We start from the raw sequence: 54,294 nt of genomic DNA, 5'->3' as shown, positions 1-54,294 counted from the left end.
CCTACTAAGAAACTCATGCCATCGAACGCCGAATTTGACTGTGRCCCCGGTTTCATGCCCCGGGGTCAGGCCTGCCTGATGGCGAACTACTAAGAAACTCATGCCATCGAACGCCGAATTTGACTGTGGCCCCGGTTTCATGCCCCGGGGTCAGGCCTGCCTGATGGCGAACTACTGAGTTCGTCGCCAGCGCCGTGGCGTGTCCGCGCCGCCGTCCGACAGGGCGCCTGCGCCGGATGCGTTACAACCAGCCCATCGATTGTTGAGGAGACAAGGCCATGGGACTGAGAAGCGGCGTATTGCTGTTCGTCGTGCTGCTGATCGCGGCACTGGCGGCCCTGAATTGGGGGGTACTCGCCGCCCCCACGGTGATGTCGGTCGGCTTCATGCAGGTCACGGCGCCGCTGGGCCTGATCATGCTGGGCCTCACGGTGCTGCTGGGCGCCTTCTTCGTTGCCTACGTCGTGTACCTGCAGAGTTCGGTGCTGCTCGAAACGCGCCGGCACGGCAAGGAGCTGCAGGCCCAGCGCGAACTCGCGGACAAGGCGGAGGCTTCGCGCTTCACCGAGCTGCGCAACTTCCTGGAAGCGCAGGAGAACGCCCACATGGCGCGCAATGCCGAACGGCATGCCGCGGTGCTGGCGCGCGTGGAGCAGCTCGAGGCGGCCATCAGGCTGCGTTCCGAGCAGACCGACAACACGCTCGCGGCCCATATCGGCCAGCTGGAGGATCGTTTCGATCGCCGGGCGCCGGCATCGCCTGCGGAGATGGCGACATCCGTGCCCATCGGCATGCCGCCCGCCGTCTGATCCGATCCGGCTTACTTGGTCGACAGGATCCAGGCCACCAGCTTCCTGGCGTCCGCCTCGCTGACCTGGTTGTTGGCGGGCATGGGCACCTGGCCCCAGACGCCGGAGCCGCCCTTGATGATCTTGTTGGCGAGCATGTCCGGCGCGTCCTTGTTGTCCCTGTACTTCGCGGCCACGTCCTTGAACGCGGGGCCGAGCACCTTGTGGTCCACCGCGTGGCAGCTCATGCAGTTCTTGGATGTCGCCAGCGCCAGGTCGGCCAGGGCGGGGGCGGTGCAGCCGAGGCCCAGAAGGCCAAGCAATGCCAGGATGGGCGCTTTATGGATGGGGTTCATGGACGTGGGGTGCGTTAAAGTCGATCCAACGCGATTGTAGGTAGCACGGCGTTTCGCCACCTCGACGCGTCCCTGGACAACAACGGAGGGATTCGCGATGTGGTTTCTGGCACTGGGCCTGATCGGGGTGGCCCTCAAGTTCTTCGCAGTTGGCTTTGTCGCCACGCTCAGCTGGTGGATCGTGCTGTTCCCTTTCGCGCTGGCGGTGGCCTGGTGGGCGTGGGCCGACGCGTCCGGCTACACCAAGCGCAAGGTGGTCGAGCGGGAGAACGCCCGCAAGCAGGAGCGCATCGACCGCCAGCGCAGCAATCTCGGCATGCTGACCCGATCCAACAGCCGCCGCCGCGGCGGTCGTTGAGGCAGGCGCCGGCCAGCGGCGCCTATCCCTCGCCTGATCAGTACTTGTCGAGCACCGCGCCCGAACTCGCGCTCGATGCATTGAACGCGAACTTGGCCTGCACGCCGCGCGTGTAGCGCGGGGCAGGTGCCTTCCACCCTTCGCGCCGCTTGGCGAGTTCGGCCTCTGGCACGTTGAGTTCGAGCTTCAGTTGGTGCGCATCGATGGTGATCGAGTCGCCCTCGTGCACGAAGGCGATGTTGCCGCCCGCCGCCGCCTCCGGCGCCACGTGGCCCACCACCATGCCCCAGGTCCCGCCCGAGAAGCGGCCGTCGGTGATCAGGCCCACGCTTTCGCCAAGCCCCGCACCGATGAGCGCGCCGGTCGGCGCCAGCATCTCCGGCATGCCGGGTCCGCCCTTCGGGCCGAGGTAGCGCAGCACCATCACGTCGCCGGCGACGATCTTGCCCGCGAGGATGGCCTGCAGCGCCGACTGTTCGTCGTCGAAAACGCGCGCCGGACCCGTGATGACGGGGTTCTTGAGACCGGTGATCTTCGCGACCGCGCCCTCCGGCGACAGGTTGCCCTTCAGGATCGCCAGGTGGCCTTCGGCGTACATCGGCTTGCCGATCGGACGGATCACGTCCTGGTCGACACGGGGCACGTCCGGCACGTCCTTCAGCACCTCGGCGATGGTCTCACCCGTGATCGTGATGCAGTCGCCATGCAGCAGACCCGCATTCAGCAGGATCTTCATGACCTGCGGGATGCCGCCGGCCTGGTGCAGGTCCACCGCGAGGTACTTGCCGCTCGGCTTCAGGTCGCACAGCACCGGCACCTTCTTGCGCATGCGCTCGAAATCGTCGATCGACCACTCCACGCCCGCCGCGTGCGCGATCGCCAGGAAGTGCAGGACCGCGTTGGTCGAGCCGCCCGTCGCCATGATCACGGCGACGGCGTTTTCGATCGCCTTCTTGGTCACGATGTCGCGCGGCTTGATGTCCTTCTTGATCGCCTCGATCAGCACCTTGGCCGATTCCTTGGCCGAGTTCGCCTTCTCCTCGTGCGGGTTCGCCATCGTCGAGGAGTAGGGCAGCGAGATTCCCAGCGCCTCGAAGGCCGAACTCATGGTGTTGGCCGTGTACATGCCGCCGCAGGAGCCCGTGCCTGGAATCGCGCGCTTCTCGATTTCCAGCAGGTCTTCGTCGCTCAGGTTTCCGGCCGCGTTCTGGCCCACCGCCTCGAACACGCTCACGATGTTCAGGTCCTGGCCCTTGTAGCGGCCCGGCAGGATGGTGCCGCCGTAGACGTAGATGGCGGGCACGTTGGCGCGCAGCATGCCCATCAGGCCGCCGGGCATGTTCTTGTCGCAGCCGCCGACCACCAGCACGCCGTCCATCCACTGGCCGCCGACGCAGGTCTCGATGCAGTCCGAGATCACTTCGCGGCTCACCAGCGAATACTTCATGCCTTCGGTGCCCATGGCCATGCCGTCCGAAATGGTCGGCGTGCCGAACACCTGTGCGTTGCCGCCGGCTTCCTCGATGCCGGCGATCGCGGCGTCGGCCAGCTTCTGCAGGCCGGAGTTGCAGGGCGTGATCGTGCTGTGGCCGTTTGCCACGCCGACCATCGGCTTCTTGAAGTCGGCTTCCTCGTAGCCCATGGCGTAGAACATCGAGCGGTTGGGCGCTCGGCTCTTGCCTTCGACGATGTTGGCGCTGCGCCTGTTGATCTGGAGTGGTGTGGTGGCCATGGTGCCTCTTGGTGCGAATCGGGGGACGCCCAGTATCGGACGATTGACTGATTGCTTCCAATCCGTTTTGAACCTCCCATTGATATGCTCGGCATATGAAAGAAGCATGGATCGACCTGCGCGCCTGGCGGCAGTTCCTCGCGGTGGCGGAGGAACTGCACTTCGGCCGCGCCGCCGCGCGCCTGCACATGACGCAGCCGCCGGTCACGCAGGCCATCGCGCAGATCGAGAAGACACTGGGCGTGCTGCTCTTCGACCGCACCCGCCGGCGCGTCGCGCTCACGCCGGCCGGCGAGGCGCTGCTGCCGGAGGTCCGCGAACTGCTCGCGCGGGCCCAGGCCCTGCCGGCGCGCGCGCGGGCGGCGGCGGCGGGCGAGGTGGGCCGCGTGCGGCTCGCCTTTGTCTCGACCATCGGCTTCGAGCGCCTGCCGGCCTGGGTGCGCGAGTTCCGCATCCAGTGCCCCGAGGTCGCGCTGGAACTGGTCGAAGCCACCGGCGACGTGCAGCTCGAAGGCTTCGCGCGCGGCGAGATCGATGCCGGCCTGATGCTGCATTCGCCCGGCTTCGCGCCGCCCGGGCTGGAGCGCCTTGCGGTGTCGCTGGAGCCCCTGGTGCTGGCATTGCCCGCCAGGCATCCGCTCGCACAGGTCGCCAGGCTGCCGCTTGCCCAGGCGCTGGCAGAGCCGCTGGTGATCTTTCCGCGCCGCATCGTGCCCTCGCTGCACGACGCGATCTTCGGCCTCTATCACGCGGCCGGCCGCACGCCCGCGCTCGCGCAGGAAGCCATCCAGATGCAGACCATCGTCAATCTCGTCTGGGGCGGCCTGGGCGTGGCCTGGGTGCCCGAGAGCGTGACGCGCTTCCGGCGCGAGGGCGTGGTCTACCGCGCCGCGAGCGAATTCGAGCGGCCCGGCGGGCGCCGCAAGGCCGAGCCCTTGCCCAGCTGTGAAACCAGCCTGGTCTGGCCGGGCGACACCGACAACCCGGCGCTCGCGCGCTTCGTCCGATTCGTCAAGGAGGAGGGACTGTCACATCCGTGGGCACAATAGGCCGATGCTCATGTACCCGCATTTCAATCCCGTGGCCCTGCAGCTCGGGCCCGTCGCCATTCACTGGTATGGCCTGACCTATCTCGCCGCGTTCGCGCTCTTCTATTTCCTCGGCACGCGCCGGCTCGGCCACGAGCCCTTCCGTTCCATCACCGGACCCGGCGCCTGGAGCCGCAAGGACGTCGAGGACATCCTCTTTCTCGGCGTGATGGGCGTGATCGTCGGCGGCCGGCTCGGCTACTGCCTGTTCTACAAGCCGGGCTTCTACCTCACGCACCCGCTCGACATCCTCTTCGTGTGGCAGGGCGGCATGAGCTTCCACGGCGGGCTGCTCGGCGTGATCGCGTCGATGGTCTGGTTCGCGCGTTCGCGCGCACGGCCGTTCTGGCAGGTGACGGATTTCATCGCCCCTTGCGTCCCCACGGGCCTCGCGGCGGGCCGGGTCGGCAACTTCATCAACGGCGAACTCTGGGGCCGCTTCAGCAGCCCCGACCTGCCCTGGGGCATGGTGTTTCCCCAAAGCGGCTCGATGCTGCCGCGCCATCCCTCGCAGGTCTACCAGTTCCTGCTGGAGGGCCTGCTGCTCTTCGTGCTGCTCTGGCTCTACGCGCGCAAGGAACGCCGCGAGCGCCGCGTCTCGGCGGTGTTCCTCATCGGCTACGGCGTGATGCGCTTCGTTGCCGAATACTTCCGCGAGCCCGACGACTTCCTGGGCCTGCTCGCGCTCAACATGAGCATGGGACAGTGGCTGTGCGTGCCGATGATCCTTTTCGGCATCGGGCTCTATGTCACCGCGCCGGCGTCGCGCAAGCCGGTGGCGAAGCACGCCTGAGCGGCAGGCCGTCGGCAGGGTATGTCCCCGGGCGGAAATGCTTTGCGCGCGGGCGGGTGCCTTCCCATAATTACGCGTAATTAACCGAAATCACAGCCGCCCGCCGCATGCGCCTGGTCCTCAACTCCCTGCATGACGAAGTCGCCTCCACGTTGCGCGAGGAGATCTTCGCCGGCACGCTGGCGCCGGGCAGCTTCATCGAGGAGGCGGCCGTCTGCGAGCGGCTGCAGATCTCCCGCACGCCGCTGCGCGAGGCGCTCAAGGTGCTGACGGCGGAAGGCCTGGTACGGCACGAGCCGCGGCGTGGCAGTTTCGTCGCGGAGGTCACGCAGCGCGACCTGGACGACATCTTCCCGGTGATCGCGCTGCTGGAAGGCCGTTGCGCCTGGGAAGCCGCCTGCAACGCCAGCGATGCCGACCTCGCCGCGCTCGAAGCGTTGCACGACAAGCTGGCCAGGCACGCGCGCGCCCGGCGCATCAACGAGTACTACGCGACCAACTACGCCATCCACGAAGCGATCATCATGCTGGCCGACAACCGTTGGCTCGCGCAGGTGATCGGCGATCTGCGCAAGATACTGAAGCTCGCGCGACTGCAGCAGCTCCATGCCCCCGGGCGGCTGGAGCAGAGCCTGTCGGAGCACCTGGCGGTGTTCGCCGCCCTCAAGGCCCGCGACAGCGCCGGCGCCGAGGCCGCGATGCGCACCCACCTGAACCGCCAGCGCGAGGCCTTGCGTGCCGTGGCGCAGCAACAGAAAGCGAAACTGATCTCATGAATGCCGGCGACTGGATCACACGCAGGGTGTCGCGCTTGCGCCCGGGCGGCGATTCCGAAGCCGGGAAGCCCGGGGCGGCCGAAGCGAAATCGGCCCCGCGCCCCCTGGCGGAGCGGCTGGAGGCCACCTTGCGCCGCTCCGGCGAGGCGCTGGCGCCGCGCTCCCTGCGGCGGGCGCTGCTCGAGCTGCAGTCGGTGGTCGATCCCAGCGTGAGCGACGTGGAGGCCGGCCGGCGCGCCCATGCGGTCGTGCAGTGGTACGCCGGGCGCGAGCTGGACGAGCGGCGCGATGTCTGGCTGCTCATGAGCGAACGCTTCGCGCCCGACCTGAAGAAGGTCAGCAGCGCGCGCGACCGGCATGAAGCCGCCATGGGCACGCCCGACGAGGCCCAGGCCGAAGTGCATCTGCGCCGCGCCCTGGTGTCGCCGCGCGCGCGCCTGCTGCAGCGCTTCGCGATCGACCCCGATGGCATGCGCTTCCTGGTCGACCTGCGCGCCGAGCTTCTCCCGCACCTCAAGGGCGACCGCCGCCTGCTGCCGCTCGACGCCGAGCTCGAGCACCTGTTCTCGACCTGGTTCGACGTGGCCTTCCTGGAGCTGCGCCGCATCAGCTGGGACTCGCCGGCCTCGCTCATCGAGAAGCTCATCCAGTACGAGGCGGTGCACGACATCAAGAGCTGGGCCGACGTGAAGAATCGCCTCGACAGCGATCGCCGTTGCTACGGCTTCTTCCATCCCCGGCTGCCCAACACGCCGCTGATCTTCGTCGAGGTCGCGCTCGTCGACCGCATCAGCGAAGGCATCGAGCCCTTGCTCGACGAGGCGGCGGCGCCGGTCAAGCCCGACAAGGCAAGCACCGCGATCTTCTATTCGATCAGCAACACGCAGACCGGCCTGCGCGGCGTGAGTTTCGGCGATTCGCTGATCAAGCGGGTGGTCGAGACCCTGCAGGACGAGCTGCCCCGGCTGAAGGTCTTCGCGACACTCTCGCCGATCCCGGGCTTTCGCGCCTGGCTCGGCAGGCACGCGACGGCGATGCTGGCCCGGCTCGACGAGAAGCGCGCCGCCGAGCTGGGGCGGGTCGTGGGCTCGCTGCCGCCGACGGCCGAGCGCTTCCTGGCGGCGGCCGACACGGCGGGCGCGCTCGATGCGAAGTCACCGGTGCGCCAGCTGCTGCTCCAGTGCGCCGCCGAATACCTCGGCCGCGCGACCGCCGACGGCGTGCCGGTCGATCCCGTGGCGCGCTTTCACCTCGGCAACGGTGCGCGGGTGGAGCGGCTCAACTGGGCCGGCGATCCGTCTCCCAAGGGCATGAAGCAGTCCTACGGACTCATGGTCAACTACCTCTACGATCTCAGGCGGCTCGACAAACACCGCGCCCTGCTCGCGCAGGGCAAGGTGGCGGTCTCGAGCGATGTCGACAATCTCTTTCTGGATTGATTCCCCCGCGCCGGCCCGGGCGCAGCGCAGCTGTTCACAACCACAGGAGACAAAGAAGATGACCCCCAGCTTCCAGCGGCGCGACATGTTGCGCCTGGCCGCGGCCTCCGCCGCCGTCCTCGGCACCGGCGCCCGCGCGCAGCCGGCGTGGCCGGCGTGGCCGGCCAAGCCGGTGACGATGATCGTGCCCTTCCCCGCGGGCGGCGGCACCGACGCCTTCGCGCGGCCGCTCTCGGGGCAGTTCACGAAGATCACCGGCCAGACACTGATCGTCGACAACCGCGGCGGCGCCGGCGGCACCCTGGGGGCCAGCATCGCGTCGAAGGGCCAGCCCGACGGCTACCTGCTCTTCATGGGCGCGGTCCACCATGCCATCGCGCCCTCCATCTATCCCAAGCTCGACTACGACCTGGAGAAGGATTTCGTGCCGCTCATGCTGCTGGCGAGCGTGCCGCAGGTGCTCGTGGTCAATCCCCGGCGCGTGGCCGCGACCACGCTGAAGGACTTCGTCAAGTACGCGAAGGAGAACCCGGGCAAGCTCAACTATGCTTCGGCCGGGCCGGGCACCTCGCACCACCTGGCAGGCGAACTCTTCAAGATGCAGACCGGTACCTTCATCACGCACATTCCCTATCGAGGCGCGGGCCCCGCGCTGCAGGACCTGATGGCCGGCAACGTCGACCTGATGTTCGACGGCCTGGGCTCTTCGGCCCAGTACATCAAGGGCGGCCGCGTCAGGGCGCTGATGGTGGCGGGCACCCAGCGCAACCCCGCGTTCCCGGACGTGCCATGCGCGGCCGAGGTCGGCCTGCCCGACTACACCGTGACCACCTGGTACGGCCTCTGGGCGCCCAAGGGCACGCCGGCCAACGTGCAGGCGAAGATCGTCGAGGACATGAAGAAGGCGCTCGCCACCGACGAGCTGAAGGCGGCCTGGGCCACCAACGGCGCGGAGATCCCCACGCTGACGCTGGCCGCCTATGGCAGCTTCGTGAGCGCCGAGATCCGGCGCTGGGCCGGCGTGGTGAAGGCTTCCGGCGCCAGGCTGGAATGAGCGGCCACGTCTCGCTGCGGCGCGATGGCGCGCTCGCCTTCGTCACCCTGTCGCATCCCGGGCGGCTCAACGCGATGAGCCGCGCCATGTGGGTCGAACTCCGCGCCGCCTTCGAAGGGCTTGCCGGCGATGCCGCCGCGCGCTGCGTCGTCGTGCGCGGGGAGGAGGGCGCGTTCTGCGCCGGCGGCGACATCTCCGAATATCCGTCATTCCGCTTCGACGAAGCCAGCCTGCGCGACTTCCACGAGAACCTGGTCTGGCCCGCGCTCGCCGCGATGCTCGGCTGCGCCTTGCCGCTGGTCGCGCAGATCGAAGGGCCCTGCATGGGCGCCGGGCTCGAGATCGCGAGCTGCTGCGACATCCGCCTGGCCGGCGCGTCGTCGAAATTCGGCGCACCGATCGCGAAGCTGGGCTTCCCGATGGCGCCGCGCGAAGCCGCGCTGGTGCATGGCGCGGTGGGCGACGTGCTCGCGCGCGACATGCTGCTGGCCGCCAGCGTGCATGGCGCCAGCCGCCTGTACGACGCCGGCTTCCTGCTGCGCGTGCTGCCGGATGCGCAGGTCGGCGCCGAGGCCCTGGCGCATGCCGGGCGCATCGCCGCGCTGGCGCCGGTGGCGGCCGGCCTCAACAAGCGATGCCTTTCCGCCCTTCGCCAGTTCGCAAGCGCCGAACCGGTCGCGTCGCTGCTGCCGTCGGCCTACGACTACGCCGACACTCGCGAACATCGCGAAGGCATCGATGCCTTCATCTCCAAGCGCGCGCCCGTCTTCTGAGACAACCATGACCGTCACCACCAACGCCAATCTCTTCGCCGCGCTGCGCGCGGCTTTTCCCTCCCACCTGGAGAGCATCGCCGTCGAGACCGACGACGGTCTGTACTACTCGTGGGAGGACCTGGAGCGCGCGAGCGCGATGATGGCCAACCTGCTCGACAGCCTCGGCCTGGAGAAGGGCGCACGCGTCGCGGTGCAGGTGGAGAAGTCGGTCGAGGCCATGATCCTGTATCTCGCGACCCTGCGCGCCGGCTATGTGTTCCTTCCGCTCAACACCGCCTACCGCGGCGCCGAGATCGAGTACTTCATCGGCAATGCCGAGCCGGCGGTGGTGGTCTGCAGCAGTGCCAACGCCGCGTGGGTGGCGCCCATTGCCGCCGCGGCGGGCACGCGGCACGTCTTCACGCTCGACGACAACCGCACCGGCACGCTGCTCGCCATGGCCGCCCGATGCAGCGACCGCCACACCGTCGCGCAGAAGACGGGCGACGACCTCGCCGCCATCCTCTACACCAGCGGGACCACCGGCCGCAGCAAGGGCGCGATGCTCACGCACCGCAACCTGCTGTCCAACGCCCAGGTGCTGAAGGACTACTGGGGCTGGCGAACCGCGGAGCGCGGCGGCGACGTGCTGATCCATGCGCTGCCGATCTTTCACGTGCACGGGCTCTTCGTCGCGATTCATGGGGCGTTGATCAGCGGCAGCCGGATGATCTGGTTCAACAGGTTCGATGCCAAGCGGGTGGTCGCGCGCCTGCCCGATGCGACCGTGTTCATGGGCGTGCCCACGCTCTACGTGCGCATGCTGGCCGAGCCCGGCCTGACGCGCGACGCCTGCAGCGGCATGCGCCTGTTCGTCGCCGGCTCGGCGCCGCTGCTGATCGAGACCTTCAATGAGTGGCGGGAACGCACCGGCCACACCATTCTCGAGCGCTACGGCATGAGCGAGACGGCCATGCTCACCTCCAACCCCTACAGCGCCGTGCAGGGCCAGCGCCGGGGCGGCACGGTGGGCTTTCCGCTGCCGGGCGTGCGGCTGCGCGTCTGCAATGACGCGGGTGAGCCTTGCCAGCCCGGCGAGGTCGGCCACATCCAGGTGAGCGGCCCGAACGTGTTCGTGGGCTACTGGCGCATGCCGAAGAAGACGAAGGAAGAGTTCACGGCCGACGGCTACTTCAAGACGGGCGACGTGGGCTCGATCGACCGGCTGGGCTACGTCACCATCGTCGGGCGCAGCAAGGACATGATCATCAGCGGCGGATTCAACGTCTATCCGGCCGAGATCGAGGGCTTCATCAACGAAATGGCCGGCGTGGCCGAAAGCGCGGTCGTCGGCGTGCCGCATGCCGACTTCGGCGAGGTCGGCGTCGCGGTCGTGACCGCGAAGGCCGGCGCGTCGCTCGACGGCGACGCGATCATCGCCGAGCTCAAGAGCAAGCTCGCCAACTTCAAGATCCCCAAGCGATGCTTCGTCGTGCCCGAGCTGCCGCGCAACGCCATGGGGAAGGTGCAGAAGGCGCTGCTGCGCGAGCAGTACAAGGGCTTGTTCACGGCCTCCTAGACACCCCGTCGCACCGGACCTTGCCTCTGCTCGAATTGGAGCGTCCGTTCCCCGCGATTGAGCTGCGTCAATCGCCGCCGCGGCCCGCCTCGTTATCGTTCACGCACGGCCGCAGAGGCCAAGCCGGGAGACGGGCATGTGGGACAGCATCGTGATCGGGTCGGGCATCGGCGGGCTGGCCGCCGCCGCCGAATTGGCCAGGCGCGGGCGCCGTGTCCTGGTCCTGGAGCAGCACGGCGTCCCCGGCGGGCTGACCCAGACCTTCCGGCGCGGCGACTGGGAATTCGCCCCGGGCGTGCACTACATCGGCGGTGTCGGCCCCGATCCCGGTCCGGGAGGGCAGTTCGGGCGGCTGCTGGCCTGGCTCACCGGTGGGGCCCTGCGGTTCAGCCCCTGTGCCAACCCCTACGACGTCATCCGCCTCCCGGGCTTCGAATTCGGCATCCCGCATCCGGAAAGCGCCTATCGCGACGCGCTGCTGGCGCATTTCCCCGGGGAGCGCGAGAACGTGCTCGCGTGGTTCGAGGCCTGCGACGAAGCGCGCGGCAGTGCCTTCACGGTGTTCGCCCTGCATGCCGCTCCCGCGCTGCTGGGCTGGGCCGTGCGTCAATGGCATGGAACCGCGGCCGAGCGCTGGGCGCGCCGGACCCTGGCGGAAGAGCTGGCGCACATCCGCGACCGCAAGTTGCGCGCGGTGCTGGGAGCGCGCTGGGCCGACTACGGTGCGCCGCCGGCGCAGGCTCCGTTCCTGGAGCATGCCCTGGTCACAGGGTCTTACGATGCCGGCGCGTGGTACCCGGTGGGCGGCCCGGGCCGGTTCGCGGCCACCCTGGTGCCGGCGATCGAGGCCGCGGGCGGAGAGCTGCGACTCGGGTGCGACGTCAGGCACATCGTTTCCGGGGGCGGTCGGGTTCGTGGCGTCGAGTACCTGTCGCACGGGCGGCCGGTGCGCGAGGAGTCCCCCGTCGTCGTCTCGGCCATGGGCGTGGCGAACACCGTGGCCTGTCTTGCGCCCGGCGATGCCGCCGCCTGGCAGGACACCGTGCGCGGCCTGCACCCGGGACTCTCCTGTGTCTGCCTGTACCTGGGACTGGAGGGCGACATCGCGGCGGCCGGCGCCGGCACCGCCAATCACTGGATCTACGACAGCGAGGACATCGAAGCGGTCTGGACGCGGCCGGGCGAGGAGGATGCGCCAGCGCTGTTCGTGACCTTCCCCTCCCTGAAGGACCCCGAATACCGCGGCAAGCCGACGGCCGAGGTCGTCGCGGTGCTGGCTGCCGACATCTTCGCCCCGTGGCTCGGCGCGGCGCAGGCCGAGCGCCCCCAGAACTACCGCGAATTCAAGGCCGCCATCGAGCAGCGGCTGCTGCGCCAGTTCGCTCGCCACTTCCCGGCCCTGCAGCCCATGCTGCGCTTCCATGAACTGGCCACGCCCGTCACGCAGCAGCACTATGTCCGCGCGCAGCAGGGCGCGATGTACGGCATCGAGATGAGCGCCGATCGCCTCACCAGCCCGGCGCTTCACGTGCGCACGCCCTTGCCGGGGCTGCTGCTGGCCGGCCAGGACGTCACCAGCCCCGGCGTGCCGGGCGCCTTCATGGGCGGCTTGCTCGCCGCGGCTGCGATCGAACCGGCGCTGTGGTCCATGCTGCACGGGGCCTGAGCCGGTCACTTCCCGGCCGCTTCCGAGTGACGGCTTGATTCACGTCAACAGCAAATCGCCCGGGGCGCCTATCGTTGGCTGGCACTCGGAGGGCCGCGTCCCGCGCCAACGAGCCAGTTGGCGCGCACCGCCAGCGGCTGCCTCCCGCGCTTGCTCTTTCAGGAGGGGAACCATGCCCGAGTTCGAATTTGGCCCGCTTCGCTCGGCCTTGGCGGCCGCGGGCATCGCTGCCGCGTGCCTGTGGAGTGTGCCCGCGCCGGCGCAGACCGGCGGTGCCGGGACAGGGACCCTCTCATCGCCGACCGAGGACCGCAACGTCTATGCCGGCGGCGGCCGGGTTCGTCCCCGGGGCCCGGTGAACGGCGACTTCACCGCGGCGGGTGGAAGGGTGATCGTCGACCAGCCGGTGGCCGGGGATGCCTTGCTCGCCGGTGGCTCGGTGGACGTGCGTGCTCCCGTGGGCGACGACCTGCGGGCCGTCGGCGGCGACCTCAGCATCGAAAGCACGGTCGGCGGCGAGCTGTTCGCCTCCGGCGCCAACATCGCCTTCACCCGTTCGGCTTCCGTCGGCCGCGGCGCCATCTTCTACGGCAGCAGCGTCGCCGTCGATGGCCGCATCGACGGCAACCTGAGGGCGACGGGACGGAAGATCACCATCGATGGCGAGGTGCGCGGCAACGCGCGGCTGGTCGCCGAGGAGATAGAGCTGGGTCCGAAGGCCCGCATCGGCGGCGGGCTCAGCTATGCCTCGAAGTCCGAGCTGAAGAAGGCCGAGGGCGCAAGCATCGCCGGCGCCCTGACGCGGGAGCCGGAGAGCGCGAACACCCGCAGCCCCGACACCCATTGGGAGTGGGAAGCGTCGGCCCGGGGCCCATCGTGGGTGGGGCGCATCATGTCCTTCCTGGCGCTGCTGGCCGTGGCGGCGATCTTCCTTCTCCTCGTGCCCCGTTTCGGCGCGCAGGCAGCCCGCCGCATCCAGTCCTCGCCGTGGCTCGCGCTGGGCGTCGGCTTCGGCACCGTCGTCGCGGTGCCCGTCCTGGCGGCGCTCCTGTTTGTCACCTTGCTGGGCATTCCCCTCGCCATCGTGCTGCTGGCGCTGTACCCCGCGCTGATGCTGGCGGGCTTCGTGGTGGGCGTCCTCTGCATCGGCGACCTGCTGGCGGCGGCGCTGCGCGAGGAGGCACCGCGCGGCTTCGCCGGCAGCATGCGCTACTTCGCGCTCGGCTTGCTGCTGACGCTGCTGGCGGCCAGCCTGCCGATGGTCGGCGCGCTCCTGGTCGGCCTGCTCGGTCTTGCGGGCGTCGGTGCCTGCGTTCTGGAGCTGTATGGCCGGCACAACGGCCCGCCGGACAGCATCGCGAAGGAAGTTGCCGTCCCGGCGACGCCTGCCGAAGCTGGATGACGCCGCCCTCACGCCACTCGAGAGCCAGGCATGCCATTCTCCAACGCCGACGCGGCCGCGGTGTTCAACGAGATCGCCGACCTGCTGGAAGTGCAGGGCGGCAATGCCTTCCGCGTGCGCGCCTACCGCAATGCCGCCCGCACGCTGGCCGACCTGGGCCGGAGTGTGAAGGAAATGCTCGAAGCCGGGGAGGATCTCGATGCCTTGCCGGGCATCGGCAAGGACCTCGCCGGCAAGATCGCCGAGATCGTCGCCACCGGCAGCTGCGCGCAACTCGACAGCCTGCGCAAGGAGGTGCCCCCCGGCATCACCGAACTGCTCCAGCTGCCCGGGATCGGACCCAAGCGGGTCCAGGCTTTGCACCGCGCCCTGGGCGTCCGGTCGCTGGCCGACCTGCGCAGCGCGGCGGAACAGCAGCGCATCCGCACCGTGCGGGGATTCAGCCGCGACGGCGAGCGCCGCATCCTGGAAGCGGTGATCGCCCGCCTGAAGACCGAGCGCCGCGTGCCGCTGGCCAGCGCCGCGCAGGTGGCCGCTGCCCTCGTTGCGGACCTGCGGACCGTGCCCGGCGTGCTGCAGGCCGAGGTCGCAGGGAGCCTGCGGCGCCGGCGCGACACGGTCGGTGACATCGACCTGCTGGTCAGCACTCAGGGAGATTCGCCCGTGATGGAACGCTTCACGCAGGGCACCGGCGTGAAGCGTGTACTGGCCAAGGGCAGGACCCGTGCGAGCATCGTGCTCGCCAATGAGCTGCAAGTGGACTTGCGGGCAGTCCCCCGGGCGAGCTTCGGCGCGGCGTGGCTCTATTTCACGGGCTCCAAGGCGCACAACATCGCCCTGCGCCGCCAGGCGCAGGACGCCGGGCTCAAGCTGAACGAGTACGGCCTGTTCCGCGACGCGCGACGCATTGCCGGGGACACGGAGGCGTCGGTCTATCGCGCGGTGGGCCTGCCATGGATGGAGCCGGAGCTGCGCGAGGACCGCGGCGAATTCGAGGCGGCGCGCGACGGGCGCCTGCCGCATCTCGTCCGGCTGCAGGACCTGCGCGGCGACCTGCACGCGCACACCAGCGCCAGCGACGGCAGGGACAGCCTGCGCGCCATGGCTGACGCGGCTGCGCAGCGCGGCCTCGGGTATCTCGCCATCACCGAGCATTCCCGGCGGCTGACCGTCGCCCACGGCCTCGACGCGCAGCGGCTGGCCCGCCAGATCGACCTGATCGACGAACTGAACGAGCAGCTGTCCGGGATCACGCTGCTGAAGGGGATCGAGGTGGACATCCTCGAGGACGGCGAACTGGACCTGCCCGATGGGGTCCTGAAGCGGCTGGACCTGGTGGTCGGCGCCGTCCACCAGCACTTCGAGCTGCCCGCCGCCCGGCAGACGCAGCGGCTGCTGCGTGCCATGGACCATCCGCATTTCAGCATCCTTGCGCATCCCACCGGCCGCCTCCTGGGCGAACGGGAGCCCTGCGCCTTCGATCTCGAACGCGTGCTGCGGCATGCGCGCGAGCGCGGCTGTTTCATGGAGCTCAACGGCCAGCCGGCACGGCTGGACCTGGACGACCACGCATGCCGGCTGGCGCGCGAGATCGGTGTGCTGGTCAGCATCGCCAGCGATGCGCACAGCACGCTCGAGTTCGGCAATCTGGAATGGGGCATCGGACAAGCCCGCCGCGGGTGGCTGGAACCGCAGCACGTGCTGAACACGCGTCCACCGGCGGAAATCCGGCGACTGCTGGCAGCCACCATGGGCCACGCCGCGGCTTCGCTCGGCGCGGGCGGCCGCTAGTGGAATCCCGTCGCGCGGGACCTCGGGAGAGCGCCTTGCAGGAGCCGCCCGCCTATACGCTGGACACGATCCCGTTCCGTCAAGTCGCCACCTTGCCCGGGCTGTTCGAGGAACGCTGCGCGCGCAGGCCTGGCGACCAGGCCTACCTCCAGTTCGATGCGGCCGATGGCGCCTGGCATGTCTACACCTGGGAAGCCATGCACGGCATGGTGCGGCGCTGGCGCGCCGCGCTCGCGCGCGAGCAGCTGGCGGTGGGCGAGCGCGTGGCGGTGATGCTCCCCAACTGCGTGGAGTGGATCTGCTTCGACATGGCGGCGCAGTCGCTCGGCTTGGTGGTGGTGCCGATACATCCCGACGAGAACCCGGAGTACGCGGCGTACCAGCTGGCGGACAGCGGAGCCCGCCTGCTCCTGCTCGGGGCGGGGCGGGACGGGCCTGCGCTCGCGCCCTGGGCCGGCCGGCTGCCCCAGCTGCGCCGGACGCTGTGCTTGCGCGGCGGTCCGGGCGGGCACGACAGCGCGCTCACTCCCGTGGAGCGCTGGCTGGAAGCCGCGGCGGCTGACGAGGTGGCGCCGCCGGCGGATGCCGATGCCGATGCGCTCGCCACCATCGTCTACACCTCGGGTACGACCGGCCGGCCCAAGGGGGTGATGCTGTCCCAGCGCAACATCCTGAGCAATGTCGAGGCGGTGCTTCAGCGCGTGGCCGGCTATCGGGAGGATGTCTATCTCTCCTTCCTGCCCTTGTCGCACATGTTCGAGCGCACGGTGGGCTGCTATCTGCCCATGGCGGCGGGCAGCACGGTCGCCTTCGCCCGCTCGCTGCAGTCGCTGCCGCAGGACCTGCTTGCCGTGCGCCCCACCGTGCTGGTCTCGGTGCCTCACCTGTACGAGCGACTCCATGCCGGGCTGCTGCGGGAGCTGCAGGACAGGGGCTCGGTGGCGCGGGCGCTGTTCGCCTGGGCCGAGGAGATCGGCTGGCGCCGCTTCGAGGCGGCGCAGCACCGCGGCCGAGCGCCGGGCGCGCTGGCCCGGCTTCTGTGGCCGCTGCTGAAGCACCTGGCGGCCGACAGGCTGCTGGCCCGGCTGGGTGGGCGGCTGCGCATCGCCGTGATCGGCGGGGCGCCGGTCTCGCCCCGGGTGGCGCACTGCCTCATCGGCCTGGGGCTGCCTTTGCTGCCGGGCTACGGCCTGACGGAGGCGGCGCCGATCGTGACCGCGAATGCGCCCGAGGACAATGCGCCGGAGTCCGTGGGCCGGGCGTTGCCGGGGGTCGAGTTGCGCCTGGGCGCCGAGGGCGAACTGCTGGTGCGGGGGTCCAATGTGATGCGCGGCTACTGGAACGCGCCGGCGCAGACGCGCGAGGCCCTCGACGGCCAAGGCTGGCTGCATACCGGCGACGTCGCGCGTATCGATCCCGGCGGGTACGTGCATATCGTCGGCCGGCTGAAGGAGATCCTGGTCACCTCCAGCGGCGAGAAGGTGCCGCCCGCCGACCTCGAGCGCGAGATTACCGGCGACCCGCTGTTCGAGCAGGCCATGGTGGTCGGCGAGGGGCGGCCGTATCTGGCGGTGCTGGCTGTGCTGAACCGGGAGGCCTGGCAGGCCTTGGCGGGCCAGCTCGGCGTGCCCTGCGATACGCCCGCCGCGCTGCAACGCTCCGACGTGCGGCGCGCGCTGCTGCGCCATGTGGACGCCCGGCTGCGAGGCTTCCCCGCGTGCGCGCAGGTGCGCGCGCTCAGGGCGACGCTGGAACCCTGGACGCAGGCCAACGGCTTGCTGACGACCACGCTCAAGATCCGCCGCACCCCACTGGCGCAGCGCTTCGCGGCCGAACTGGAGGAACTCTATGCCGGACACCATGCGGCCTGAACCCGGAAAAGGGGCGGACGCGTCGAAGGGCTGGAGTGCTTCGGTCTAGGACACGGAGGAGACGGCCCGGGGAAATGCGTCGGCGCCGGCGCGCTCATCCCAGGATCGCGCCCGCAAGATCGGGATCGTCCTTCAGGTCCGCCGACGTGGAGGAGCGGCCCCACATGTTCAACTCGCCGAAGCGGATGACCGGCTGCTTCGCGGCGAGCAGCCTGGCCGCGAGCGTGTCCGTCACCAGCCACCACTGGTTGACTTCCATTTCACCGCTCGGCATGTCGGGCCACTGGATCAATCCGGCTTCGGCAAGCCGGGTCACGGCTTGCCCGCAGCGGCACAGGACGTTGTCCTTGATGGACTGGGCGATCGTTGTTGGCATGGGGACCTCCTCGTTGCCGCACCGGCGTGCGACGCGCCGTCATCCGGCGTGATGCTTGCCGACGCTGACGCGCTTCGCCTGCCTGCCCTGCGCAGCGACGTCGGGGATGAACTGAACCTGATCGCCCAGGGCGAGGTGCTCGAAAGGCACGCCCGCCATGTTGTCCGGGCCGAACCAGTACTCGTCGCCTCCCGGCGTGGAGATGAAGCCGCATCGCCCCTCGTCGGCGAAGCGGACCACCTCTCCGCGCAGGGGCTCGGGGTGCAGCTTCTCTTGTCCACGCACGCGACGCAGCGAGTCCTCCAACTGGCGCTTCATGTCGTCGAAGGCCTCGCGCAGGGCGACATAGACGTCTTCGTCGTGCACGCGGTCGACGCTGAACTCATGGTCCGGCACCGTCACGTCGATGCGCACGGCGAAGGGCCGTCCCTGATGCTGGTGCTTGTTCTCCAGCTCGATCGTGACGCGGCACGCCATGATGTCCGGACGGAAATGGTCGAGCTTGTCGGCCTTGCTGCGTGCGGCGGCATCGATCGCCTCCGATGCGTCCATGCCGACGAAGCGGATCTGAAGGGGCTGTTTCATATGAATGTTCTCCTGCTTCCAGCGCCGTGGAGGCGCGCCTCAGCGCACCGGCGTCTCGTCGGGTTCGATGCTGTCCACTTTCGGCTCGTCGCGCTGGGGGTGCTGCTTGATCACCCGCTTCATTCGCTCATCCGCGCTGATGCTGCGCCTGTTGCTCTGCTGAATCTCGGGGCTGAGAGGCTCTTGCTTCTCACGCTCTGGTTCCTGCTGACGGTTCATTTCGTGCGTCCCCTTCGGATCGGTCTGCAAACACAAGTCACCTGTGCGCAGACATACAGGCCAACCTGTGGGCTTATCGAAGCTCACGCTCGCGCGAGCCTCTCAAATTCACTCTAGTCCGTTCTGGCCCCGCGACCTTGCGACGGATCAAGATCGGTGCTGCACGCCCCCGGCTGGCGCGCGACCGTGGCTCCGGCAGATCAGCCTGCGCCCGACTCGGGGATTGCCAGCCCGGCCAGCACGGGCTCGCCGCAGTGCTCCGCGATGCTCAGCCGCGCCGCGTCGCGCAGCCGCAGCGCCTCGGCCCAGTCGGTCCCCTGTGGCTGAATGAGCGCGCCCAGGCGAATTCGCACCGGGCTGCGCCGCGGCGTCCAGGAACCGTCGCGCAGAACGGATCGCGTGCCGCGCAGGCTCACTGGCAGCAAGGCGGCATGCGCCTGCGCGGCCGTGACGAAGGCGCCGAGGTGAAAGGCGTTCAGGCCCGGCGCGCGGACGAAGGTGCCTTCCGGGAAGAACACGAGCGTCTCGCCGGCCTGCACGGCCTGCAAGATCTGCTTGGCGTCCTCCAGGCTTGCATGGACCTCGTCGCGCACCACGAAGCGCGTGCCGATCCGACGCAGCAGCCAGCGCATGGGCGCCAGCCGCCCCAGCTCGCGCTTGGCCACGAAACAGGCACTTGCCGGCAGAACGGCCGTGAGCAGCAGGCTGTCGAGATAGCTGGCGTGGTTGGCCACCACGATCACGGGGCCTTGCCCCAGGCGGAGCTCGCCTTCGATCTCGACCGGCAGCAGCGACATCCGCATGGCTGCGCGAGCGATGAGGCGCAGGGTCCGTTTGCGATTCATTCGCCCGGGCAGGAGAGCCACCAGGGTCGACACGATCCCGCCGACGGCAAAGACCATCCACAGCCATGCGGCATAGGCGAGGGCCCCCGCCCGCCTCAGGGGCGCGCCCAGGCGGAATCCGAGGGCGTCGAGCCACAGCCGCGCGATCTGCACCGCCACGGGCCGCCCGTGCCCACGCAGCTGTCCTTGCTCGTAGAGCGCGCGGCAGGCCGCCCTGCGAATCTTGCCGCTGGAGGTCTTCAACACCGTGCGCGGCTCGGCGAGGACGATGTCGTCCGCCGGCACGCCGAGCACCGCGAGCGTCAGATCGGCGACACGCGCGTGCAACTCGGCGCGCTGGCCTGCCTCCTGCACCCGTGTCTCCGCCAGCACCACTACGCGTTCGGTGCCCCCGCCGGGGTCGGTCGCCGGGAACACCGCGACGCAGCCGCGGCGAATGCCCGGCAGCGCGCCCAGGGCTTCCTCCAGGTCATACGGGTGGATGTGCTGCCCGGCGCGGATGATCAGGTCCTTCGCCCTGCTGGTCAGGTGCAGTTCGCCCTCGGCGACATAACCGACATCGCCCGTATCCAGCCAATCGCCGTGAAACAGGGCCCGCGTGGCGTCCGGATTTCGCAGGTACCCGGCCGTGGCCGAAGGACCTCGGAACTCGATGCGGCCTTCCCCGCGCTCGGGCAGTTCCTGCCCCTGCGCGTCGACGACCCGGATCTCGTGTGCAGGCAGCGGCAGGCCGCAGCAGACCACCTGCATGGCGGGGCGACCCTGAGCGGCCGGCACGGCGCGGCCGGAGGTCTCCAGCACGCCTCGATCGATGGAATCGATCCTGGGTCCGCGCGCCAGCGGGGGAAAGGCCAGGCCGACACCGCACTCCGCCAGGCCATAGACCGGCATCATGGCGTGGGGATCGAATCCGCTCGCGGCGAAGCGCTGCGCGAAGCGCTGCAGTGTCGTCGCCTGTACGGGCTCGGCGCCGTTGAGCGCGGCACGCCAGGTGCTGAGGTCCACCCCCTGCAGTTCGTCGTCGGGAACACGCGTCGCCAGGATCTCGTAAGCGAAGTTCGGGGCTGCGGAAATCGTGGCGCGGTGATCGCTGATGGCGCGCAGCCAGCGCGAGGGCCGCGACAGAAATAATTGCGGCGGCATCAGGTACAAGGGCACGCCGTGGTAGAGGCTGCCCAGCCAGGCGCCGATCAGGCCCATGTCGTGATAGAGCGGCAACCAGCTCACGAAGACGTCGCCCGCGCCGGCATGCAGGGCCTCGCCCATGGCCCGGATGTTCGCCAGCAGGTTCGCGTGACTCAGCACGACGCCCTTGGGCTGCCCGGTGCTGCCGGATGTGTATTGGAGAAGTGCTGTGTCCTGGGGCCGGCGCATGGCCGGTGGCCCCGTGCGGCCCGTGCCCTGGAGCCGCGTGACGGTGAATGCCGCACGAAGGCTGGCCACGCTCGCCCTCAGGATGCGGGCTGCAGGCAGGGCCGACTCGTCGCTCAGAAGCAGCACGGCGTTCGCATTGACGAGGATGCCCACCTGGCGGCGCAAGTGGTCCTCGATCTGCGAGGCGCGCAGCGGCGGGTAGATCGGAACGGGAACACCGCCGGCGATCAGCACGCCCATGAAGGCCCGGAAGAAATCGAGGCTGGTGGGCAGCATCATGGCGACGGCCTCGCCGGGCGCAAGACCCCAGTCCTGCAGGTTCGCCGCGACGGCTCGCGCCTGATCCCAGAGCTCGCCATGGGTGAGTTCCTGTGCAGCTGCGCCGTCGCCGATGAGCGAGATGTGCCGGCGATCCGCGGCCCGCTCGGCGTGCCACTGCAGGACATCGACAAGCGTTTGCGCATGGCGCGGCGGTGAGACTGCCTCTGCGCCGGCCTCCGCGTCCGGCGGGGGCGGTGCGTTGGAGAAGGCCGACGCTCGCGGCGTGGCCGCGGCAAGCGCGCGCAGGAGATCGCGCGGCGTCTGCGCCTCCTGGACGGCAGCCTCGGGCATGCGGACGTCGAATGCCCGCTCCAGCCGCAGCATCAGTTCCATTCGCGCCAGGCTGTCGATGCCGAGCGTGGACTCCAGCTCGTCGTCCAGCTCGATGGGCGGTGCGTTGTCGCCCCGCAGTTCGCGAAGCAGCTGCGCGATGACCGCAAGCAACTGCCCGGCCTTTGCGGAAGTCGCCGTTGTGGCGCCGGCGGCCGCGGAGTTCTCTTGCGAATCGGCCATCGAACAGCCTCCCGGCAGTTAGGAAGCTGAGCAGGTGAGACCGCACTGTAGCAGCGGATGCGGGCGCGTCGATCTTCCCGTCGTTCACACGGCCGATGCCGCCAGGCCGTTCATGAGCCCGGTGCGCGGGTGGCAGTTGATGTACTCGTAGCTCTGCTCGTCGGCCTTCAGCACCGAGACCTCGTGGTACACCCGCAGCTGCAGCTGGAAGTTCAGCGCCTGCACGTAGCGCATGAAGCTGCCGAAGATCGCCACGTGCGTGGGGTGCGATTCCGCCCAGCGCTCCATGTCGGCCAGCGAACGCCAGAAGCTCAGGCCGAAGGATTTCTGCAGCGGCACGCCCGCGGCGTCCAGGTGGTGCATGTAGCGGTTGCTGTAGCAGCCGATCGACAGGCCCTGGTCGCGCAGGAAGTCCATGCCCTCGCGCAGCACCGGCTCCATCTCGTCGAGGTAGAGCTTGCGTTCCTGGCCGCTCGTGTCGGTCCATTCCTGGCCGGAGCGGATCATGGCGATGTTCTCGTGGCCCGCGATGCGCACACGCCGGCCCGGCGCCGGCGCTCCCGCGGTCACCGCGCGCGCGCCCGACGGCGCCATCGCGTCGGTCTGCGAGAGCGGAATGCGATCCCGCATGGAGCCCCAGTAGCCGTGCTCCTGGATGTCGGCGCTGACCCCGCCCATCACCACGCCCACGCCTTCGAAGCGGTCGGGCGTGTTGAACATGGTCTCGTAGTGCTCGACGCGCGGCGAGGCGATCTCTCGGAAATGGCCGAGGCCTTCGGAGAGCCTCTCCTCGGAGCGCCACCATGCATCGATTTCGGGTGTGGCGCACCAGCGCGCGAAGCCGGCGGGGTCGCTCCAATAGGCGATCGCGATCATGTTGTCATGGCCATCGGCATCGACGTAGTGCGCCAGGTCGTGGTGGCCGGGGCCGTCGGCGAGCGCGAAGCTTCGCGCGATCCTCGTCAGCGCGGCGCAGGCGCGGCCCTGCATCGCCGCGCCGCGCGACTGCACCCCGAAGAAGCCCATGACCACCTGCCGGACCGAAGCCGGTGCGCGGGCGGACCAGACGGGGTAGGGCGGCACGTAGTCGTCCTCGATGCGGCGGTGGCGCGTGCGAGGGCATTTCAGGTGCTCGGCAATGGCGGATTCCATGGCGCGCTCCATGCGTCAGGCCGCCAGCGGCATGCGCGTGGCTGCCATCGCTGGCTCGGGATTGACACCGACGGCTTCGAAGCCGCCCGGCTCAGGCTCCGCCTGCCGCTCGTACACCACGGGCTCGCGGCGCGTCCTGTTGAGGAGCAGCCGCGTGGCGTCCGGGCGCGAGTAGTGCCCGCTCGGGTCGCCGGCCGCCTTGGCCAGCGAGATCATCCCGAGGTCGATGTCGGCGATCACCAGTCCTTCCTGGTCTTCCGGCAGGTTGATGCCGAGCGGCGATCCGTCCGGCCCGTAGATGCGCGCGAAGCCGCCGCCGACGCCCAGCATCTGCTGCTTGCCGGCGTCGGTGCACAGGAGCTCGCTCATCGCCTTCGACACGACGGCGCAGGGCGCGATCACGAAGCATTGGCCTTCCACCGCGTAGATCTGGCTCGCGGCGTTGTTGACCTCGGGCCCGAGGGCGTAGGCGCCGCCGCGGTAGAGCGAGAAGCTGGGCCAGGCGGCGCAGTGGACCTGTTCGTTCTGCGCGTACATCGCGTATTTGCTCAGCGGCTGCAGGTGCTCCCAGCAGGAGAGCGATCCGATATGGCCCAGCGGCGTCTCGACGACGCTCAGATCCGAGCCGTCGCCCTCGCCGTAGACCGTGCGCTCCACGTGCGTGGGCTTGAGCTTGCGGCGCGTCTGCACCGTGTGGCCCTGGTCGTCGATCAGCGCCTGCGCGATGTAGAGGCTGCCCGCGGCCTTCTCGCTGAAGCCCAGCGAGACCCAGATCTTGTGCTTGCGCGCGGCGTCCTTGATGCGGTCGAATTCAGGCGAGCCGACGACCAGAGAGTTGTCGTTGTAACGCTGCACGAACTGCATGCCCCAGGCCGGCGAATCCAGCCAGATCCACCACGGGTAGCCCGGCACCCAGGTCTCGGGAAAGGCGATCAGTTTCACGCCCTGGCTGGCCGCCTGCGCCATCAGTTCGATGGTCTTGTCGATGGTGCCGTCGAGGTCGAGGAAGACAGGCGCGGCCTGCACGGCGGCGACGCGATAGCGGGGATGGGTCTTGCTGGGCATGGTGTGCGCTCCAAGGAGGGTTGAAGGACTCCGCACCGCCTTGCGCCTCGGGTTTGCGCGGTGGCATGCGGGTTGCTTGAAGCGTAAGTTCGCCGCTTGAAAACGCCTTGTCCGGAATTCGCGGCGTTCTTGTTCCAGCGTTGCACAGCGCTCCCCGAGGGATTCCCATGAACCAGTTGCTCAGCACCGCCGCCGTCCCGCGCGGCCAGCGGCTCGCCTATTGGACCGACATGATCTGCAACGTCTACGTGCAGCTCGGTTGCGACCCGGTGCGGCCGGCCGCGGCGGAAAGTTTCGAAGGCAGCATCCGTCGCCACAGCCTGCCCGGGCTCGACGTGTCGGTGGTGAATTCGACGGCGCAGAAGGTCATGCGCACGCCGGGCCACATCGCGCGCTCCTCCGACGACTACTTCCTGGTCAGCATCCAGGCGCGCGGGCACGGCGTCGTGCGCCAGGATGGGCGCGATGCCGTGCTGTCGGTGGGCGACTTCGCGCTCTATGACAGCACGCGGCCCTACCAGCTGCTCTTCGACGATGCCTTCGAGCAGATCGTGCTCAAGCTGCCCGGCGAGCGCCTGCGCAGCGAATTGCGGGAAACAGAGACGCTGACCGCGACGACCGTCTCCGGGCGCGAGGGCGCGGGCCACCTGCTGATTGGCATGATCCGCACGCTGCGCGAAGACATCGACACGCTGCAGCCCGCGTCGGCGCTGGCGGTCGCCAACGGCGTGCAGAACATTCTGGTGGCGGGTCTGCAGACGCTTCCCGCGGCGCGCTCACCCGGGCTGAGCAGCCTGACGGCCTTCCACCTCGCGCGCGTCAAGCGGCGCATCGAGGACCGCCTCGCGGACCCGGAACTGTCGGTGGGCACGTTGGCGGCGGAACTCGGCATGTCGGTGAGCCAGATCCATCGCGTCTTCAAGAGTGAGCCGCTGACGCCGTCTCAGTACATCTGGGAACGCCGGCTCGAAGCCTGCAGCCGCGACCTGCTGGAGCCGCGGCTCGCGGGCCGTCCGGTGGGCGAGATCGCCTATGCGCGCGGCTTCAGCGACGCGGCGCATTTCAGCCGCGTGTTTCGCGAACGCTTCGGCTGCTCGCCGCGCGCGTGGCGCCTTCAGCGCGCGATTGCGTAGCTGTCGCTGTGCCGGACGATTGATTACGGAACCAGCTGCAGCCAGCCTGTCGGGCAATACTGGATGTAAGGGAAGTATCCCGCGGGATACTGCGCTCGGGGCGAGCCCAAGGGGCCTCAGCCTTGCGCGATTCGGCTCACCAGCGCTTTCGTGTACAGGGCCGTGTTCGCGCTGCCGCCCAGGTCGCCCGTGCGTACCTTGTCGATGTTGAGCGTGTCATCGATGGCCTTGCGCAGCCGGGCCGCCAGCGCGGGCAGCTTGCAATGGTCGAGCATCATCGCCGCCGCCAGCAGCAGCGCGGTCGGGTTCGCGATGCCCTTGCCCGCGATATCGGGCGCCGAGCCGTGCACCGCTTCGAAGATCGCCGCGTCGGTGCCGATGTTCGCGCCGGGTGTCATGCCCAGTCCGCCCACCAGCCCCGCCACCAGGTCGGAGAGGATGTCGCCGAAGAGGTTGGTCGTGACCAGCACGTCGTATTGCCAGGGGTTGAGCACCAGCCGCATGGCGCAGGCGTCGATGATGGCCGTGTCGAGTTCGAACTTGCCCTTGTACTTGCGCTCGTACAAGTCCAGGCCGGTCTCCAGGAACATGCCGGTGAGCGCCTTCATGATGTTCGCCTTGTGCACAATGGTGACCTTCTTGCGGCCGTTCGCCACCGCATGCTCGAAAGCGAATTCGAGCGCGCGCAGGCTGCCGTGGCGGGTGTTGACGCCGGTGGCCATGGCCACGGCGTGCGGGTCGTCGCCGATGGGGATGTAGTGCTCATGCCCGATGTACAGGCCTTCGAGGTTCTCGCGGACCACGACGAGGTCGATGTTGTCGTAGCGCCCGCCGGGGATGATGGTGCGCGCGGGCCGCAGGTTGGCATAGAGCTGGAACTCCTCGCGCAGGCGCACGTTCGATGAACGGTAGCCGCCGCCGGACGGTGTCTCCAGCGGCCCCTTGAGCGCGAGCCTCGTGCGGCGAATGCTCTGCAAGGTGGCCGCGGGCAGGGGATCGCCGCTGGCCTGCACGCCGGCGAGCCCGGCGATCTGCCGGTCCCACGCGAAGGGAGCGCCGAGCGCGTCGAGCACGGCCACGGTCGCCTCCACGATTTCCGGACCGATGCCGTCACCGGGAATCAGGGTGGCGGGGATGAGATTCGACATGGGGAGGCTCTCCGGGGACAGTTGGAATTCGGAACGGTGCGTCAGGCCGACTGACGATGGGCCACCGCGATGACGATCGGCAGCACGAGCTCCGGTATCAGGTAGCCCAGCCAGACGGCAGTCGGCTTGGGCAAGCCGACCTTGGCGATCGACACGAGTCTGCCGACACCGGCAAGAAGGACGCCGAGGGCCAGAAGGTACACCAGGGTGCCTTGCTGGCGAATGGTGAGCGCCGTCCAGAGGCTGATGACGCCGGTCGAGAAATAGACGCCGGCCATGAAGCGATGAACGTTGTCCAGGCGCGGCGAGGTGTCGGGCTGGCCGAGGAACATCTGCACCGCGCCGCCGAACATCGCGATGGCCGCGACGAGGAAGAGGCAGATCTGAACGACGAGTTGGCTCGCGAGGAGAGGGGCTTCTGTTGACATGTTGGATCTTCAGGAGGGTCGCCGCGGCGATGGCCGCGTGGTGAATGAACGAAGGTCCTCGTTTAGCCGGCGATATTCTGCGCCTGCTTTTCGAGGCAGACGCGCACCCGGTCGAGCAGGGATCGATCGGCGCCGCATGCCTTGAAAGCCAGCCATGCCTGCGTCATCACGGTGTCGCCGATGTGGCCGATCAAGGCCTCCGCGCGCGCCGGCGACAGGCCGAACTGCGGCGCGGCCTCGCGTGCCAGATCGAGGTGCGATTCCATGCGGCCGGGCAGGATCGCGAGTTGCTGGTAGCCGACGTGCGTCATCCGCATCGCCAGAGCGAAGGCGGGCGCCAGGGCCCACTGCCCGTGGCCTCGGTGGAGCATGCCGTGCTTCCTCACGTGGTCGTCGCTGTTGTCGACCACCAGGTTGAAGACCAGCCGCTTGTAGAGCTGCGACAGGTCCTGCTCGGGACGCCAGGACAGGCGCCGCAGCGCCTGGGCAAGTTCGACATAGCTGCCGCCGCTGCTTTCATACGGCACGTCCAGCAGGGCAGAGGCGCAGAGGTAGTGCAGCCGACGCTCGTCGGCGATCGGACCCTCGCGATCGAAGCGGCGGGTGAGCAGAGCCTGTCCCTTGTGCAGCGGACGAAGCTGGTGTTCGGGGACGTCGATGCCGCAGGCCGCCGCCAGGGCCAGCGTGGCGGCCTCGACGATCTCGACGGGGTGATCGTCGCCCCGTGCCGGAAACTTGGCCAGCCAGCGCCGCCCTTCGACGATCAGCGTCGCCTTGGGTCGTGCGCCGCCCAGGCTGCCGCCCTGCAACAGCTTCTGCATCGCGGGCTTGATCGCGAGGTCGTTGTCGAGACGGCGGGCGGCGTCGGCCAGGGCTTCCAGGTCGAACATATCCGCTGGCGGCTCGTCGGCGGCGAGCGGCAAGGCTTCGCCGAACACCATCGCGCCGACGCGGTCGGCGTTGGTGAGCAGCAGGGCTTCGATGTCGGGCAGCGTCCGGCCTGCCTGCAGTTCCAGCACCTTGCGCCCCCAGGTGTCGGGCAGTGCATCGCGGAAGGTCAGGGGCAGCGCGCCGCCGTCGCGCACGCGGCGCTCTTGCATGATGAAGGGGCGGTCCTGCAGCGGGAGCACGTCGGGATTCAGCGCAACGGCATCGGGGCTCGCCATATAGCGTCGCCCATAGGCGAACTCGCCCGACTCCACGTTGCCACGGCGCGCGATCTTCAGCAGGGCCGCGGGCACCGGATGCGCGTCCGTGTGCGGCGACAGGCCGACGTAGAGCTGCCGCTCAGAAGTCACGTTCGTCCTCGGTGATGGTGCCTGCGGGTGCGGGTGCGGGTGCGGTGGCCTTGGGCCGGCGCGCGCGGCGATTCCTGACCAGGGAGGCCGTGAGCTCCGGCGTGATGGGCGCCACCTGCTCGATGGATTCGATCTGGCCCAGCAGCCACAGCGCATTGACCAGAATGCCCACACTGGATGCGGCCTTGCCTGCCTCGATCGAGCGATAGGTGGCCGGCGCGCAGAACAGGCGCCCGGACATCTCGGCCACCGTCCAGCCCAGGCGCATGCGGTGAGCCCGCAGGCGCTCACCCAGTCGCCGCAGCGAGGCGGCGGCCTCGGGTGCCAGCGTAGCGAGGGCCTGGGAACTCTTTGGCATCAATAAAATGACTCTTATACGGTTTAGTAGTCATTTTATTAACCAAATAGGCCCATCGCAAGAAGCTCAGCCGCGCAGTCCCTTCCAGAGCATGTAGGCCGCCAGAAGATAGAGGATGCTCGCGAACACGCGCTTGAGCCTGGCCACCGGGAGGTTGTGGGCGGCCTTGGCGCCCAGCGGCGCGATGAGGAAGCTGCACACCGCGATCACGGCCAGCGCCGGCAGCCAGATGTAGCCGAAGGATCCTTCCGGCAGCCCCTGCACGGACCGCCCGCTCGCCACATAGCCGATCACGTTGGCCACCGCGATCGGAAAGCCCAGCGCGGCGCTGGTCGCCACCGCGTTGTGGATCGCGACGTTGCACCAGGTCATGAAGGGCACGCTGATGAAGCCGCCGCCCGCGCCGACCAGCCCCGAGATGAAGCCGATCGCGCCGCCGGCGCCGAGCTGGCCCGCGGTGCCGGGCATCTGGCGCGTGGGCTTGGGCTTCTTGTCCAGGAACATCTGCGTGGCCGAGAAGCCGACGAAGAGCGCAAAGAAGATGGCGAGCGCGCTTCCCTTGAGCAGCGCGAAGACGCCGAGGCTGCCGAGCAGGCTGCCGATCACGATGCCGGGCGACAGCCGCTTCACGATGTCCCAGCGCACCGCGCCGCGCTTGTGGTGCGCGCGCACGCTCGAGATCGAGGTGAAGATGATGGTCCCCATCGAAGTCGCGATGGCCATCTTCACTGCCAGGTCGGCCGGCACACCGCGGTTGCCCAGGATGATCGTGAGGAAAGGCACCATCAGCATGCCGCCGCCGATGCCGAGCAGTCCGGCGAGAAAGCCGGTGCCGACGCCGAGCAGGGCAAGTTCGGCGATCAGCAAGGGTTCGATCGTCATGAACAGAGCTCTCGGAAAAAAGCCACGGCCCCGATGGCGGGGCCGTGGCGGTCATGGGAATGACGTGAAATAGGTGTCTGCGAGTGGCACCGAACTCGCATCCTGAACCAGGGTTCAGGTGGGCGAGGGCAGCAAGGCTTCGGGTTCATCTGACGCGAGATGATCACACCTGCCAAGCGATGTACCAAGCCCGGCTCCGGAGAGCATTGGAACAAGGAAATATTAAGCCCGACACGCACCGCAGACGAGGCCGATTTTACGCCTGCAATGGCGCGCGCAGGTCGATCTTCAGAGCAAATGACCGTCGCCCGCGAGGGCATGGTCGAGTCGTTCCACCAATTGCGCCGCGCGTGCTTCCTCGGCTGTCGCATCGGGCTCGGACGCAGGATCGGCCACGGCCGGGGCCGCCACGGGCAAGGCGGGCGCGGGAGGCGCCGCCGCGGCGGCGGCGGCTTCGCGCTGAACCAGGTCGAAGGCGAGATTGAGCGAGGCCAGCACCGCGATGCGGTCGCGCGCCTTCACCTTGCCCGCGTCGCGGATCCTGCACATCGCCGCATCGACGCGCTCGACCGCCTCGCGCAGTTGCGGTTCGCCGCCTTCGGGGCAGCCGAGCAGATAACTCTGGCCCATGATCTGGACTTCGATTTGTTTCATCAGGGAGCGCTGGGGTCTTTGGAGGGATCGGGCGGCAGTTGTTCGAGCAGTGCATCGATCCGCGTGCGCGCCGCGGCTAGGCGGGACTTGAGCGCATCGCGCTCGCGCGTGAGCGCGTCCACCTGGTCCTGCAGCAACGCATTGGTGCGCTGTACTTCTTCGTGGCGCACGAGCAGTCGTTCGACGCGTTCGGCGATCTGGTCAATACGGCTCGGTGCTGGCATGGGGGGCGATTGTAGTTTCCGGCGCCGGCAGGATTGCACCTAAAATTCCACGCGTTGGTGCTCGCGACGCGGTTCACGCGTCGCAGTTCAACGGGAAGCAGGAGTCGAGGCCCCCCCGGCCGAGCCAACCTGCGCTGCCCCCGCAACGGTCAAGCAGACGGCATCTTCACGGATGCCACCCTCGTCAATCAGCCACTGGGCGCCCTGAAACAGGCGCCTGGGAAGGCGGCGAAGGTTGCGCTGCCAGCCCGGATACCGGCCAACGAGGCGGCCGCCGCATGCGTGAAGAACACCTGCGGCAGCCATGACGCCCAAGCACCGGCGGGGAAGCCGGTGACGGGTATTGATCTTTTGTCGCTTCCATGAAAACCTGCGTTTCTCCTTCGCTCGCCCTTCGGCGTGCTTCGCCGTGCCCGCTTTCTCTTTCCGCCGTTCTGGGGGGGCTCGCGTGCCTTCCCGCGCTCGGCATGGCCCAGGCCATGACGCCTACGCTGCGCGAGACGCTCGTGACCGCAAGTCGCACGCAAACCCGCGCCGACGAGCTGGTGTCGGACACGGTCGTCATCGACCGGGCCCAGATCGAACAGCAGGCGAATCGGACCTTGCCGGAGCTGCTCGCGCGTGTCGCGGGCGTCCAGGTCTCGGCCAACGGCGGCTTCGGCAAGGCCGGCAGCGTCTTCATCCGCGGCGCGGAAGCGCGCCACACCCTCTTGCTCATCGACGGCGTGCGCTACGGCTCGGCTACCCTCGGCACGCCGGTGTGGGACAACATCCCGCTGGAGATGATCGACCGCATCGAAGTGGTCAAGGGTCCGGCCTCCGCCCTGTACGGCAGCGACGGCGTCGGCGGCGTGGTGCAGATCTTCACCCGCAAGGCCAGGCCGGGAGAGGTCTCGTTCAGCCCGCGCGCCTCGACCACCATCGGCAGCGAAGGCTACAAGCAGATCGGCGCCGGGTTCACCGGCGGCACCGGGCCCTTCACGTACGCGCTCGACGCCCAGCGCACGCTGACGAAGGGCATTTCGGCAACCAACAGCAAGGTGCCCTTCAACAATTTCAATCCGGATCGCGATCCCTTCGATCAGAGCGCGCTCAATGCGAGCTTCGGATTCCAGCTCAATCAGGACTGGAAGATCGACGCGGGGCTGCTGTATTCGGAGGGCCTGAACCACTATGACGACGGCCCCGGCCGCGACACCCAGGGCAGGGTGCGCACGCAGACCGACTACATCGGCGTGCGCGGCGCCATCAACTCGCGCTGGACGACGCAACTGCGCTACGGACGCAGCGAGGACTACGCGCGCGCGCTCGTCGCCGCGCCGGGCAACCTGCCCGGCCTGTTCGACACCACGCAGGACCAGTATCTCTGGCAGAACGACATCGCGACCCCGATCGGGACCGTGGTGGCCGGCCTGGAGCGCCTGGAGCAGAAGGTCGACAGCGACACTGCCTACACGGTGAAGAAGCGCGACATCGACTCCGCCTTCGTCGGCCTCAACGGCGACGCCGGCCGGCACAGCTGGCAGCTCAACGCACGGCACGACGACAACTCGCAGTTCGGCGGCGCTGACACCTGGTTCGCGGGCTACGGCTATCGCATCACCGAGCACTGGCGCGCCAGCATCTCCCACGGCACGAGCTTCGTCGCGCCGTCCTTCAACCAACTGTACTTCCCGGGCTTCGGCAACACCGCGCTGCAGCCGGAAGAGGGCCGCAACACCGATCTCGGCATCACCTGGAGCCAGGACGGCCAGAGCGTCAAGCTGGTGCGCTACGACAACAGGATTCGCGGCTTCATCACCAGCACCCTGCGGCCGGAGAACATTCCGCGCGCCCGCATCGAGGGCTGGACGCTGGGCTACGACGGCCAGTTCGGCGCCCTGGGCCTGCATGCCAGCGTGGACGAACTCGATCCGCGCAACGAGCTCACCGGCAAGCTGCTGCCGCGCCGCTCGAAGCACCAGTTGACGCTGGGTATCGACTACGCTGTAGGCGACTGGAAGTTCGGCGGCTCGGCGCTGCACGTGGGCGACCGCTTCGACGACACGGCCAACAAGACGCCGCTGGACAAGTACACCACCGTCGACCTCTATGCGGAGTACCGTGTGTCGAAGGACTGGTCCGTGCAAGCGCGCATCGCGAACGTGGGAGACGTCGTCTATGAAACTGTCTTTGGCTACAACCAGCCCGGCCGCGCCGGTTACCTGACGCTGCGGTGGCAGCCGAAGTGAAGATCGCGGGCCGCGAACTGATCCTTGGCGGTCAGAAGAGCGGCAAGTCGCGCCGCGGCGAGCAAATCGCCGCGGCGTGGCTGGCGCGTTCGACTGCGCATCGCGCGGTGCTGATCGCGACCGCGCGGGCGCACGACGACGAGATGCGCGCGCGCATCGCCCGGCACCAGAGTGACCGCGCCGCGCGCGTGCCGGCGATGGTGACGGTGGAGGAGCCGCTGGCGCTGGCGCACGTGATCCGCGTGCACGACGCGGCGACCACGCTGGTGCTGGTGGACTGCCTCACCCTCTGGCTCACGAACCTGCTGATGCCGCTGCATGCGGCGCCGGTGGAAGCGCCCGGCACCGGCGATGCGATCGCCTCGCTGCTCTCGGCCATCCGCGACGCCAGCGGTCCGCTGGTGCTGGTCGGCAACGAGATCGGGCTCGGCGTGATCCCGCTCGGCCAAGAGGCGCGCGAGTTCGTCGACGCGCTCGGCATGTTGAACCAGCAGGTGGCCGCCGTCTGCGAGCGCGTGACCTTGATGGTCGCCGGCCTGGCGATGGCATTGAAGGACGACAACGCATGATGGCCGCCTGGCTGCGCGCCGCCTTCCTTCTTGTGCTCTGCGGCGTCGGGACGCCGGCACTCGCCGGCACCGTGACCGACGATCGAGGCGTCGTCCTGCAATTGGCGCAGCCCGCGCGGCGCATCGTGTCGCTGCTGCCCTCGCTCACGGAAACCGTCTGCGCGCTCGGCGCCTGCGACCGGCTGGTGGGCGTGGACAACTATTCCAACTGGCCCGTGGCCGTTCAGTCGCTGCCGCATGTGGGCGGGCTCGAGGATGCGAACGTCGAGCGCATCGTCTCGCTCAAGCCCGACGTGGTGCTGCTGGCCAGATCGGCACGCGTGACCGAGCGGCTCGAAGCCCTGGGCCTCAGGGTCGTCGCGCTGGAGCCCAAGTCGATGAAGGACGTGGAGCGCGTGCTCGGCAAGCTTGGGCAGGTGCTCGGGCGCGAGGCGCGGGCCGCGGCGCTCTGGCACGAACTCGATGCCGGCGTGACGAAAGTGGCGGCTTCGCTGCCCCCGAGGGTGCGCGGAACGCGCGTGTACTTCGAGGTCAACAGCGGGCCTTATGCCGCGAGTGAATCGTCCTTCATCGGCGAGACGCTGGCGCGCCTGGGCGCCGCCAACATCGTGCCGGGCTCGCTCGGCCCCTTTCCCAAGCTCAATCCCGAATTCGTGGTGCGGGCCGATCCGCAGGTCATCATGATCGGCGACCGCAACGCCGCCGCCCTCAAGGGGCGGCCGGGATGGGACGGCATCGACGCGCTGAGGCAGGGGCGCGTCTGCGTCTTCTCCGCGGCCGAAGGCGACGTGCTGGTGCGCCCCGGCCCGCGCGTGGTGGAGGCCGCGGCGATCATGGCCGCGTGCCTGAAGGACAAGCTCCAGTGAGCGGCGTGAACGGCCGCCGGCCGCTCGCCCTCGCGCTGGGCATCCTGGCCCTGAGCGGCATGCTGCTGATGCTGGGCATGAGCATCGGCAGTACCGGCTTCGACAGCGTGCTGCACGCGTGGAGCGACCCGACGTCGCTGCAGATCGTGCGCGACATCCGCTTGCCGCGCACCCTGGGCGCCTGGCTGGCGGGCGCCTTGCTCGGGCTGGGCGGCGCGCTGGCACAGGGCCTGTTTCGCAATCCGCTCGCCGATCCGTACCTGCTGGGCAGCGCCTCGGGCGCCAACCTCGGCGTGTCGCTGCTGCTGGTGTCGCTCGGCGTGTCGCCGGCGGCCGGCGGCTGGGCGGCGCGCCTGGGCATGACGGGCGCCGCATTCATCGGGGCGGTGCTGGCCGTGATCGTCACGCTCGCGCTGGCGCGCGGCGTGCAGCAGACGCTGCGCCTGCTGCTCGCCGGCGTCGTGGTGGGCATGGTGCTCGGCGCCGCCAGTTCGCTGGTGGTGCTCTGGGTGCCTGACATCATGCGCGCCATGCAGGCCTTCATGCTCGGCACCACGGGTTTTCTCGGCTGGCCCAGCGTCATGCTGCTGGCCGGGGCGCTGGCGCTGTGCCTGGTGCCGTCCATCGGCTTTGCGCGGGCGCTCGATGCGCTCACGCTCGGCGAGTCCACCGCGTCGAGTCTGGGCATTGCGTTGCCCTGGGTGCGCGTGGCGCTGATCGCCGCGCTGGCGCTGGCGACCGGCGCGGCGGTGGCGCAGGTGGGGCTGGTGGCTTTCGTCGGGCTGGTGGCGCCGCACCTGGTGCGCGCGGTCGTCAAGCCCACGCACGGCTGGCTGGTGCTGCTGGCCGCGCTGATGGGCGGCGCGCTGCTGTTGGCGGCCGACGTGCTGGCGCGCTGGCTGATGGCGCCGCAGGAACTGCCCGTGGGCGTGGTCACGGCCCTGCTGGGTGGCGGTTATCTGCTGTGGCTGATGCATCGGCGCTCGCTATGACGAACAGCGCCTTGTCGGCCCGCGCGCTGCGCGCCTTCATCGGCAAGCGGCTGATCGTCGACGTGTCGGCCCTCGACCTGCCGGCCGGCCGCTGGACCGCGGTCGTGGGCCCCAATGGCGCGGGCAAGACGACCTTGCTGAAGGCTCTGGCCCAGTTGCTGCCGGCCGAAGGCAAGATGGCACTGCTCGGGCGCGACATGCATGCATGGACCGCCAGGCAACGCGCCCGCACGATGGGGTGGATGGGCCAGGGCGAGCACGGCGCCGACGACCTCCTGGCCTTCGACGTCGCGATGCTCGGGCGCCTGCCGCATCAGGCCTGGCTCGGCGCGCCTTCCGCCGCCGACCATGCCGCCGTCGAGCGCGCGATGCGCCGCACCCAGAGCTGGGACTGGCGCGCCCGGCCGCTGGGCTCGCTCTCCGGCGGCGAGCGCCAGCGCGTCCTGCTGGCGCGCGCACTGGCGGTCGAGGCCGATGTGCTGCTGATGGACGAACCGCTGTCCAACCTCGATGCGCCGCACCAGGCGGACTGGCTGCTCGCGGTGCGCGAGCTGGTGGCGGCCGGCGGCACGGTTGTCAGCGTGCTGCACGAACTCGGCATGGCGCTGCAGGCCGACGAATTGCTGATCCTGCGTGATGGCCGCATCGCGCACCAGGGCGACAGCGCCGACGCGGCCACCCATGCCGCGCTGCGCGGCGTCTTCGATCAACGCATCGCATTGCACCAGGTGGCCGGCCAATGGGTCGTGCTGCCGCACTGAATTCAACCGAGCCTCCGGCTTCCCAGGACGACCCATGCATATCGAAACCCCGCCCAGCGAAAAACCCTATGAAAAGCCCGAGGGCGAACGCCGCGGCCTCGTGATCGTCAACACCGGCGACGGCAAGGGCAAGAGCACCGCGGCCTTCGGGTTGGCGCTGCGCGCCCACGGCCGCGGCAAGGCGGTGAAGATCTTCCAGTTCATGAAGGTGCCCTCGGCCCGCTTCGGCGAGCACCGGATGTTCGAGCAGATCGGCATCCCGATCGAGGGCCTGGGCGATGGTTTCAGCTGGAAGAGCCAGGACCTGGAACGCTCCGGGCAGCTCGCGAGCGACGGCTGGGAGAAGGCGAGGGCGGCGATTCTTTCGGGCGACCACTTCCTGGTGGTGCTCGACGAGATCACCTATCCGCTGATCTACGGCTGGCTGCCGCTCGAAGGCGTGCTGGAGACGCTGCGCGCGCGGCCGAAGGAGGTGCATGTCGTCCTGACCGGGCGGCGCTGCCCGCCCGAGATCATCGAACTGGCCGACACGGTCACGGAAATGCAGATGGTCAAGCATGCCTTCAAGGCCGGCATCCCGGCCCAGCGGGGCATCGAAGACTGAATGTTCGCCCCCCGGCTCGATGCTTCGTGTGCTTCGCCACACCCCGGGGGGGTGGCACGATGAACGCCGCGTGGGTCGCAGTCGCCGCCCTTTGGGTCGCCCTGTGCATCGACAATTGGCTGGGCGAACCGCCGGCCCGGCTGCACCCCGTTGTCTGGATCGGCCGCTACCTTGCCTGGATCGGCCAAGTCATCGCCCCCCGCCCCGGCGCGGGCCGAGCGCCCAGGCTCCTGCGCTTTGCCGGCGGCGCGCTGGCCTGGTGCTTGGGGGCAGCCATGGCGCTCCTGGCGGCCTGCGCCCTTGGCGCGCTCGCGCATCGCCTCCCACCGTGGGCCGCCGCGTTGTTCATGGCCTCGGCCCTCAAGCCCCTGCTCGCCTGGCGCATGCTCCGCGATGAAGTCCTGGCGGTGGAGTCCGCGCTCGGCCAGTCGCTCGCGGCCGGCCGCACCCGGCTATCCAGGCTGGTGAGCCGCGACGTGACCCGCCTGAGCGTCAGCGAGGTGCGCGAAAGCGCCATCGAGTCGCTGGCCGAGAACCTCAACGATTCGCTGGTGGCACCGGTGTTCTGGTTCGTGCTGCTGGGCCTGCCCGGCGCCGCGCTGTACCGCTTCGCCAACACGGCCGATGCGATGTGGGGCTACCGCGGCGAGCGAGAGGGCCGCGACTGGGAGTGGGCCGGAAAGTGGGCCGCGCGCGCCGATGACCTGCTGTCCTGGATTCCCGCGCGACTCACGGCATGGCTGCTCTACACGGTCTCCCTCCGGGCGGAGCGGGCGAGGGCATCTCTTGCCGTCCTCCGCCAGGAGGCCGCCCGGACGCCATCCCCCAACAGCGGCTGGCCCATGGCCACCATGGCCGTCCTGCTGGACATCCATCTCGCCAAGCCCGGGGTCTACACCCTCCATGCATCGGGCCGCGAATCCGCCGCGGGCGATACCCTGCGCGCCCTCGGCCTGTCGTCGCGCGCCGTGGTCGCGCTCGCCGTCTGCGCCTCGGCCGCGATCGTCTGCCTCAGTGCCTTGGCAAAGCCGTGAACTCGTCGATGCATCCCGAGTTTCAGCACGGCGGCCCCGATGCCGGCGGCGCGGCGCCGCACGACTTCTCCACCAACAGCAATGCCTGCGGCCCATGCCCGGCCGTCATGGATGCGCTGCGGCACACCGACGCCGGGCGCTATCCCGATCCCGGCCATACGGGGCTGCGCGGCGCACTGGCGGCCTTTCACGGCGTCGATCCCGATCGCATCGTGATCGCCGCGAGCGCCAGCGAATTCATCGGACGCATCACGGCCGCGGTCGCGCAGCAGGGCGGTCACCGCGCTTGGCTACCCCCGCACAGCTATGGCGACTACCACCGCGCCGCCGATGCATGGGGCCTTGCCGCGCAACGCGCGCCCGCGCCCGCCGACGCGGACCTCGTCTGGTGCTGCGATCCATCGAGCCCGCTCGGCCAGTCCCAGAACGCCCTGGCTGCCCTGATCGACGCCTTGCCCGACCCGGCCACCTGCGTGCTCGACCTGGCCTACGAGCCGCTGCGACTGGAGGGCAGCCTGGGACTGAGCGCTTCGCGCAAGGACCGGGTCTGGCAACTGTGGACCCCCAACAAGGCCCTGGGCCTGACAGGCATCCGTGCCGCCTACGCCATCGCGCCCACAGGGGCCGCCGACATGGCCGCGCGGCTGGGCCGGCTGGCACCCTCCTGGCCCCTTGGCGCCCACGGCGTGGCGCTGCTGGCGGCCTGGACCACCGGCGGGGTGCGGCACTGGCTGCGGGACAGCCTGGGCCTGTTGCGCGCCTGGAAGGCGCAGCAGCGCGCGATGTGCGAGGCCCTCGGCTGGGCCTGCCTGCCGAGCGTGGCCAACTATTTCTGCGCCCGGCCGGACCTCCCCTATGCGGCCCGGGCCGCGATGCTCCGGTCACAGGGCATCAAGCTGCGCGATGCCGCTTCCTTCGGCCTGCCCGGCCACGTGCGCCTGGGGGTGCTGCCGCCGGCCAGCCAGGCGGCGCTGCGGCGCGCCTGGCCCCCATCCCGGCCCTGAGGCCCGGCGTCAGCGCCGCTGCAGCTTCGGATTCTTCGAGAAAAGATCCGCAGCCCAGTCCACGAACACCCGCACCTTGGCGCTCAGGTGCCGGTTGGGCGGGTAGACCACGTGCACCGGCAGGGGGTCGCGCGTCCAGTCCGGGAGAATTTCGACCAGTTCGCCGCTTTCGATGTGCGGGTCCGCCATGAAGGTGATGCACTGCGAGATGCCGAAGCCGCCGAGCACGGCCGCCAGGTGCGCGTTGCTCTCGTTCACCGCCACCCGGTAGGGGGCCGAGAGTTCGATGTGCTCCTCGCCCTTGTTGAATTCGTGGGGATAGACGCGCCGCGTACCGCCGGCGAAGAAGCTCACGACGTGGTGGCGCTTCTCGATGTCGAGCGGATGCTGCGGCGTGCCGTAGCGCTTGAGGTAGGCCGGCGAAGCCACCGTCACGAAGCCCAGCGTGCCGATGCGGCGCGCCACCAGCGATTGGTCGGTCAGTTCGCCGGCCCGGATCACGCAGTCGACGTTGTCGCTGATCAGGTCGACAGGCCGGTCGCTGACGCCCAGGTCGACCTGGATCTCGGGGTAGCGGTCGCAGAAGCTGTCGAGCGCCGGCAGGATCAGCATGCGCGCCGTGGAGGTGCCCACGTCGATGCGCAGCCGCCCGCTCGGGTTGGCCTGAGCATTGGTCATGCTGGCCTCGATCTCGTCGAAATCGTTCAGCAGGCGGGCGGTGCGCTCGAAATACGCGGCCCCGTCCGGCGTCACGGTGACGCGGCGGGTGGTTCGATTGAGCAGCTTCACGTGCAGGCGCGACTCCAGCGCCTGGATCTGCTTGGTGACCGTGCCTTTGGGCAGGCCGAGCGAATCTGCTGCGCGGGTGAAAGTGCCGGCTTCGACGACGCGGACAAAGATCCGCATGGCCTGGATCTGATCCATCTATGCTGCTCCTGGGGGGCCGGCCGAATGCCGGGGGAGCGGATTCTCACACGGGTCAGGTCGATTTCGAGGCGATTGTTAGCCGATTGGAAACAGAGTGGGGTCCAAGACTTCATTGCCACGACGTGATCGGCACTTATATTCGACTCATCGTCCACCCACCGAGGTCGTCCATGTCAACCCGTCCCACTCCGCAGACTGCCGAAGCCACCAAGGCCGCCGCGCAGCTCGCGGAAACCGACATCACCATCGAGCTGCCGCAGCGCGAGCCGGTGCAGGCACGCATGTATGGCCAGCGCGCCCGGGGCACGACGGTGCCGCTGGTGCTGCACTTCCATGGTGGGACCTTCGTCTGTGGCGATCTGGACAACGGCCGCAATGTGGCGCGGCTGCTGGCCGGCGCGGGCGCCGTGGTGGTGTCGCTGGACTATCCGCTGGCGCCCAAGGCGCCGTTTCCCGAGCCGATCGAGGTCGGCTACGCCGCGCTGGAGTGGCTCTACAAGCAACGCGTCAAGCTGGGCGGCAAGGGTGCCCAGGTGTACCTGGCCGGTGAGGAAGCCGGCGGCAACCTCGCCGCCGCCGTGACGCTGATGGCGCGCGACCGGGCCCATCCGCCCCTGGCGGGCCAGATCCTGCTGTCGCCCATGCTGGACCCGTGCGCCGGCACCCCGTCGCTGCGCAAGGCCACGGGGGATTCCGTGAACTGCCGCTGGGCGTCGGGCTGGCAGGAATACCTGAGCTGTCCGATGAACTCCTCCCACCCCTACGCGGTGCCGGGCGCTTCGTTGCGGCTGGCGCAGTTGGCGCCCACGCTGGTGCTGGTCGGACCGGACGACCCGATGCGCGACGAGGCGATGGCCTTCGTGAAGAGACTGAGCGACGCCGGCATCCCGGTCACCAGCAACGTGCTGCCCACTGCTTCGAACTGGCCGGCCGCGCTCTATGCGCCCGAGGATTCGGGCTGCGCGGTCTGCGAAGCCGTGGTGCAGAAGCACTTTCGCGAGTTTTTCAGCGCGACCCCGCCACCGCACTAGGCCAGGTCGGCGCACGCGCCCTGAGTGGCCCGCCCCGCGGGACCGCTGATCCACCACCGAGGCGAGACACCTCGATTCCACAACAGCGGCAATGACCGCTGCCGGGGGAGAGCTTTGCGTTCGCGCAGTGCTCCTGCCGCCCGATCCCCGTTCCGCGTTGCTCCGCGCCATCCCGCGCGGAGGAGCGCTTTGCGTCCAAGAATTCATCTAGAGGAGTTTCATCATGTCGAACAACAAGCTTTCTTCCCTGGCCCGCCGCGGCCTCTGGCCCACCGTGACCGGCCTGACGGCGGTGATCGCGATCGCATCGGTCGCGCTCGGCCTCCACAGCTTCAATGCCGAAGCCAACGACGCGCCCGCCGTGGCCGCCCCGCGCGCCACGCCGGTGTCGGTCGCGACGGTGACCGAAACCCAGGTGAACACGTGGGACGAATTCTCCGGCCGGCTCGAAGCGGTCGACCGCGTCGACGTGCGCTCCCGTGTCGCCGGTGCCGTGCAAGCGGTTCACTTCCGGGAAGGCTCGCTGGTGAAGTCCGGCGATCTGCTGATCACGATCGACCCCGCGCCCTACGCGGCCGAAGTCGATCGCGCCGAAGCCCAGGTCGCATCGGCCCAGGCGCGCGTTTCCTTCACCCGCAGCGAGCAGGATCGCGCCCGCCGGCTGTGGGAGGAGAAGGCCATTGCCCAGCGCGAACTGGACGAACGCGTCAATGCCGGGCGTGAAGCCGAAGCCAACCTGCGCGCGGCACAGGCCTCGCTGCAGAGCGCGCGCCTGAACCTCGGCTATACCCAGGTGCGGGCGCCGGTCTCCGGGCGCATCGGCAAGATCGAGGTGACAGTCGGCAACCTGGTGGCCGCCGGCCCCGGCGCGCCGGTGCTCACGACGCTGGTGTCGGTCAGCCCGATCTATGCAAGCTTCGATGCCGACGAGCAGATCGTCGTCAAGGCACTCAAGGACCTGCCCGGCGGCGCCAGCGCGCGCAGCAGGATCGATGGCATTCCGGTGCAGATGGGGACCGCCGGGATCGACGGCACGCCCTATGAAGGCAAGCTGCAGCTCATCGACAACCAGGTCGATGCCAAGAGCGGCACGGTGCGCGTGCGCGCCTCCTTCGACAACAAGGACGGCAGCCTGATCCCCGGCCAGTTCGCCCGCATCCGCATGGGCCAGGCGCGCAGCGACACGGCCCTGCTGGTGAGCGAACGCGCGGTCGGCACCGACCAGAACAAGAAGTTCGTCCTGGTGGTCGGCGCCGACAACAAGGCCGAATACCGCGAAGTGACGCTGGGCGCGCCGGCGAACGGCCTGCGCATCGTGACCAAGGGCCTGAAGCCGGGTGAGCGCGTGGTCGTCAACGGCCTGCAGCACATCCGCCCCGGCGCGCTCGTGGCGCCCGAGACCGTGACCATGGATGCCAAGGCCGAGGCGCAGCCGCAGCAGCGCGTGGCCGACGCGAAGTCCTGATCCCCACCCCTGGGCAATCATCATGAATTTATCGAAGTTCTTCATCGACCGGCCGATCTTTGCCGGCGTGCTCTCCCTGCTGATACTGATATCGGGCCTGATCGCGCTGCGCGGCCTGCCGATCTCCGAGTACCCGGAAGTCGCACCGCCCTCCGTGGTGGTGCGCGCGACCTACCCGGGCGCGAATCCGAAGGTGATCGCCGAGACGGTCGCCACGCCGATCGAGGAGCAGATCAACGGTGTCGAAGGCATGCTCTACATGGGCAGCCAGGCCACGACCGACGGCGTGATGACGCTGACCGTGACCTTCAAGCTCGGCACCGACCCCGACAAGGCGCAGCAGCTGGTGCAGAACCGCGTCTCGCAGGCCGAGCCGCGCCTGCCCGAGGAAGTGCGCCGGCTCGGCGTCACCACGGTCAAGAGCGCGCCCGACCTCACGATGGTGGTCCACCTCGTGTCGCCGAACAACCGCTACGACATCAACTACCTGCGCAACTACGCGGTGCTCAACGTGAAGGATCCGCTCGCGCGGATCCAGGGCGTGGGCCAGGTGCAGATCTTCGGCGGCGGCGACTATTCGATGCGCGTCTGGCTCGACCCGCAGAAGGTGGCGCAGCGCGGTCTCTCGGCCAGCGACGTGGTGGCTGCCATTCGCGGCCAGAACGTGCAGGCCGCGGCCGGCGTGGTCGGCGCGTCTCCGGGATCGACGGCGGACATGCAGCTCTCGATCAATGCGCAGGGGCGCCTGCAGAGCGAGGAAGAGTTCGGCGACATCATCGTCAAGAGCGGCGCCGACGGCGCCATCACGCGGCTGCGCGACATCGGTCGGCTCGAGATGGGTGCGGCCGACTACTCGCTGCGTTCGCTCTTGAACAACGACCCGGCCGTCGGCATGGGCGTGTTCCAGGCCCCGGGCTCGAACGCGCTCGACATCTCCTCCAACGTTCGCAAGACCATGGAAGAGCTGCAGAAGAACATGCCCGAGGGCGTGGAGTACCGCATCGCCTACGACCCGACGCAGTTCGTCCGCGCATCGATCGAATCGGTGATCCACACGCTGCTCGAAGCCATCCTGCTGGTGGTGCTGGTCGTGATCCTGTTCCTGCAGACCTGGCGCGCCTCGATCATCCCGCTGCTGGCGGTGCCGGTGTCGGTGATCGGCACCTTCGCCGTGCTGCACCTGCTGGGCTTCTCGATCAATGCGCTGAGCCTGTTCGGGCTGGTGCTGGCGATCGGCATCGTGGTGGACGACGCGATCGTGGTGGTCGAGAACGTCGAGCGCAACATCGAGGCCGGGCTGACGCCGCGCGAGGCCACCTACCGCGCCATGCGCGAGGTCTCCGGGCCCATCATCGCCATCGCGCTGGTGCTGGTCGCGGTGTTCGTTCCGCTGGCCTTCATCAGCGGTCTCACGGGGCAGTTCTATCGCCAGTTCGCGGTCACGATCGCGATCTCGACGGTGATCTCGGCGATCAATTCGCTCACGCTGTCGCCGGCGCTCGCCGCGCTGCTGCTGCGCGGGCACGATCAGCCCAAGGACGCGCTCACGCGCGGCATGGACAAGGCCTTCGGCTGGCTCTTCCGCGGCTTCAACAGGTTCTTCCACCGCGGCTCCGAGGCGTACAGCGGCGGGGTCAAGCGCGTGATCTCGCGCAAGTCGCTGATGCTGGTGATCTACCTGGCGCTCATCGGCGTCACCTTCGGCCTCTTCAAGGCGGTGCCGAGCGGCTTCGTGCCGGCGCAGGACAAGCAGTACCTGATCGGCTTCGCGCAGCTGCCCGACGGCGCCACGCTCGACCGCACGCAGGAGGTGATCGAGCGCATGGGCGAGATCATGAAGAAGAACCCGAACGTGCAGGACGCCATCGCCTTCCCCGGCCTGTCGATCAACGGCTTCACCAACAGCTCGAACTCGGGCATCGTCTTCGCGTCGCTCAAGCCTTTCGAGGAGCGCAAGCGCGCCGACCAGAGCGGTGGCGCCATCGCGGGCCAGCTCAACCAGCAGTTCGCTGGCATCCAGGACGCCTTCATCGTGATGTTCCCGCCGCCGCCGGTGGCGGGGCTGGGCACCACGGGCGGCTTCAAGCTGCAGATCGAGGACCGCGCGTCGGTCGGCTACGAGCAGATGGACGCGGCGGTCAAGGCCTTCATGGCGAAGGCCTACCAGACGCCCGAGCTGGCCGGCATGTTCACGAGCTGGCAGGTCAACGTGCCGCAGCTCTACGCCGACATCGACCGCACCAAGGCGCGCCAGCTCGGCGTGCCGGTGACGGACATCTTCGACACCATGCAGATCTACCTCGGCAGCCTGTATGCGAACGACTTCAACAAGTTCGGCCGCACCTACAGCGTGCGCGTGCAGGCCGATGCGCCCTATCGCGCCCGTGCCGAGGACGTGGGCCTGCTGAAGGTGCGCTCGACCACCGGCGAGATGGTGCCGCTGTCGGCGCTCATGAAGGTGAACTCGACCTTCGGCCCGGAGCGCGCGATGCGCTACAACGGCTACCTGGCGGCCGACATCAACGGCGGGCCCGCGCCGGGCTACTCGTCGGGACAGTCGCGGGCGGCGATCGAACGCATTGCGAAGGAAACGCTGCCCAAGGGCATCAGCTTCGAGTGGACCGAGCTCACCTACCAGGAGATCCTGGCCGGCAACTCCGCCGTCCTCGTGTTCCCGCTGGCGATGCTCCTGGTGTTCCTCGTGCTGGCCGCGCAGTACGAAAGCCTGACGCTGCCGATCGCGATCATCCTGATCGTGCCGATGGGCCTGCTCGCCGCGATGACGGGCGTATGGATTTCGGGGGGTGACAACAACGTCTTCACCCAGATCGGGCTCATCGTGCTGGTCGGGCTGAGCGCGAAAAACGCGATCCTGATCGTGGAGTTCGCACGCGAGCTGGAGTTCGCCGGGCGAACGCCGATCCAGGCCGCGATCGAGGCCAGCCGCCTGCGCCTGCGCCCGATCCTGATGACCTCGCTGGCTTTCGTGATGGGTGTGCTGCCGCTGGTGCTTTCCACCGGCGCGGGCTCCGAGATGCGCAAGGCCATGGGCGTGGCGGTGTTCTCCGGAATGATCGGGGTGACGGCCTTCGGCCTGTTCCTGACGCCGGTGTTCTACGTGTTGCTGCGCCGACTGGCGGGCAACAAGCCGCTCAAGCTGCATGGCGAGGTGCCGCACATCGACGCGTTCGTGTCGGGCGACCATCCCGCGCAGCCGCACCCGCCGACAGGGGGTGGCGCAGGCCTGCATCCGCAGCCTGCCGCGCCGCTCACGTCGCATGAAATCCTGTGACCCGGATCCATCAAGGAAGACGATCATGAAATCGCAATCAAGTCTCTCGGGCCGGCCCTGGCGCGCCGCGCTGCTGCCGCTGATGGCAGCGCTGGTTCTGGTCGGCTGCGCGACCGCCCCGGCCGAATTGCCGGCCTTCAACATGCCGGCGCAGTTCAAGGAGCAGGCCGCGGCCGCACCGGCCGGCGGCAAGTGGACGCAGGCCCGGCCCGCCGAAGCGCAGCCGCGCGGGCAATGGTGGCGCGCGTTCAACGACCCGGTGCTCGATGGCCTGGTCGAGAAGGCCGGCGCCGGCAACACCAGCATCCAGTCCGCCGCCGCCCGCCTGGCGGAAGCGCGCGCGGTGCTGCGCAGCACGGATGCGAATCGCTCGCCGCAGGTCGGCCTGAGCGGTGGCGCGGTTCGTGAGGCGGGCCTGCCGACGACCTTGAGCACCAGGCCGGCGACCCTGCTCACCGCGGGCCTCGACTTCTCGTACGAGCTGGACCTCTTCGGCCGACTCTCGCGCGCCACCGATGCCGCAAGGCTGGACGCCGAGTCCCGCGAGGGCCTGCTGCAGAGCACGCGCCTGCTCGTGCAGGCGCAGACCGCGCAGACCTACCTGTCGCTGCGCGCGGTGGACGCCGAGCGCGCGCTGGTGCGCCAGACCGTCGACGCCTATGCCGACACGTTGCGGCTGGTGAAGCGGCGCAACGAGGCGGGCGATCTGGCCGAACTGGATGTGGTGCGCGTCGAGACCGAGGTGGCGGCCACCGAATCCGAAGCGCTGACGCTGGACCGCCAGCGCGCCCAGCTGGAGCACGCCCTGGCGGTGCTCACGGGCGAGACGGCGACCAGCTTCGCCCTCAAGGCGGACGAGTGGTCGACCGCCTTGCCGGCGATTCCGGCGGGCGTGCCCGCCACGGTGCTGACGCGCCGCCCGGATGTCTCGGCCGCGCAGAAGGCCGTGTACGCGGCGCAGGCCCGCGTCGGCGTCGCGCAGACCGCATGGTTCCCGAGCATCTCGCTGACGGGCAACGGCGGCTTCGCCTCTTCGGACGCCGGCGATCTCTTCAAGTGGTCGGCGCGGTCCTGGGGCATCGGTGCGCTGCTGTCGCTGCCGCTCTTCGATGGCGGGCGCCGCGAGGCCGGCGTGCAGAGCGCCTCGGCGCAGCTCGACGGCGCGCTCGCGAGCTACCGGGCGAGCGTGCTCGGGGCTTTCCAGGACGTGGAAGACCAGTTGTCCTCGCTGCGCATCCTGGAACAGCAATCGGAGGTGCAGGCGAAGGCGGTGGCATCGGCCACGCGCGCGACCGCGCTGTCGGATTCGCGCTACCGCAATGGCTTCGTGAGCCAGCTCGATCTGCTGGATGCGCGCCGCCAGGAACTGCAGAACCGGCGCCAGGCGCTGCAGGTGCGCTCGGCCCAGTACCAGGCCACGGTCGGGCTGATTCGCGCGATGGGTGGCGGCTGGGAAGCCCCGGCCGCCGTCGGCGCGGCGACGCCCGAGGCGGCGGCGCAGGTCGCGGCCCGCTGAGTCGTCTTGCTCCCTGCCCCATGAGGGGGAGGGCGCAGTTCAGGCGCCGGCGAGGCGGCGCAACGCGCTCGCTCCCATCACGAGCGCGCTGGCGTAAGTGCTCTGGGGTGATGTGGCCGAATGGATCCGGCCGTAGTGGATCTCCTCCGCGTCCTCCTTGTCGACCGCCTCGATGAGGACCCAGAAGAATTGATTGTCCTCGCGCTCCTCGACCGTGAGCGCTATGTCGCGTGCTGCTGCCATGTGACCGGGTTGCCTGTCCTTGTTGTTCACCCGGCGTTACGGTCGAAGGGCCGGCTCGGATTCAAAGAGGCGGGAATATCGCACGCCCGGCTGATCCGGCTGCGGCTAAAGGACAATCCGCGCATGAATTCAATTGCGGGACGCGCCCCGGCACGCTGTGTCATGGTCCTCGGCACCACCAGCGGCGCCGGCAAGAGCTGGCTGGCGACCGCGCTGTGCCGCTGGTATGCGCGGCAGGGCCTGCGGGTGGCGCCCTTCAAGGCCCAGAACATGAGCAACAACGCGCGCGTGGTGGCGGGCGGCGAGATCGGCAGCGCGCAGTACTTCCAGGCGCTCGCGGCCGGCGCCGAACCCGAGGTGCGCATGAACCCGCTGCTGCTCAAGCCCGAGCGCGACACGCACAGCCAGGTCATCCTGATGGGGCAGGTGAGCGCCGACCTGACGGCGCTGCCCTGGCGCGGCCGCAGCGAGCGCGTCTGGCCGCAGATCGCGCGGGCGCTCGACGAACTCCGCGCGGAGAACGACGTGGTGGTGATCGAGGGCGCCGGCTCGCCGGCCGAAATCAACCTGATGGCGAGCGACATCGTCAACCTGCGCGTGGCCCGGCACGCGGGCGCGCGCTGCCTGCTGGTGACCGACATCGACCGCGGTGGCGCCTTCGCGCATCTCTACGGGACCTGGGCGCTGATGCCGAAGGCGGACCGGGCCATGCTGGCGGGCTTCGTGCTCAACAAGTTTCGCGGCGATGCCGCGCTGCTGGCGCCCGCGCCGCGGCAGTTGCAGGAACTGACCGGCATCCCGACCGTCGCGACGCTGCCAATGTGGTGGCAGCACGGCCTGCCCGAGGAAGACGGGGTCTTCGACGACCGCAGCACCTCGCCCGGCGAAGTGACGCTCACCATCGCGGTGATCGTCTACCCGCATATCAGCAACCTCGACGAATTCCAGCCGCTGAAGAACGTGCCCGGCGTGCGCCTGCGCTGGGCGCGCAGCCCGGCCGACGTGGCCGGTGCGGACTGGATCATCCTGCCCGGTTCCAAGCACACGAGCGGCGACCTGGCCTGGCTGCGCGCGCAGGGCCTGGACCGCGCGGTGGCCGCGCACGCGGAGCGGGGCGGGGCGGTGCTGGGCGTCTGCGGCGGTCTCCAGATGCTGGGCGAGGCGCTGATCGATCCCCACGGCGTCGATGGCAACGGGCCGGGCCTCGGCCTGCTGCCGCTGGTCACGCTCTTCGCGCCGGACAAGACGGTGCGCCACCGCGAGGCCCGTTTCGCCACGCTCACCGGGCCTTGGGCCGTGCTGTCCGGCATTGCCGTGCGGGGCTACGAGATCCACCACGGCCGGACGGCCGAACACCCGGCCATGGCCGCGGCCGGCGAGCGCGCCGCGATGGTCATGCCCGAGGAACTGGCATGGCAGAACGACGCCGGCAACGTGCTCGGGCTCTATCTGCATGGACTGTTCGAGGACCCGGCCGCACTGCACGCGCTGTTCGGCATTTCCGCGCGGACGCTCGACAGCGTGTTCGACGGCCTCGCCGACCACATCGATTCCCACTTTGAAGCGGGCGTCCTGCCCTCCCTGATCGAATGACACTCGCATTGCCCACCGTCGACGACCTCGACAACCCCGCGCTCGCCGCGCGGCTGCAACAACTGCTCGACGGCAAGACCAAGCCGCTGGGCGCCCTGGGCCGGCTGGAAGCGCTGGCGCTGCACCTCGGATCGATCCTCGGCAGCGAGTCGCCTTCGCTGGAGGCGCCGCAGATGCTGGTCTGCGCGGGCGACCATGGCCTCGCCGCGCGCGGCGTGTCGGCCTATCCGAGCGACGTGACCTGGCAGATGGTCGAGAACTTCCTGGCCGGCGGCGCGGCCGTCAGCGTGCTGGCGCGGCAGCACGGACTCGCGCTCACCGTCGTGGATTGCGGCGTGCGGCATGACTTCGCGCCGCGCGACGGGCTCCTGGTTCGCAAGGTCGGCGCCGGCACGGCGGACGCGTCGCTGGGCCCGGCGATGAGCGCGGCGCAATGCGAGCAAGCCATTGCCAATGGCATGGCACTGATGCGCGAGCTGCCGGGCAATGCCGTGCTGCTGGGGGAGATGGGCATCGGCAATTCCAGCGCGGCCTCGCTGCTGCTGGCGCGCCTCGCGCGGCAGGACATCGATGCCTGCACCGGCGCCGGCACGGGGCTCGACGCCGCGGGGCGCGAGCACAAGCGCAAGGTGCTGCGGCAGGTGCTGGCGCTGCACACCGATGCCGCCGCGCCGCTCGAGGCGCTCGCTGCCTTCGGCGGTTTCGAGATCGCGACGCTGGTGGGCGCGGTGCTGCAGGCGGCGCACGAGCGGCGCGTGATCGTGGTCGACGGCTTCATCGCCGGCGCCGCCGTGCTGGTGGCCCAGGCGCTGCGGCCGCATGTCGGCCAGCGCTGCATCGCGGCGCACGAATCGGCCGAGCCTGGCCATCGGCTGATGCTGGACCATCTGCGGCTGCAGCCGCTGCTGCACCTCGGACTGCGCCTGGGCGAAGGGTCGGGCGCGGCGCTCGCGTGGCCCCTGCTCGAATCGGCCTGCCGCATCCTGCGCGAGATGGCGAGCTTCGAATCCGCGGGCGTATCGCGTCAGGACAAGGCATGAACGGCGTGCGCCACTTCCTGCTGGCGCTGCAGTTCTTCACCCGCATCCCGGTGATGGGACGGCTGGCCGGCTGGGTCGGCTTCAGCCCGCAGATGCTGCGGGCCAGCGCGGCGCATTTCCCCGGTGTGGGCTGGCTGGTCGGCGCGATCGGCGCCGGCGTCTTCGTGCTCGCGCAGGCGGGACTGCCGGGCGTGGCGGGCGCGCTGGCGGCGGCCCTGTTGTCGACCGTGGCGACGGTGATGGTCACCGGTGCCTTTCACGAGGACGGCCTGGCCGATGTCGTCGACGGCCTGGGCGGCTCGGCCGATCGCGCGCGGGCGCTGGAGATCATGAAGGATTCGCGCATCGGCGCCTTCGGCGCGATCGCGCTGGTGCTGGCGCTCGGCCTGAAGCTCGCGCTGCTGGCGGTGCTGGCGGGGCAGGGCGCCATCGCCGTCGCGACCGCGCTCGTCGGCGCGCATGTTCTCTCGAGGCTGGCACCTTTGTTCCTGATCCGATTCCTGCCCTATGTCGGTGGCGAGGGCGCGGCGAGCAAGACCAAGCCGCTGGCCGAGGCGATCGGCGGCGGCGCCTTGCTGGTGGGGGTGCTGTGGTCGCTTCCGGCGGCTGCGCTGGTTCTGGCGGCGCACGGCGTGCCGCAGGGCCTGGCGGGCATGGTGGCCTGCATGCTCGGCGCGGTGTACATGGCGCGGCTGCTGCGGCGCCGGCTCGGCGGCTTCACCGGCGATGGACTCGGCGCGACGCAGCAGGTCTGCGAGATCGCGATCTACCTCGTCCTCGCGTGGCGCGCATGAAGCTGCGCCTGCTGCGCCATCCCGAAACCACCGCGGCGGCGGGCCTTTGCTACGGCCGCACCGATGTGGCGGTCCATCCCGAAGCGACGCGGCTCGTGGCCGAGCGCGTGGCCTGCGACTTCGAGGCGGCGGCCGAACTCGTCAGCTCGCCGCTGCGGCGTTGCGCCGGGCTCGCGCAAGCCATCGTGGTACTTCAGCCGCAACTCGCGGTCCGCAGCGATGCGCGCCTCGCGGAGATGGATTTCGGCGCCTGGGAGGGCCGCGCGTGGGCCGACATCGACCGCGCGGAATTCGATTCCTGGACGCGCGACTTCGCCGACATGCGCGCCGGCGGCAGCGGCGAAAGCACGCGCCAGTTCATGCGGCGGGTCGGGGAAGCCTTCGATGACTGGCGCGATGCCGGGCGCGATGCGGTATGGGTCACGCATGCCGGTGTGATCCGCGCCGCATGGCTGCTGCGCGAAGGCGTGCGCTGCGTGGAGCGCGCCGACCAGTGGCCGGGGCGGCCGATCGCTTTCGGCGAGTGGGTGACGATCGAACTCTGAGGCCCCGAGGCTAGGCCGCCTGCGATCGGGCGCCCTGCGGCATGTCGGGCATCGGGCCCACATAGCGCCCGCGTGGGCGGATCACTTGCGCCACGGCCAGTTGTTCCAGGCTGTGCGCCAGCAACCCGACGCTGCGCGCCGTCGCGAACAGGCCAAAGGCCGCATCGGCAGGCAGCCGATGGTGGGCGACCAGGGCGGCCAGAGCCACGTCGATGTTGGGTTGCAGACCGGTCAGCTTCGTCACCTTCTGGATGAAGCGCGCGATCACCTCCGGGGGCTCGAACAATGCGAGCAAGGCGGCCGCGCGCGGATCGCCATCGGGATAGAGATGGTGGCCGAATCCCGCCAAGGGCAAGCCGGTCGACAGGTAGTGGGCCACCACCTGTTCCTCGCCCAGCCGTTCCACCTCGCTGAACAGCGCCTGGACGCGGCCCGAGGCATCGCCATGCAAGGGGCCCGAGAGCGTGCTCAGGCCGGCCAGCAGGCATGCCGGCAGCGAGGCGCCCGTCGAAGCCGCGATGCGCGCGACGAAGGCCGAACTCGTCAACTCATGATCGACCAGCAGCACCATGGCCGTTCGCAGCATCTCGGCCACCGGGGTCGGCTGTTTCCACCCTTGCGCAAAGCGCAGGTGCAGCGGCTGGCGCCCCGGCTGGGCGCCGAAAGCGTTGGCCAGCCGACCCACCAGGCTCTGGCCCTCGTCGTGCAGCACCCGGGTCAGACGTCCATGCGTGGAATGCCCGGCGGCCGCCAGGCTCGCCAAGGCAGTGAACGCAGCGACCCGTCCGGGCTCGCGCGAGCGCATCGGCGTGGCGCACGAGAAGTCGATGGCTTGCTCGGCGCCCCACAACAGCCGAGCCACATCTTCCAGGTTGGCGGACCCGGCCATGCGCACCGCATCCTGGCCCTTGTAGTACGGGCGCCCGCGAAAGAACGCACAAAGGGCCGTCGGAATGCTGGGCTCCGCGCCGAACAGGGTGTTGACGGCCAGGGTCTCGTGCTTGCGGCCGGCCTGCTTGCGTTTGGCCAGGCCCGCCACATCCTCGGCACGGTACAGGCTGCGGCGCGTGTCGGTGGAGTCGGGCATGACTTCCAGCTTGCCGCGGCTCACGTAGGCGTAGACCGTCTGAGGCCGCACCCCGAGGAGGCGGCATGCCTCGTCCATCGAAATCCAGGAAGCCATGGTCGGAAACAGGAATTTATATATTGATTTTATACGTCAATATTGACGTTTATATCAATCGATTTCTAACATGCATCCATCCTCCAGACCGCCGAATCGATATGAAACCCCGGGTCCTCCAACTCAATCCGATCCTGATCCCCTCGATCAACGACGAGCTCGCATCGCTCTACACGGTCCACAAGTACTTCGAGGCCACCGACCCTGAGGCCTGGCTGCGTGAACATGGCCCCACCATCGACGCCGTGATCACCGGCGGGCACACCGGCGTTTCTCGGCCGATGCTGGAACAGTTGCCCGGCGTCAAGGTCGTGGCCGTCAACGGCGTCGGCACCGACGCGGTGGATCTGGCGTACTGCAGGGGCCGTGGCCTGCCCGTCACCGCAACCCTGGGTGCGCTGACCGAGGACGTGGCCGACCTGGCCATCGGCCTGCTGATCGCCGCTTGCCGCAACCTGTGTGCCGGCGACCGCTTCGTGCGCGACGGCCAGTGGGAACTTCGCCCCCAGCCGAGCGCCATCCCGCTCGCGCGCCGCTTCAGCGGCATGCGCGTTGGAATCGTCGGCATGGGCCGGGTGGGCCGCGCCGTCGCGGTCCGGGCCGCGGCCTTCGGCTGCCCGATCAGCTATACCGACCTGCACCCCATGGACGACATTGCGCACCGCTTCGTACCGAAGCTGGTGGAGCTCGCGCGTGATTCCGACGCGCTGGTTCTGTGCGCCGCGGCGGACAAGGCCGAGGGCATCGTCAACGCGGCCGTCCTCGAAGCGCTCGGCCCCCGCGGCTTCCTGGTCAATGTCGCTCGCGGCCGTCTGGTCGACGAGGCCGACCTGACAGCGGCGCTGGCCGCCGGTCGCATTGCCGGCGCGGGCCTGGACGTTTTCGTCGATGAACCTCGCGTCCCCCTGACGCTGCGCCAGTCCGACAGCGTGACCCTCCAGGCCCATCGCGCCAGCGCCACCTGGGAGACCCGAACCGCCATGGGCGAGATGGTGCTCGACAGCCTCGCCCAGGCCCTGGCAGGCGAACGCCCGACGATGAGCCTGACCACCTGAGCCGATGGCAAGCCCGCCCATGACGAATCTCGTATTTCCGGCGCTTGCGCCGACCACCGTGCCGGTGGTGGGCAGCGCGGCCGTCTTTCCCGTGGGCCGCGTGTACTGCATCGGCCGCAACTACGCGTGGAGCCTCGGCGAGGCAACGCCGCAGGACATGCCGGCCTGGTTCATGAAGCCCGCCAACGCTGTGATACAGGCGCACGGCGTCCTGCCCTATCCGCCGTGCACCGGCGACTTTTGCCATGAGATCGAACTGGTCGTGGCCATCGGTCGTGGCGGCCGGGACATCGATCCGGCGCAGGTCGAGCCGCATCACATCTGGGGCTATGCGGCGGGACTGGATCTCACGCGGCGCGACCTGCAGCAGCAAGCCAAGCGTGCAGGGGGGCCCTGGGAGGCCGCCAAGGCCTTCGACGGCTCGGCCCCCTGCACGCCACTGATGCCGGTCGCCACTTGCGGCCATCCGAGGCAGGGAGCCGTATGGCTGGCGGTGAACGGCGTCGAACGACAGCGCGCCGACCTGTCCGACCTCTTGTGGCCGGTGCCCGAACTGGTGGCGATGCTGTCGCGGTCGGTGGCGCTGGCGCCCGGCGACCTGATCTACACCGGCACGCCCGCGGGCGTGGGCCCACTGCAACCCGGCGATGTCGTGAGCGGGGGAGTGGGGGGCATCGGCCAGTTCTCCATGACCGTCGGCAGCGCCAGCCACGGACATTCAACACCCATCACAGGAGTCTCCACTTGAATGCAATCACTCCCAGGAAGATCGCCCTGGTCACCGGCGCGGGCAGCGGCATCGGTCGCGCCGTGGCCCTCGGTCTGCTCAACGACGGCTTCAGCGTCGTGCTGGCGGGCCGTCGTGCCGAGCCCTTGCAGGCGCTCGCGGCCGAGGCGCAGGCGCGTGGCCAGACCGCGATGGCCGTGCCCACCGATGTGTGCGAGCCGGACAGCGTGCAGGCGCTGTTCGACACGATCGAGCGCAGCTTCGGTCGACTGGATCTGCTGTTCAACAACGCCGGCGTGAACGCGCCCGCGGTGCCCATGGACGAGTTGCCTCTGGACAGGTGGTTCAGCGTGCTGAACACCCACGTGAGCGGCGTGTTCCTGTGCGCGCGCGCGGCCTTCGGGCTGATGCGCCGCCAATCGCCGCAGGGCGGGCGCATCATCAACAATGGCTCGATCTCGGCGCACACGCCGCGCCCCTTTACCGCGCCCTACACCATGAGCAAGCATGCGGTGTCGGGCCTGACCAAGGCCTTGGCACTGGACGGCCGGGCATTCAACATCGTGGCCAGCCAGATCGACATCGGCAATGCGCTGACCGAGCTGTCCGAGCGCATGACGCGCGGCGTGCTGCAGGCCAACGGCACGGTCGCCCCCGAACCCATGATGGACGCGAAGCACATCGCCGATGCCGTGCGTCACATCGCGGCGCTGCCGCTGGAAACCAACGTGCTGAACATGACCATCATGGCCAGCGCCATGCCCTTCGTCGGGCGCGGCTGAGAGCGAAGTGCAAGGCC

The 54,294-nt window shown here is 69.3% G+C and carries 51 protein-coding genes and 1 riboswitch; of the genes, 33 read left to right on the top strand and 18 right to left on the bottom strand.

The features are described 5' to 3' along the window. The first annotated feature begins 278 nt into the window (after positions 1–278). Complete coding sequence (locus AC1DNF_RS10250) at positions 279–809, top strand: LapA family protein (RefSeq protein ID WP_478148460.1); 531 nt, start codon at positions 279–281, stop codon at positions 807–809. Between the two features lie 11 nt (positions 810–820). On the opposite strand, the gene AC1DNF_RS10245 is transcribed toward AC1DNF_RS10250, so the two are convergent. Beyond that, the gene (locus tag AC1DNF_RS10245) at positions 821–1,144 is read right to left on the bottom strand and encodes a c-type cytochrome (protein WP_478148459.1); all 324 of its coding nucleotides are present in this window, start codon (positions 1,142–1,144) and stop codon (positions 821–823) included. 97 nt (positions 1,145–1,241) lie between these two features. Between AC1DNF_RS10245 and AC1DNF_RS10240 the strand changes: the two genes are divergently transcribed. Beyond that, on the top strand, positions 1,242–1,502 hold the full coding sequence (locus AC1DNF_RS10240) for a TIGR04438 family Trp-rich protein (protein ID WP_478148458.1): 261 nt from the start codon (positions 1,242–1,244) through the stop codon (positions 1,500–1,502). 37 nt (positions 1,503–1,539) lie between these two features. Here the strand turns inward: AC1DNF_RS10240 and ilvD are convergent, their stop codons facing one another. Beyond that, the gene (gene ilvD, locus AC1DNF_RS10235; protein WP_478148457.1) at positions 1,540–3,234 is read right to left on the bottom strand and encodes a dihydroxy-acid dehydratase; all 1,695 of its coding nucleotides are present in this window, start codon (positions 3,232–3,234) and stop codon (positions 1,540–1,542) included. A gap of 95 nt (positions 3,235–3,329) precedes the next feature. On the opposite strand from ilvD, the gene AC1DNF_RS10230 reads away from it, so the two are divergent. From AC1DNF_RS10230 to AC1DNF_RS10180, 11 genes are all read left to right on the top strand, one after another. Then, positions 3,330–4,283, top strand: coding sequence for a LysR family transcriptional regulator (locus tag AC1DNF_RS10230; RefSeq protein ID WP_478148456.1), 954 nt, complete (start codon positions 3,330–3,332; stop codon positions 4,281–4,283). Between the two features lie 4 nt (positions 4,284–4,287). Further along, the gene (gene lgt / locus AC1DNF_RS10225) at positions 4,288–5,115 is read left to right on the top strand and encodes a prolipoprotein diacylglyceryl transferase (RefSeq protein WP_478148455.1); all 828 of its coding nucleotides are present in this window, start codon (positions 4,288–4,290) and stop codon (positions 5,113–5,115) included. Between the two features lie 107 nt (positions 5,116–5,222). Then, positions 5,223–5,891, top strand: coding sequence for a GntR family transcriptional regulator (locus AC1DNF_RS10220; protein WP_478148454.1), 669 nt, complete (start codon positions 5,223–5,225; stop codon positions 5,889–5,891). Continuing rightward, entirely contained in the window at positions 5,888–7,330 is a 1,443-nt protein-coding gene (locus tag AC1DNF_RS10215) for a malonyl-CoA decarboxylase (RefSeq protein WP_478148453.1), read from the top strand. Before AC1DNF_RS10220 ends, AC1DNF_RS10215 begins: the two co-directional genes overlap by 4 nt. Before the next feature lie 58 nt (positions 7,331–7,388). Then, positions 7,389–8,384 carry a Bug family tripartite tricarboxylate transporter substrate binding protein gene (locus tag AC1DNF_RS10210; RefSeq protein WP_478148452.1) on the top strand — a complete coding sequence of 332 codons (996 nt, stop codon included), beginning with the start codon at positions 7,389–7,391 and terminating at the stop codon, positions 8,382–8,384. Then, positions 8,381–9,157, top strand: a complete 777-nt coding sequence (locus tag AC1DNF_RS10205; protein WP_478148451.1) for an enoyl-CoA hydratase/isomerase family protein — start codon at positions 8,381–8,383, stop codon at positions 9,155–9,157. The genes AC1DNF_RS10210 and AC1DNF_RS10205 overlap by 4 nt, the downstream gene beginning before the upstream one ends. A gap of 7 nt (positions 9,158–9,164) precedes the next feature. After that, positions 9,165–10,718 carry a malonate--CoA ligase gene (locus tag AC1DNF_RS10200; RefSeq protein ID WP_478148450.1) on the top strand — a complete coding sequence of 518 codons (1,554 nt, stop codon included), beginning with the start codon at positions 9,165–9,167 and terminating at the stop codon, positions 10,716–10,718. Between the two features lie 136 nt (positions 10,719–10,854). Then, a complete protein-coding gene (locus tag AC1DNF_RS10195) occupies positions 10,855–12,384 on the top strand; it encodes a phytoene desaturase family protein (protein ID WP_478148449.1) in 1,530 nt (509 codons plus the stop codon). Positions 12,385–12,556: 172 nt separating this feature from the next. Next, positions 12,557–13,786: a bactofilin family protein gene (locus tag AC1DNF_RS10190; RefSeq protein ID WP_478148448.1), complete on the top strand. Its 1,230-nt coding sequence runs from the start codon at positions 12,557–12,559 to the stop codon at positions 13,784–13,786. A gap of 30 nt (positions 13,787–13,816) precedes the next feature. Then, a complete protein-coding gene (polX, locus tag AC1DNF_RS10185; RefSeq protein WP_478148447.1) occupies positions 13,817–15,577 on the top strand; it encodes a DNA polymerase/3'-5' exonuclease PolX in 1,761 nt (586 codons plus the stop codon). Positions 15,578–15,612: 35 nt separating this feature from the next. After that, on the top strand, positions 15,613–17,448 hold the full coding sequence (locus AC1DNF_RS10180) for an AMP-dependent synthetase/ligase (protein ID WP_478148446.1): 1,836 nt from the start codon (positions 15,613–15,615) through the stop codon (positions 17,446–17,448). A gap of 94 nt (positions 17,449–17,542) precedes the next feature. On the opposite strand, the gene AC1DNF_RS10175 is transcribed toward AC1DNF_RS10180, so the two are convergent. The 6 genes from AC1DNF_RS10175 to AC1DNF_RS10150 form a co-directional block, all read right to left on the bottom strand. Next, positions 17,543–17,824 carry a hypothetical protein gene (locus AC1DNF_RS10175; protein ID WP_478148445.1) on the bottom strand — a complete coding sequence of 94 codons (282 nt, stop codon included), beginning with the start codon at positions 17,822–17,824 and terminating at the stop codon, positions 17,543–17,545. 39 nt (positions 17,825–17,863) lie between these two features. Further along, positions 17,864–18,409 carry an HPF/RaiA family ribosome-associated protein gene (locus tag AC1DNF_RS10170; protein WP_478148444.1) on the bottom strand — a complete coding sequence of 182 codons (546 nt, stop codon included), beginning with the start codon at positions 18,407–18,409 and terminating at the stop codon, positions 17,864–17,866. 39 nt (positions 18,410–18,448) lie between these two features. Further along, the gene (locus tag AC1DNF_RS10165; RefSeq protein ID WP_478148443.1) at positions 18,449–18,628 is read right to left on the bottom strand and encodes a hypothetical protein; all 180 of its coding nucleotides are present in this window, start codon (positions 18,626–18,628) and stop codon (positions 18,449–18,451) included. 200 nt (positions 18,629–18,828) lie between these two features. Then, the gene (locus AC1DNF_RS10160) at positions 18,829–21,681 is read right to left on the bottom strand and encodes an AMP-binding protein (protein WP_478148442.1); all 2,853 of its coding nucleotides are present in this window, start codon (positions 21,679–21,681) and stop codon (positions 18,829–18,831) included. Positions 21,682–21,765: 84 nt separating this feature from the next. Further along, positions 21,766–22,833 carry a phenylacetaldoxime dehydratase family protein gene (locus tag AC1DNF_RS10155; protein ID WP_478148441.1) on the bottom strand — a complete coding sequence of 356 codons (1,068 nt, stop codon included), beginning with the start codon at positions 22,831–22,833 and terminating at the stop codon, positions 21,766–21,768. 15 nt (positions 22,834–22,848) lie between these two features. Next, positions 22,849–23,898, bottom strand: a complete 1,050-nt coding sequence (locus AC1DNF_RS10150; RefSeq protein WP_478148440.1) for a carbon-nitrogen hydrolase family protein — start codon at positions 23,896–23,898, stop codon at positions 22,849–22,851. Positions 23,899–24,065: 167 nt separating this feature from the next. On the opposite strand from AC1DNF_RS10150, the gene AC1DNF_RS10145 reads away from it, so the two are divergent. Further along, complete coding sequence (locus AC1DNF_RS10145; protein ID WP_478148439.1) at positions 24,066–25,031, top strand: AraC-like ligand-binding domain-containing protein; 966 nt, start codon at positions 24,066–24,068, stop codon at positions 25,029–25,031. A gap of 116 nt (positions 25,032–25,147) precedes the next feature. Here the strand turns inward: AC1DNF_RS10145 and AC1DNF_RS10140 are convergent, their stop codons facing one another. The 7 genes from AC1DNF_RS10140 to AC1DNF_RS10110 all read right to left on the bottom strand — a co-directional run bounded on the left by AC1DNF_RS10140 (position 25,148) and on the right by AC1DNF_RS10110 (position 30,023). Beyond that, positions 25,148–26,179, bottom strand: a complete 1,032-nt coding sequence (locus tag AC1DNF_RS10140) for an isocitrate/isopropylmalate dehydrogenase family protein (RefSeq protein WP_478148438.1) — start codon at positions 26,177–26,179, stop codon at positions 25,148–25,150. 41 nt (positions 26,180–26,220) lie between these two features. Next, entirely contained in the window at positions 26,221–26,607 is a 387-nt protein-coding gene (locus tag AC1DNF_RS10135) for a DUF4345 family protein (RefSeq protein ID WP_478148437.1), read from the bottom strand. Positions 26,608–26,669: 62 nt separating this feature from the next. Continuing rightward, positions 26,670–27,905 (bottom strand): type II toxin-antitoxin system HipA family toxin, encoded by a 1,236-nt coding sequence (locus AC1DNF_RS10130; RefSeq protein ID WP_478148436.1) that lies wholly within the window; start codon positions 27,903–27,905, stop codon positions 26,670–26,672. Further along, complete coding sequence (locus AC1DNF_RS10125) at positions 27,895–28,263, bottom strand: helix-turn-helix domain-containing protein (protein WP_478148435.1); 369 nt, start codon at positions 28,261–28,263, stop codon at positions 27,895–27,897. Before AC1DNF_RS10125 ends, AC1DNF_RS10130 begins: the two co-directional genes overlap by 11 nt. Positions 28,264–28,329: 66 nt before the next feature. Next, positions 28,330–29,145 carry a sulfite exporter TauE/SafE family protein gene (locus tag AC1DNF_RS10120; protein ID WP_478148434.1) on the bottom strand — a complete coding sequence of 272 codons (816 nt, stop codon included), beginning with the start codon at positions 29,143–29,145 and terminating at the stop codon, positions 28,330–28,332. Positions 29,146–29,433: 288 nt separating this feature from the next. After that, on the bottom strand, positions 29,434–29,799 hold the full coding sequence (locus tag AC1DNF_RS10115) for a cell division protein ZapA (RefSeq protein ID WP_478148433.1): 366 nt from the start codon (positions 29,797–29,799) through the stop codon (positions 29,434–29,436). Beyond that, positions 29,799–30,023, bottom strand: a complete 225-nt coding sequence (locus AC1DNF_RS10110; protein WP_478148432.1) for a DUF904 domain-containing protein — start codon at positions 30,021–30,023, stop codon at positions 29,799–29,801. Before AC1DNF_RS10110 ends, AC1DNF_RS10115 begins: the two co-directional genes overlap by 1 nt. 38 nt (positions 30,024–30,061) lie before the next feature. Next, a riboswitch (cobalamin riboswitch) is annotated at positions 30,062–30,301 on the top strand. Positions 30,302–30,502: 201 nt separating this feature from the next. Between AC1DNF_RS10110 and AC1DNF_RS10105 the strand changes: the two genes are divergently transcribed. Genes AC1DNF_RS10105 through AC1DNF_RS10070 form a run of 8 tightly spaced genes read left to right on the top strand, consistent with a single transcriptional unit; the run spans position 30,503 to position 38,084 of the window. Further along, on the top strand, positions 30,503–32,254 hold the full coding sequence (locus tag AC1DNF_RS10105; protein ID WP_478148431.1) for a TonB-dependent receptor domain-containing protein: 1,752 nt from the start codon (positions 30,503–30,505) through the stop codon (positions 32,252–32,254). Beyond that, positions 32,239–32,823 (top strand): bifunctional adenosylcobinamide kinase/adenosylcobinamide-phosphate guanylyltransferase, encoded by a 585-nt coding sequence (locus AC1DNF_RS10100; RefSeq protein ID WP_478148430.1) that lies wholly within the window; start codon positions 32,239–32,241, stop codon positions 32,821–32,823. Before AC1DNF_RS10105 ends, AC1DNF_RS10100 begins: the two co-directional genes overlap by 16 nt. Continuing rightward, positions 32,820–33,689 (top strand): ABC transporter substrate-binding protein, encoded by an 870-nt coding sequence (locus tag AC1DNF_RS10095; protein ID WP_478148429.1) that lies wholly within the window; start codon positions 32,820–32,822, stop codon positions 33,687–33,689. Before AC1DNF_RS10100 ends, AC1DNF_RS10095 begins: the two co-directional genes overlap by 4 nt. 59 nt (positions 33,690–33,748) lie before the next feature. Further along, positions 33,749–34,681 (top strand): FecCD family ABC transporter permease, encoded by a 933-nt coding sequence (locus AC1DNF_RS10090; RefSeq protein WP_478148472.1) that lies wholly within the window; start codon positions 33,749–33,751, stop codon positions 34,679–34,681. Beyond that, complete coding sequence (locus AC1DNF_RS10085) at positions 34,678–35,442, top strand: ABC transporter ATP-binding protein (protein ID WP_478148428.1); 765 nt, start codon at positions 34,678–34,680, stop codon at positions 35,440–35,442. The genes AC1DNF_RS10090 and AC1DNF_RS10085 overlap by 4 nt, the downstream gene beginning before the upstream one ends. Positions 35,443–35,476: 34 nt before the next feature. Further along, a complete protein-coding gene (gene cobO, locus AC1DNF_RS10080) occupies positions 35,477–36,046 on the top strand; it encodes a cob(I)yrinic acid a,c-diamide adenosyltransferase (RefSeq protein ID WP_478148427.1) in 570 nt (189 codons plus the stop codon). Positions 36,047–36,105: 59 nt separating this feature from the next. Beyond that, complete coding sequence (gene cbiB / locus AC1DNF_RS10075; RefSeq protein ID WP_478148426.1) at positions 36,106–37,080, top strand: adenosylcobinamide-phosphate synthase CbiB; 975 nt, start codon at positions 36,106–36,108, stop codon at positions 37,078–37,080. Between the two features lie 8 nt (positions 37,081–37,088). After that, a complete protein-coding gene (locus tag AC1DNF_RS10070; protein WP_478148425.1) occupies positions 37,089–38,084 on the top strand; it encodes an aminotransferase class I/II-fold pyridoxal phosphate-dependent enzyme in 996 nt (331 codons plus the stop codon). A gap of 9 nt (positions 38,085–38,093) precedes the next feature. On the opposite strand, the gene AC1DNF_RS10065 is transcribed toward AC1DNF_RS10070, so the two are convergent. Next, on the bottom strand, positions 38,094–39,008 hold the full coding sequence (locus AC1DNF_RS10065) for a LysR family transcriptional regulator (protein WP_478148424.1): 915 nt from the start codon (positions 39,006–39,008) through the stop codon (positions 38,094–38,096). 173 nt (positions 39,009–39,181) lie between these two features. Between AC1DNF_RS10065 and AC1DNF_RS10060 the strand changes: the two genes are divergently transcribed. The 4 genes from AC1DNF_RS10060 to AC1DNF_RS10045 all read left to right on the top strand — a co-directional run bounded on the left by AC1DNF_RS10060 (position 39,182) and on the right by AC1DNF_RS10045 (position 46,315). After that, positions 39,182–40,042, top strand: coding sequence for an alpha/beta hydrolase (locus tag AC1DNF_RS10060; RefSeq protein WP_478148423.1), 861 nt, complete (start codon positions 39,182–39,184; stop codon positions 40,040–40,042). Positions 40,043–40,265: 223 nt separating this feature from the next. Continuing rightward, complete coding sequence (locus tag AC1DNF_RS10055) at positions 40,266–41,507, top strand: efflux RND transporter periplasmic adaptor subunit (RefSeq protein WP_478148422.1); 1,242 nt, start codon at positions 40,266–40,268, stop codon at positions 41,505–41,507. Positions 41,508–41,529: 22 nt separating this feature from the next. After that, the gene (locus tag AC1DNF_RS10050) at positions 41,530–44,799 is read left to right on the top strand and encodes an efflux RND transporter permease subunit (protein ID WP_478148421.1); all 3,270 of its coding nucleotides are present in this window, start codon (positions 41,530–41,532) and stop codon (positions 44,797–44,799) included. A 25-nt stretch (positions 44,800–44,824) separates the two neighbouring features. Beyond that, complete coding sequence (locus AC1DNF_RS10045; RefSeq protein ID WP_478148420.1) at positions 44,825–46,315, top strand: efflux transporter outer membrane subunit; 1,491 nt, start codon at positions 44,825–44,827, stop codon at positions 46,313–46,315. Positions 46,316–46,354: 39 nt separating this feature from the next. On the opposite strand, the gene AC1DNF_RS10040 is transcribed toward AC1DNF_RS10045, so the two are convergent. After that, the gene (locus AC1DNF_RS10040) at positions 46,355–46,558 is read right to left on the bottom strand and encodes a hypothetical protein (protein ID WP_478148419.1); all 204 of its coding nucleotides are present in this window, start codon (positions 46,556–46,558) and stop codon (positions 46,355–46,357) included. A 123-nt stretch (positions 46,559–46,681) separates the two neighbouring features. Between AC1DNF_RS10040 and AC1DNF_RS10035 the strand changes: the two genes are divergently transcribed. From AC1DNF_RS10035 to AC1DNF_RS10020, 4 genes are read left to right on the top strand one after another with little or no spacing between them, the layout of a single operon-like run. Continuing rightward, complete coding sequence (locus tag AC1DNF_RS10035; RefSeq protein WP_478148418.1) at positions 46,682–48,151, top strand: cobyric acid synthase; 1,470 nt, start codon at positions 46,682–46,684, stop codon at positions 48,149–48,151. Further along, positions 48,148–49,191: a nicotinate-nucleotide--dimethylbenzimidazole phosphoribosyltransferase gene (cobT, locus tag AC1DNF_RS10030; RefSeq protein WP_478148417.1), complete on the top strand. Its 1,044-nt coding sequence runs from the start codon at positions 48,148–48,150 to the stop codon at positions 49,189–49,191. The genes AC1DNF_RS10035 and cobT overlap by 4 nt, the downstream gene beginning before the upstream one ends. After that, positions 49,188–49,985: an adenosylcobinamide-GDP ribazoletransferase gene (locus tag AC1DNF_RS10025; RefSeq protein ID WP_478148416.1), complete on the top strand. Its 798-nt coding sequence runs from the start codon at positions 49,188–49,190 to the stop codon at positions 49,983–49,985. The genes cobT and AC1DNF_RS10025 overlap by 4 nt, the downstream gene beginning before the upstream one ends. Next, the gene (locus AC1DNF_RS10020; protein ID WP_478148471.1) at positions 49,982–50,530 is read left to right on the top strand and encodes a histidine phosphatase family protein; all 549 of its coding nucleotides are present in this window, start codon (positions 49,982–49,984) and stop codon (positions 50,528–50,530) included. The genes AC1DNF_RS10025 and AC1DNF_RS10020 overlap by 4 nt, the downstream gene beginning before the upstream one ends. Before the next feature lie 10 nt (positions 50,531–50,540). Here AC1DNF_RS10020 and AC1DNF_RS10015 read toward each other — a convergent pair whose 3' ends face one another. Beyond that, entirely contained in the window at positions 50,541–51,713 is a 1,173-nt protein-coding gene (locus tag AC1DNF_RS10015) for a citrate synthase (RefSeq protein WP_478148415.1), read from the bottom strand. Between the two features lie 101 nt (positions 51,714–51,814). Between AC1DNF_RS10015 and AC1DNF_RS10010 the strand changes: the two genes are divergently transcribed. The 3 genes from AC1DNF_RS10010 to AC1DNF_RS10000 are packed head-to-tail and all read left to right on the top strand — an operon-like array spanning position 51,815 to position 54,277. Next, positions 51,815–52,768: a 2-hydroxyacid dehydrogenase gene (locus tag AC1DNF_RS10010; protein ID WP_478148414.1), complete on the top strand. Its 954-nt coding sequence runs from the start codon at positions 51,815–51,817 to the stop codon at positions 52,766–52,768. Positions 52,769–52,787: 19 nt separating this feature from the next. Next, on the top strand, positions 52,788–53,516 hold the full coding sequence (locus AC1DNF_RS10005) for a fumarylacetoacetate hydrolase family protein (RefSeq protein ID WP_478148413.1): 729 nt from the start codon (positions 52,788–52,790) through the stop codon (positions 53,514–53,516). Further along, a complete protein-coding gene (locus AC1DNF_RS10000; RefSeq protein WP_478148412.1) occupies positions 53,513–54,277 on the top strand; it encodes an SDR family oxidoreductase in 765 nt (254 codons plus the stop codon). The genes AC1DNF_RS10005 and AC1DNF_RS10000 overlap by 4 nt, the downstream gene beginning before the upstream one ends. Positions 54,278–54,294: the final 17 nt, after the last annotated feature.

The sequence above is a fragment of the Variovorax sp. 01T432 genome (assembly GCF_056398605.1).
The sequence above is the reverse complement of the archived record's forward strand: the minus strand, read 5'-3'. Positions and strand labels throughout refer to the sequence as shown.

Excerpts from the sequence above, each read along its gene's own strand:
- AC1DNF_RS10060 (WP_478148423.1), top strand. The coding sequence starts at position 39,182 with ATGTCAACCCGTCCCACTCCGCAGACTGCCGAAGCCACCAAGGCCGCC.
- lgt (WP_478148455.1), top strand. The coding sequence starts at position 4,288 with ATGCTCATGTACCCGCATTTCAATCCCGTGGCCCTGCAGCTCGGGCCC.
- AC1DNF_RS10045 (WP_478148420.1), top strand. The coding sequence starts at position 44,825 with ATGAAATCGCAATCAAGTCTCTCGGGCCGGCCCTGGCGCGCCGCGCTG.
- AC1DNF_RS10070 (WP_478148425.1), top strand. The coding sequence starts at position 37,089 with ATGCATCCCGAGTTTCAGCACGGCGGCCCCGATGCCGGCGGCGCGGCG.
- AC1DNF_RS10230 (WP_478148456.1), top strand. The coding sequence starts at position 3,330 with ATGAAAGAAGCATGGATCGACCTGCGCGCCTGGCGGCAGTTCCTCGCG.
- AC1DNF_RS10245 (WP_478148459.1), bottom strand. The coding sequence starts at position 1,144 with ATGAACCCCATCCATAAAGCGCCCATCCTGGCATTGCTTGGCCTTCTG.
- AC1DNF_RS10250 (WP_478148460.1), top strand. The coding sequence starts at position 279 with ATGGGACTGAGAAGCGGCGTATTGCTGTTCGTCGTGCTGCTGATCGCG.
- AC1DNF_RS10125 (WP_478148435.1), bottom strand. The coding sequence starts at position 28,263 with ATGCCAAAGAGTTCCCAGGCCCTCGCTACGCTGGCACCCGAGGCCGCC.
- AC1DNF_RS10050 (WP_478148421.1), top strand. The coding sequence starts at position 41,530 with ATGAATTTATCGAAGTTCTTCATCGACCGGCCGATCTTTGCCGGCGTG.
- AC1DNF_RS10015 (WP_478148415.1), bottom strand. The coding sequence starts at position 51,713 with ATGGCTTCCTGGATTTCGATGGACGAGGCATGCCGCCTCCTCGGGGTG.
- AC1DNF_RS10200 (WP_478148450.1), top strand. The coding sequence starts at position 9,165 with ATGACCGTCACCACCAACGCCAATCTCTTCGCCGCGCTGCGCGCGGCT.
- AC1DNF_RS10005 (WP_478148413.1), top strand. The coding sequence starts at position 52,788 with ATGACGAATCTCGTATTTCCGGCGCTTGCGCCGACCACCGTGCCGGTG.
- AC1DNF_RS10135 (WP_478148437.1), bottom strand. The coding sequence starts at position 26,607 with ATGTCAACAGAAGCCCCTCTCCTCGCGAGCCAACTCGTCGTTCAGATC.
- AC1DNF_RS10190 (WP_478148448.1), top strand. The coding sequence starts at position 12,557 with ATGCCCGAGTTCGAATTTGGCCCGCTTCGCTCGGCCTTGGCGGCCGCG.
- AC1DNF_RS10170 (WP_478148444.1), bottom strand. The coding sequence starts at position 18,409 with ATGAAACAGCCCCTTCAGATCCGCTTCGTCGGCATGGACGCATCGGAG.
- AC1DNF_RS10020 (WP_478148471.1), top strand. The coding sequence starts at position 49,982 with ATGAAGCTGCGCCTGCTGCGCCATCCCGAAACCACCGCGGCGGCGGGC.
- AC1DNF_RS10160 (WP_478148442.1), bottom strand. The coding sequence starts at position 21,681 with ATGGCCGATTCGCAAGAGAACTCCGCGGCCGCCGGCGCCACAACGGCG.
- AC1DNF_RS10120 (WP_478148434.1), bottom strand. The coding sequence starts at position 29,145 with ATGACGATCGAACCCTTGCTGATCGCCGAACTTGCCCTGCTCGGCGTC.
- AC1DNF_RS10105 (WP_478148431.1), top strand. The coding sequence starts at position 30,503 with ATGACGCCTACGCTGCGCGAGACGCTCGTGACCGCAAGTCGCACGCAA.
- AC1DNF_RS10140 (WP_478148438.1), bottom strand. The coding sequence starts at position 26,179 with ATGTCGAATCTCATCCCCGCCACCCTGATTCCCGGTGACGGCATCGGT.
- AC1DNF_RS10240 (WP_478148458.1), top strand. The coding sequence starts at position 1,242 with ATGTGGTTTCTGGCACTGGGCCTGATCGGGGTGGCCCTCAAGTTCTTC.
- AC1DNF_RS10110 (WP_478148432.1), bottom strand. The coding sequence starts at position 30,023 with ATGCCAGCACCGAGCCGTATTGACCAGATCGCCGAACGCGTCGAACGA.
- AC1DNF_RS10155 (WP_478148441.1), bottom strand. The coding sequence starts at position 22,833 with ATGGAATCCGCCATTGCCGAGCACCTGAAATGCCCTCGCACGCGCCAC.
- AC1DNF_RS10115 (WP_478148433.1), bottom strand. The coding sequence starts at position 29,799 with ATGAAACAAATCGAAGTCCAGATCATGGGCCAGAGTTATCTGCTCGGC.
- cbiB (WP_478148426.1), top strand. The coding sequence starts at position 36,106 with ATGAACGCCGCGTGGGTCGCAGTCGCCGCCCTTTGGGTCGCCCTGTGC.
- cobO (WP_478148427.1), top strand. The coding sequence starts at position 35,477 with ATGCATATCGAAACCCCGCCCAGCGAAAAACCCTATGAAAAGCCCGAG.
- AC1DNF_RS10085 (WP_478148428.1), top strand. The coding sequence starts at position 34,678 with ATGACGAACAGCGCCTTGTCGGCCCGCGCGCTGCGCGCCTTCATCGGC.
- AC1DNF_RS10025 (WP_478148416.1), top strand. The coding sequence starts at position 49,188 with ATGAACGGCGTGCGCCACTTCCTGCTGGCGCTGCAGTTCTTCACCCGC.
- AC1DNF_RS10035 (WP_478148418.1), top strand. The coding sequence starts at position 46,682 with ATGAATTCAATTGCGGGACGCGCCCCGGCACGCTGTGTCATGGTCCTC.
- polX (WP_478148447.1), top strand. The coding sequence starts at position 13,817 with ATGCCATTCTCCAACGCCGACGCGGCCGCGGTGTTCAACGAGATCGCC.
- AC1DNF_RS10090 (WP_478148472.1), top strand. The coding sequence starts at position 33,749 with ATGCTGCTGATGCTGGGCATGAGCATCGGCAGTACCGGCTTCGACAGC.
- AC1DNF_RS10150 (WP_478148440.1), bottom strand. The coding sequence starts at position 23,898 with ATGCCCAGCAAGACCCATCCCCGCTATCGCGTCGCCGCCGTGCAGGCC.
- AC1DNF_RS10055 (WP_478148422.1), top strand. The coding sequence starts at position 40,266 with ATGTCGAACAACAAGCTTTCTTCCCTGGCCCGCCGCGGCCTCTGGCCC.
- AC1DNF_RS10210 (WP_478148452.1), top strand. The coding sequence starts at position 7,389 with ATGACCCCCAGCTTCCAGCGGCGCGACATGTTGCGCCTGGCCGCGGCC.
- AC1DNF_RS10215 (WP_478148453.1), top strand. The coding sequence starts at position 5,888 with ATGAATGCCGGCGACTGGATCACACGCAGGGTGTCGCGCTTGCGCCCG.
- AC1DNF_RS10040 (WP_478148419.1), bottom strand. The coding sequence starts at position 46,558 with ATGGCAGCAGCACGCGACATAGCGCTCACGGTCGAGGAGCGCGAGGAC.
- AC1DNF_RS10175 (WP_478148445.1), bottom strand. The coding sequence starts at position 17,824 with ATGCCAACAACGATCGCCCAGTCCATCAAGGACAACGTCCTGTGCCGC.
- AC1DNF_RS10205 (WP_478148451.1), top strand. The coding sequence starts at position 8,381 with ATGAGCGGCCACGTCTCGCTGCGGCGCGATGGCGCGCTCGCCTTCGTC.
- AC1DNF_RS10165 (WP_478148443.1), bottom strand. The coding sequence starts at position 18,628 with ATGAACCGTCAGCAGGAACCAGAGCGTGAGAAGCAAGAGCCTCTCAGC.
- AC1DNF_RS10195 (WP_478148449.1), top strand. The coding sequence starts at position 10,855 with ATGTGGGACAGCATCGTGATCGGGTCGGGCATCGGCGGGCTGGCCGCC.
- AC1DNF_RS10145 (WP_478148439.1), top strand. The coding sequence starts at position 24,066 with ATGAACCAGTTGCTCAGCACCGCCGCCGTCCCGCGCGGCCAGCGGCTC.
- ilvD (WP_478148457.1), bottom strand. The coding sequence starts at position 3,234 with ATGGCCACCACACCACTCCAGATCAACAGGCGCAGCGCCAACATCGTC.
- AC1DNF_RS10220 (WP_478148454.1), top strand. The coding sequence starts at position 5,223 with ATGCGCCTGGTCCTCAACTCCCTGCATGACGAAGTCGCCTCCACGTTG.
- AC1DNF_RS10095 (WP_478148429.1), top strand. The coding sequence starts at position 32,820 with ATGATGGCCGCCTGGCTGCGCGCCGCCTTCCTTCTTGTGCTCTGCGGC.
- AC1DNF_RS10065 (WP_478148424.1), bottom strand. The coding sequence starts at position 39,008 with ATGGATCAGATCCAGGCCATGCGGATCTTTGTCCGCGTCGTCGAAGCC.
- AC1DNF_RS10010 (WP_478148414.1), top strand. The coding sequence starts at position 51,815 with ATGAAACCCCGGGTCCTCCAACTCAATCCGATCCTGATCCCCTCGATC.
- cobT (WP_478148417.1), top strand. The coding sequence starts at position 48,148 with ATGACACTCGCATTGCCCACCGTCGACGACCTCGACAACCCCGCGCTC.